At 54.8% G+C, this 57,671-nt stretch carries 51 protein-coding genes (1 of these 51 running past the window's edge); 28 read left to right on the top strand and 23 right to left on the bottom strand.

Going from position 1 to position 57,671, the window contains the following annotated elements:
• Window positions 1-237: 237 nt before the first annotated feature.
• Window positions 238-630, top strand: a complete 393-nt coding sequence (locus V5T82_RS16980; RefSeq protein ID WP_332896865.1) for a hypothetical protein — start codon at window positions 238-240, stop codon at window positions 628-630.
• Between the two features lie 245 nt (window positions 631-875).
• Here V5T82_RS16980 and V5T82_RS16985 read toward each other — a convergent pair whose 3' ends face one another.
• Window positions 876-1,364 (bottom strand): hypothetical protein, encoded by a 489-nt coding sequence (locus V5T82_RS16985; RefSeq protein ID WP_332896866.1) that lies wholly within the window; start codon window positions 1,362-1,364, stop codon window positions 876-878.
• A 330-nt stretch (window positions 1,365-1,694) separates the two neighbouring features.
• Window positions 1,695-3,587, bottom strand: a complete 1,893-nt coding sequence (locus tag V5T82_RS16990; RefSeq protein ID WP_332896867.1) for an ABC-F family ATP-binding cassette domain-containing protein — start codon at window positions 3,585-3,587, stop codon at window positions 1,695-1,697.
• A 174-nt stretch (window positions 3,588-3,761) separates the two neighbouring features.
• On the opposite strand from V5T82_RS16990, the gene ndk reads away from it, so the two are divergent.
• The 4 genes from ndk (at window position 3,762) to V5T82_RS17010 (ending at window position 6,547) form a co-directional block, all read left to right on the top strand.
• The gene (ndk, locus tag V5T82_RS16995) at window positions 3,762-4,184 is read left to right on the top strand and encodes a nucleoside-diphosphate kinase (RefSeq protein ID WP_332896868.1); all 423 of its coding nucleotides are present in this window, start codon (window positions 3,762-3,764) and stop codon (window positions 4,182-4,184) included.
• 92 nt (window positions 4,185-4,276) lie between these two features.
• Complete coding sequence (locus V5T82_RS17000; protein WP_332896869.1) at window positions 4,277-4,621, top strand: antibiotic biosynthesis monooxygenase family protein; 345 nt, start codon at window positions 4,277-4,279, stop codon at window positions 4,619-4,621.
• Between the two features lie 19 nt (window positions 4,622-4,640).
• Window positions 4,641-5,312 (top strand): DNA-3-methyladenine glycosylase I, encoded by a 672-nt coding sequence (locus V5T82_RS17005; protein WP_332896870.1) that lies wholly within the window; start codon window positions 4,641-4,643, stop codon window positions 5,310-5,312.
• A 146-nt stretch (window positions 5,313-5,458) separates the two neighbouring features.
• Complete coding sequence (locus V5T82_RS17010) at window positions 5,459-6,547, top strand: hypothetical protein (RefSeq protein WP_332896871.1); 1,089 nt, start codon at window positions 5,459-5,461, stop codon at window positions 6,545-6,547.
• Here V5T82_RS17010 and V5T82_RS17015 read toward each other — a convergent pair.
• The 3 genes from V5T82_RS17015 to purM are packed head-to-tail and all read right to left on the bottom strand — an operon-like array spanning window position 6,533 to window position 10,285.
• A complete protein-coding gene (locus tag V5T82_RS17015; protein WP_332896872.1) occupies window positions 6,533-8,491 on the bottom strand; it encodes a tetratricopeptide repeat-containing sulfotransferase family protein in 1,959 nt (652 codons plus the stop codon). The two genes, V5T82_RS17010 and V5T82_RS17015, sit on opposite strands and share 15 nt — an antisense overlap.
• A gap of 16 nt (window positions 8,492-8,507) precedes the next feature.
• Window positions 8,508-9,149 (bottom strand): phosphoribosylglycinamide formyltransferase, encoded by a 642-nt coding sequence (purN, locus tag V5T82_RS17020; protein WP_332896915.1) that lies wholly within the window; start codon window positions 9,147-9,149, stop codon window positions 8,508-8,510.
• Window positions 9,150-9,157: 8 nt separating this feature from the next.
• Window positions 9,158-10,285, bottom strand: a complete 1,128-nt coding sequence (purM, locus tag V5T82_RS17025) for a phosphoribosylformylglycinamidine cyclo-ligase (RefSeq protein ID WP_332896873.1) — start codon at window positions 10,283-10,285, stop codon at window positions 9,158-9,160.
• Between the two features lie 144 nt (window positions 10,286-10,429).
• Between purM and V5T82_RS17030 the strand changes: the two genes are divergently transcribed.
• The 7 genes from V5T82_RS17030 (at window position 10,430) to V5T82_RS17060 (ending at window position 18,153) form a co-directional block, all read left to right on the top strand.
• Complete coding sequence (locus tag V5T82_RS17030) at window positions 10,430-11,554, top strand: DUF2066 domain-containing protein (RefSeq protein ID WP_332896874.1); 1,125 nt, start codon at window positions 10,430-10,432, stop codon at window positions 11,552-11,554.
• Between the two features lie 9 nt (window positions 11,555-11,563).
• On the top strand, window positions 11,564-12,112 hold the full coding sequence (locus V5T82_RS17035; protein WP_332896875.1) for a CDP-alcohol phosphatidyltransferase family protein: 549 nt from the start codon (window positions 11,564-11,566) through the stop codon (window positions 12,110-12,112).
• Window positions 12,109-13,161 (top strand): AI-2E family transporter, encoded by a 1,053-nt coding sequence (locus V5T82_RS17040; RefSeq protein WP_332896876.1) that lies wholly within the window; start codon window positions 12,109-12,111, stop codon window positions 13,159-13,161. Before V5T82_RS17035 ends, V5T82_RS17040 begins: the two co-directional genes overlap by 4 nt.
• Window positions 13,162-13,168: 7 nt before the next feature.
• Window positions 13,169-13,843 (top strand): HdaA/DnaA family protein, encoded by a 675-nt coding sequence (locus tag V5T82_RS17045; protein ID WP_332896877.1) that lies wholly within the window; start codon window positions 13,169-13,171, stop codon window positions 13,841-13,843.
• A 210-nt stretch (window positions 13,844-14,053) separates the two neighbouring features.
• Window positions 14,054-16,189 (top strand): RNA degradosome polyphosphate kinase, encoded by a 2,136-nt coding sequence (locus V5T82_RS17050; RefSeq protein WP_332896878.1) that lies wholly within the window; start codon window positions 14,054-14,056, stop codon window positions 16,187-16,189.
• Window positions 16,190-16,211: 22 nt separating this feature from the next.
• Window positions 16,212-17,717: a Ppx/GppA phosphatase family protein gene (locus V5T82_RS17055; RefSeq protein WP_332896879.1), complete on the top strand. Its 1,506-nt coding sequence runs from the start codon at window positions 16,212-16,214 to the stop codon at window positions 17,715-17,717.
• A 4-nt stretch (window positions 17,718-17,721) separates the two neighbouring features.
• Complete coding sequence (locus V5T82_RS17060; protein WP_332896880.1) at window positions 17,722-18,153, top strand: acyl-CoA thioesterase; 432 nt, start codon at window positions 17,722-17,724, stop codon at window positions 18,151-18,153.
• Window positions 18,154-18,166: 13 nt separating this feature from the next.
• Here the strand turns inward: V5T82_RS17060 and V5T82_RS17065 are convergent, their stop codons facing one another.
• The 3 genes from V5T82_RS17065 to V5T82_RS17075 form a co-directional block, all read right to left on the bottom strand.
• Entirely contained in the window at window positions 18,167-19,303 is a 1,137-nt protein-coding gene (locus V5T82_RS17065) for a hypothetical protein (protein ID WP_332896881.1), read from the bottom strand.
• 67 nt (window positions 19,304-19,370) lie between these two features.
• Window positions 19,371-20,027, bottom strand: a complete 657-nt coding sequence (locus V5T82_RS17070; protein ID WP_332896882.1) for a class I SAM-dependent methyltransferase — start codon at window positions 20,025-20,027, stop codon at window positions 19,371-19,373.
• The gene (locus V5T82_RS17075) at window positions 20,017-21,819 is read right to left on the bottom strand and encodes an ABC transporter transmembrane domain-containing protein (protein ID WP_332896883.1); all 1,803 of its coding nucleotides are present in this window, start codon (window positions 21,817-21,819) and stop codon (window positions 20,017-20,019) included. Before V5T82_RS17075 ends, V5T82_RS17070 begins: the two co-directional genes overlap by 11 nt.
• A gap of 148 nt (window positions 21,820-21,967) precedes the next feature.
• On the opposite strand from V5T82_RS17075, the gene V5T82_RS17080 reads away from it, so the two are divergent.
• The gene (locus tag V5T82_RS17080) at window positions 21,968-22,582 is read left to right on the top strand and encodes a hypothetical protein (protein WP_332896884.1); all 615 of its coding nucleotides are present in this window, start codon (window positions 21,968-21,970) and stop codon (window positions 22,580-22,582) included.
• 117 nt (window positions 22,583-22,699) lie between these two features.
• The gene (locus V5T82_RS17085; RefSeq protein WP_332896885.1) at window positions 22,700-23,314 is read left to right on the top strand and encodes a hypothetical protein; all 615 of its coding nucleotides are present in this window, start codon (window positions 22,700-22,702) and stop codon (window positions 23,312-23,314) included.
• A gap of 5 nt (window positions 23,315-23,319) precedes the next feature.
• Here the strand turns inward: V5T82_RS17085 and rnd are convergent, their stop codons facing one another.
• Window positions 23,320-24,489 carry a ribonuclease D gene (gene rnd / locus V5T82_RS17090; protein WP_332896886.1) on the bottom strand — a complete coding sequence of 390 codons (1,170 nt, stop codon included), beginning with the start codon at window positions 24,487-24,489 and terminating at the stop codon, window positions 23,320-23,322.
• A 703-nt stretch (window positions 24,490-25,192) separates the two neighbouring features.
• On the opposite strand from rnd, the gene V5T82_RS17095 reads away from it, so the two are divergent.
• Complete coding sequence (locus V5T82_RS17095; RefSeq protein WP_332896887.1) at window positions 25,193-25,636, top strand: thermonuclease family protein; 444 nt, start codon at window positions 25,193-25,195, stop codon at window positions 25,634-25,636.
• Between the two features lie 205 nt (window positions 25,637-25,841).
• On the opposite strand, the gene V5T82_RS17100 is transcribed toward V5T82_RS17095, so the two are convergent.
• The gene (locus V5T82_RS17100) at window positions 25,842-27,242 is read right to left on the bottom strand and encodes a tetratricopeptide repeat protein (RefSeq protein ID WP_332896888.1); all 1,401 of its coding nucleotides are present in this window, start codon (window positions 27,240-27,242) and stop codon (window positions 25,842-25,844) included.
• 167 nt (window positions 27,243-27,409) lie between these two features.
• Between V5T82_RS17100 and V5T82_RS17105 the strand changes: the two genes are divergently transcribed.
• The 4 genes from V5T82_RS17105 to V5T82_RS17120 all read left to right on the top strand — a co-directional run bounded on the left by V5T82_RS17105 (window position 27,410) and on the right by V5T82_RS17120 (window position 33,015).
• The gene (locus V5T82_RS17105) at window positions 27,410-29,224 is read left to right on the top strand and encodes an ATP-binding protein (RefSeq protein WP_332896889.1); all 1,815 of its coding nucleotides are present in this window, start codon (window positions 27,410-27,412) and stop codon (window positions 29,222-29,224) included.
• A 95-nt stretch (window positions 29,225-29,319) separates the two neighbouring features.
• Complete coding sequence (gene aspS, locus V5T82_RS17110) at window positions 29,320-31,143, top strand: aspartate--tRNA ligase (RefSeq protein ID WP_332896890.1); 1,824 nt, start codon at window positions 29,320-29,322, stop codon at window positions 31,141-31,143.
• A 5-nt stretch (window positions 31,144-31,148) separates the two neighbouring features.
• Window positions 31,149-32,138 (top strand): MBL fold metallo-hydrolase, encoded by a 990-nt coding sequence (locus V5T82_RS17115; RefSeq protein ID WP_332896891.1) that lies wholly within the window; start codon window positions 31,149-31,151, stop codon window positions 32,136-32,138.
• 25 nt (window positions 32,139-32,163) lie between these two features.
• Window positions 32,164-33,015 (top strand): amidohydrolase family protein, encoded by an 852-nt coding sequence (locus V5T82_RS17120; RefSeq protein ID WP_332896892.1) that lies wholly within the window; start codon window positions 32,164-32,166, stop codon window positions 33,013-33,015.
• 163 nt (window positions 33,016-33,178) lie between these two features.
• On the opposite strand, the gene V5T82_RS17125 is transcribed toward V5T82_RS17120, so the two are convergent.
• The 4 genes from V5T82_RS17125 to V5T82_RS17140 form a co-directional block, all read right to left on the bottom strand.
• Window positions 33,179-33,874: a hypothetical protein gene (locus tag V5T82_RS17125; RefSeq protein ID WP_332896893.1), complete on the bottom strand. Its 696-nt coding sequence runs from the start codon at window positions 33,872-33,874 to the stop codon at window positions 33,179-33,181.
• A 151-nt stretch (window positions 33,875-34,025) separates the two neighbouring features.
• The gene (locus V5T82_RS17130) at window positions 34,026-34,763 is read right to left on the bottom strand and encodes a GGDEF domain-containing protein (protein WP_332896894.1); all 738 of its coding nucleotides are present in this window, start codon (window positions 34,761-34,763) and stop codon (window positions 34,026-34,028) included.
• Between the two features lie 229 nt (window positions 34,764-34,992).
• Window positions 34,993-35,907 (bottom strand): ROK family protein, encoded by a 915-nt coding sequence (locus V5T82_RS17135; RefSeq protein ID WP_332896895.1) that lies wholly within the window; start codon window positions 35,905-35,907, stop codon window positions 34,993-34,995.
• An 18-nt stretch (window positions 35,908-35,925) separates the two neighbouring features.
• Window positions 35,926-36,261, bottom strand: coding sequence for a hypothetical protein (locus tag V5T82_RS17140; RefSeq protein WP_332896896.1), 336 nt, complete (start codon window positions 36,259-36,261; stop codon window positions 35,926-35,928).
• A 412-nt stretch (window positions 36,262-36,673) separates the two neighbouring features.
• Between V5T82_RS17140 and V5T82_RS17145 the strand changes: the two genes are divergently transcribed.
• The 3 genes from V5T82_RS17145 to V5T82_RS17155 are packed head-to-tail and all read left to right on the top strand — an operon-like array spanning window position 36,674 to window position 39,850.
• Window positions 36,674-37,168 carry a helix-turn-helix domain-containing protein gene (locus V5T82_RS17145; protein ID WP_332896897.1) on the top strand — a complete coding sequence of 165 codons (495 nt, stop codon included), beginning with the start codon at window positions 36,674-36,676 and terminating at the stop codon, window positions 37,166-37,168.
• A gap of 28 nt (window positions 37,169-37,196) precedes the next feature.
• The gene (locus V5T82_RS17150) at window positions 37,197-37,979 is read left to right on the top strand and encodes a hypothetical protein (RefSeq protein ID WP_332896898.1); all 783 of its coding nucleotides are present in this window, start codon (window positions 37,197-37,199) and stop codon (window positions 37,977-37,979) included.
• 20 nt (window positions 37,980-37,999) lie between these two features.
• Window positions 38,000-39,850, top strand: a complete 1,851-nt coding sequence (locus tag V5T82_RS17155) for a tetratricopeptide repeat protein (RefSeq protein ID WP_332896899.1) — start codon at window positions 38,000-38,002, stop codon at window positions 39,848-39,850.
• Here V5T82_RS17155 and V5T82_RS17160 read toward each other — a convergent pair.
• The 4 genes from V5T82_RS17160 to V5T82_RS17175 form a co-directional block, all read right to left on the bottom strand.
• Entirely contained in the window at window positions 39,847-41,619 is a 1,773-nt protein-coding gene (locus V5T82_RS17160; protein ID WP_332896900.1) for a hypothetical protein, read from the bottom strand. The two genes, V5T82_RS17155 and V5T82_RS17160, sit on opposite strands and share 4 nt — an antisense overlap.
• 208 nt (window positions 41,620-41,827) lie before the next feature.
• On the bottom strand, window positions 41,828-42,178 hold the full coding sequence (locus tag V5T82_RS17165; protein ID WP_332896901.1) for an ArsR/SmtB family transcription factor: 351 nt from the start codon (window positions 42,176-42,178) through the stop codon (window positions 41,828-41,830).
• Between the two features lie 264 nt (window positions 42,179-42,442).
• A complete protein-coding gene (locus tag V5T82_RS17170; RefSeq protein WP_332896902.1) occupies window positions 42,443-45,616 on the bottom strand; it encodes an efflux RND transporter permease subunit in 3,174 nt (1,057 codons plus the stop codon).
• Window positions 45,613-46,713 carry an efflux RND transporter periplasmic adaptor subunit gene (locus tag V5T82_RS17175; protein WP_332896903.1) on the bottom strand — a complete coding sequence of 367 codons (1,101 nt, stop codon included), beginning with the start codon at window positions 46,711-46,713 and terminating at the stop codon, window positions 45,613-45,615. The genes V5T82_RS17170 and V5T82_RS17175 overlap by 4 nt, the downstream gene beginning before the upstream one ends.
• A gap of 129 nt (window positions 46,714-46,842) precedes the next feature.
• Between V5T82_RS17175 and V5T82_RS17180 the strand changes: the two genes are divergently transcribed.
• From V5T82_RS17180 to V5T82_RS17200, 5 genes are all read left to right on the top strand, one after another.
• Window positions 46,843-47,769, top strand: coding sequence for a histone deacetylase family protein (locus V5T82_RS17180; protein WP_332896904.1), 927 nt, complete (start codon window positions 46,843-46,845; stop codon window positions 47,767-47,769).
• 79 nt (window positions 47,770-47,848) lie between these two features.
• A complete protein-coding gene (locus V5T82_RS17185) occupies window positions 47,849-48,112 on the top strand; it encodes an exodeoxyribonuclease VII small subunit (protein WP_332896905.1) in 264 nt (87 codons plus the stop codon).
• A 1-nt stretch (window position 48,113) separates the two neighbouring features.
• Window positions 48,114-49,019: a polyprenyl synthetase family protein gene (locus V5T82_RS17190; RefSeq protein WP_332896906.1), complete on the top strand. Its 906-nt coding sequence runs from the start codon at window positions 48,114-48,116 to the stop codon at window positions 49,017-49,019.
• A 27-nt stretch (window positions 49,020-49,046) separates the two neighbouring features.
• Window positions 49,047-50,984 (top strand): 1-deoxy-D-xylulose-5-phosphate synthase, encoded by a 1,938-nt coding sequence (dxs, locus tag V5T82_RS17195; protein ID WP_332896907.1) that lies wholly within the window; start codon window positions 49,047-49,049, stop codon window positions 50,982-50,984.
• Between the two features lie 5 nt (window positions 50,985-50,989).
• Window positions 50,990-51,760 (top strand): TlyA family RNA methyltransferase, encoded by a 771-nt coding sequence (locus tag V5T82_RS17200; protein ID WP_332896908.1) that lies wholly within the window; start codon window positions 50,990-50,992, stop codon window positions 51,758-51,760.
• On the opposite strand, the gene V5T82_RS17205 is transcribed toward V5T82_RS17200, so the two are convergent.
• From V5T82_RS17205 to fabI, 5 genes are all read right to left on the bottom strand, one after another.
• Entirely contained in the window at window positions 51,738-53,144 is a 1,407-nt protein-coding gene (locus V5T82_RS17205) for a hypothetical protein (RefSeq protein ID WP_332896909.1), read from the bottom strand. The two genes, V5T82_RS17200 and V5T82_RS17205, sit on opposite strands and share 23 nt — an antisense overlap.
• Before the next feature lie 247 nt (window positions 53,145-53,391).
• Entirely contained in the window at window positions 53,392-53,742 is a 351-nt protein-coding gene (locus V5T82_RS17210; RefSeq protein WP_332896910.1) for a rhodanese-like domain-containing protein, read from the bottom strand.
• A gap of 298 nt (window positions 53,743-54,040) precedes the next feature.
• Window positions 54,041-54,835 carry an ion transporter gene (locus V5T82_RS17215; protein WP_332896911.1) on the bottom strand — a complete coding sequence of 265 codons (795 nt, stop codon included), beginning with the start codon at window positions 54,833-54,835 and terminating at the stop codon, window positions 54,041-54,043.
• Between the two features lie 2 nt (window positions 54,836-54,837).
• Window positions 54,838-55,923 (bottom strand): chorismate synthase, encoded by a 1,086-nt coding sequence (gene aroC, locus V5T82_RS17220; protein ID WP_332896912.1) that lies wholly within the window; start codon window positions 55,921-55,923, stop codon window positions 54,838-54,840.
• A gap of 118 nt (window positions 55,924-56,041) precedes the next feature.
• Window positions 56,042-56,854, bottom strand: a complete 813-nt coding sequence (fabI, locus tag V5T82_RS17225; RefSeq protein ID WP_332896913.1) for an enoyl-ACP reductase FabI — start codon at window positions 56,852-56,854, stop codon at window positions 56,042-56,044.
• A gap of 160 nt (window positions 56,855-57,014) precedes the next feature.
• Between fabI and V5T82_RS17230 the strand changes: the two genes are divergently transcribed.
• Window positions 57,015-57,671: the 5' portion of a YihY family inner membrane protein gene (locus tag V5T82_RS17230; protein WP_332896914.1), read on the top strand. 609 nt of this gene lie beyond the right edge of the window; the window shows 657 of its 1,266 coding nt (coding positions 1-657); it begins with the start codon at window positions 57,015-57,017; its stop codon lies off the right edge, out of view.

Here is a 57,671-nt window from a genome sequence, read left to right on the forward strand (position 1 = left end):
ACATGACTAACTATCTGGTCGGGGGGATAGTGAATTATGCCTATTGCCACAAGTGTTGGGTTGGCTAAAATTTAAGCCAAATATAGAGTACTAATTTGCGGGAATTATGAAATGCCTCTTCACAATGTGACGTGGCATGGTGCGTTATCAAGCGAAGACAATGACAACATGATTGAATTTCGGGTCTCCCTTGGTACGAACCTTAATGCGAAAAATGCAAGTGGAGGTATTTAAGTAATGAAGCAAGGCAAGGCTTTCTCAATTTTTATCGGCACCTGCTTAATGGCAGGGTGTAGCGCGGGTGATATGCGTATGTTCGGTGACACCATGTCGTCAATGAATGGTAATGAAGTAACCTATCCAGATCAGAGTAATGTTCAATCTGTCGGTGATGTCAAATTGTTGTCAGGAATAAAAAATGGCAGTGGCTTTCTGATCATCGATAACATGGGCGAGACATATTGTCGGGTAAGGGTTACGTTTGAAGATGGTACTAAAAGCTATTTCAATCTTGACCCAGGCGAAGATACTGGTCTGAAGTATATGTCTGTCTACAATCAAGGGGAACATATGAGAACCATTTGCACTACAAGCAGCTGGGTTTTCAGTGCTTCATTTAACGATGAATAAGCTGTTCGGCATAATGAACAAGACACAATGAACGGATTGGATGCTAAGCAGACCAATATTGGGACTGGCTGCTCTTGGCTATACCCGGCTGTTTCGTAGTCCATTATGTCTCGGCTGGTGTTGCGCGATAAGCGGACTTTATTGCGGTGTTGGGCACCCTATTTATGAGCACATGACACAAGCTTCCAACACAAAAAAAGCGGCTGATTTAGACAGCCGCTTTTTTGTATCTGGTGTGGGCCTGGTTACGCCGGGCGTGGCCGTTTGGCTTTGGCTTTGGGTTTGGCAGCTGGCGCTTGCCCACCCTCTTCCATTTCCTTGCGGCGTTTTTCGCGCATGGCGGCTTGGCGGCGTTTGTATTCTTTGGTTTTGGCGTTCACTTTGCTCGAAAACGTGACCAGCATGGATTGGCTGCCGATAATGCCCAAGAGTGGCATCATCAAGGTCGCCGAAATCCAGTAGACAACGTGCGACAAGGTAATGCTTTCGATCATGAAGACATGATAGAAGAACACAAAAATCCAAAGCAAAACTTCAGCGATGATGAACAGGCGGAACGAAATCCGTTCCGACAGTGGGCGTGGCGTCAATAGGTTCGAGTTAACGAAAGTCAGTGCGCTCAAAATCCCCCCGAGTAAGCAACTCGCAAACAGGACTGCACTCATGACAGCGATCCACGCTTGCATCTCCGTAAAGTTAAAGGCGTTCAGCAGATCTAGATATGCTTCGGCCATTTGTTCCTCCGTCAACAGGCCTTTCGGCCCATTTCGCCAACCGCGCCGGATACGGGTTGGCCTTCAATAAGGGGTGGGAAGTCCGATTTGTCCGTTCCCCAACGTGGCACGATGTCCCTAAAACTAGCGCCATGTGTCGCGAATCGACACGTATTCTTAGGACAAATAATTACAATTCAAAGTGAAGATATGGTTACCGCAACTTTGCGTGTGATTGTCTGCCCCTAAGTCCCCATTTAGCAACATTATAGCGAGAATCAATATAAATCTGAAGAGAATCATACGACTATTGAGGAAGCTGCGATTTGATTTGATCTTATTTTACAGGCTTTAACCTGCCGTCTTTTCCAATGCGCTTTCAGCATCTAACCAAGCCTCTTCGGCGTCTTCGAGCTGTTTTTCGATCTTACCCAGCTGGATTTGTAACTTTGTGAGATCATCCGACGGCGTATCGTACAGCTTCGGATCGGCGAGTTTTTCTTGAATTTGAGACCGTTCGGCCCCCAATTTTGTGACCTCTTTTTCCGCTTTTTGTACGGCTTTGCGCAGGTGCGCGGTGGCGGCGCGGGCTTCGGCGCGGGCTTTGCGGTCAGCCTTTTTGTCCACGCGGGGGCCGTTCGTGACGCCACTGTTTTCTTTGGCGGCGTCCTTCTTGATGCGGCGGGCTTCCATGAGTTTGCACTTGTAGTCGTCCAAATCGCCGTCGAATTGCTTGCACTTGCCATCGTCCACCAGCCACAAGCGGTCGCACACCAGCTCCACCAAGTGCGGATCGTGGCTCACCAGAACCACCGCCCCGTCATAGGTGTTCAACGCTTCGACCAAGGCTTCACGGGCATCGACGTCCAAGTGGTTGGTCGGTTCGTCCAGCAGCATGATGTGCGGTGCTGTGCGGCTCATGTTGGCAAACAACAAGCGCGCCTTTTCGCCGCCCGATAGATTCTGGATCGGCGTGTCGGCCTTGGACTGTTCAAAGCCAAAGCGGCCCAAATGCCCGCGCACCTTGGATTCGATCATGTCTTCCATTTTCGCCTGCATGTATTCGAAGGGCGTCTCGGTTTCGGGCAGTTCTTCGGCTTGGTGCTGGGCAAAGTAGCCGACTTCCAGCTTTTTCGACTTGATGATTTTGCCGTCCTGCGGCTTCAGCCGGCCGGCCAGCATTTTCATCATGGTGGATTTGCCATTGCCGTTGGCCCCCAACAGGGCAATGCGGTCGTCCATATCGATGCGCAAGTCCAAGTCTTTCAGAATGGATTTTCCCGGCTCATACCCCAAAGCCACATCATCCATGGCCACCAGGGGCGGGGACAGGGGGGCTGGATTGGGGAAGGTGAAGGCAATGGTCTTGTCTTCGATGACAGTGGCGATGGGTTCCATCTTTTCCAGCATTTTCAGACGGCTTTGCGCTTGGCGGGCCTTGGTTGCCTTGGCACGGAAACGATCGACGAACGATTGGATGCGGCGTTGCTCGGCCAGTTGCTTCGTGCGGTGCTTGGCTTGTTGGCCCAGCCGTTCGCGGCGGGTCTTTTCAAAGAAATCATAGTTCCCGGCATAACGGGTCAGGCGCTGCTCTTCCAGATGGATGATTTCTTCCACCGACGTGTTGAGCAACGTGCGGTCGTGGGAAATCACAATGATGGTGCCTTGCCAGCTGGCCAGATAGTTTTCCAGCCACAATGTGGCTTCCAAATCCAAGTGGTTGGTGGGTTCGTCCAGCAACAACAGGTCCGGATTGGAAAACAGCACAGCCGCCAGCGCCACGCGCATGCGCCAACCGCCGGAAAAGTCCGAACACGGGCGCTGTTGGGCATCTTCGTCAAAACCCAGACCGGACAGGATTCGTGCGGCCTTGGCCGGTGCGGCGTGGGCGTTGATATCGGCCAAGCGGGTGTGGACCTCGGCAATGCGGTGAGGGTCGGTGACGGTCTCGGATTCAGCCAGCAATTGGGAGCGCTCGACATCTGCGGCCAAAACCGTGTCGATCAGGCTCTTAGGTCCCGACGGGGCTTCTTGGGCGACCATGCCCAAACGCGCGCCGGGGCGCAGGTTTACGGCCCCGGCGTCGACACTCATTTCGCCGGATATCAGCTTGAAAAGAGTGGATTTTCCGGTCCCATTGCGCCCCACCAGACCGACTTTATGGCCCTTGGGCACGTGGGCCGTGGCGCCGTCCAAAAGAACGCGCCCGCCAATGCGGTAGGTAAGGTCATTAATATGCAACATGGCGGGCTTTTAACATGTTGGGCTCAAAGGGGGAACTCCTGGTTCGTCTGAGAGCCGTTCACAAGTGGAAAACCAACCCTTGTCATGGGGGTGTGATCCGGCTATAACCCCGCGACCCGGCCCAAATGGGGGCTGACGAGAATTTTTTCATTAACAGCAGAAGGGCTCGAGAGCATGGCTGTCGAACGCACACTGTCGATTATCAAACCGGACGCCACCGAGCGTAACTTGACCGGCAAGATCAACTCTTACATCGAAGAAGCAGGTCTGCGCATCATTGCACAGAAACGCATCCGTCTTACCCGCGAACAAGCTGAGCAGTTTTACTCTGTTCACGCTGAGCGTTCTTTCTTCGGCGAACTGGTGGATTTCATGATCTCCGGTCCCGTTGTTGTCCAAATCTTGGAAGGTGAAAATGCCATCGCGAAATACCGCGAAGTCATGGGCGCCACCAACCCGGCCAACGCCGACGAAGGCACGATCCGCAAGGACTTCGCCATTGACGTGCAGAACAACTCTGTTCACGGCTCCGATGCACCGGAAACGTCTGCTGTCGAAACGTCGTTCTTCTTCTCGGGTGTTGAAATCGCTGGCTAAGCGCTTTCCACTCCGTTGAATACGAAAAAGGCTGCCCCCGGGCGGCCTTTTTTGTGTTTAAATGCTAGGTACTAGGAGAAGGAGCCCCCCCCATGATTGCTGTCATCTTCGAAGTTTGGCCAGATGAAAATCTTAAACAAAAGTACTTAGATATCGCTGCCGAGCTGCGTCCGCGGCTTGAAGAAATCGACGGTTTTATTTCCATCGAGCGGTTCGAAAGCCTCAATGAGCCGGGCAAACTCTTGTCGCTTTCGTTTTGGCGCGATGAAAAGGCGGTTCAAGATTGGCGCACCCTGGAAGACCACCGTGCGGCGCAAATCAAAGGGCGTGACGGCTACTTCAACAACTACCAATTGCGCGTCGCCCACGTGCTGCGCGATTATGGATTACATGAGCGCGCCGAAGCGCCGAGTGATTCTCAGGCCCTCCTCGGTTAGGGAGAAGTGGGAGGCTTCAATGGAACCATTCAAAGACATCTACGACCGGGCCGCTCAACGCCATGGCGGGGCAAAAGCGTTGGAAGCGGGCATGGCCGAGCTGAAGACGGCGAAGCAGCTCAAGGCCATTCCCGACGACCGCTGGCTTGCGGACTTCACCAAACGCATTTTTCAGGCGGGCTTTAGCTGGAAAGTGATCGACAACAAATGGCCGGGCTTCGAAGAGGCCTTTGAAGGGTTCGATCCGGTACACTGTGCCTACTTATCCGATGAAGACGTCGACAAGCTGTTGCAAAACGAAGCCATCGTGCGCAATGCGCAAAAGATTGTCTCGGTCCGGGCCAACGCGCAGTTTTTAAACGAGCTTGCCAAAGAGCATGGCTCGGCGTCCGCGTTTATTGCGGACTGGCCTATGGATGACTTCATAGGGCTCATGACCGTGCTGAAAAAGCGCGGGTCGCGTCTGGGCGGAAACACGGGGCCCTATGCGTTGCGGATGATGGGCAAGGATAGCTTTATCATCTCCAAAGACGTCACGGCGGCTTTGATCCATGCAGACGTGATCGATAAAAACCCCACATCTCAAAAAGCCCTGCGCGCCGTGCAAGACGCTTTCAACGCCTGGCACGCCGAATGCGGCAAACCCTACGCCCACATCAGCCGGATGTTGGGGATGAGCATCGACGCTTAGACACACCCCGTCTGGCCTAGAGCATCTGGTCAATGCGCCGCTTTTATGCTAGTAATAGTGGTGTTATTCAGTTTGGATAATTATAGATTGAGTTCGGATTGAGTTTCGGCGCTGTGTCATTGCGGGTTGGAACAGGGGGGGATAGTATGGCCGAAAACGCTGCACCGAAAGAGCTTACGGGACAACAAGCCGATTCCTTTGCATTTGATGCTTACAAACGAAAGCTTCTGCGTGAAGTGCTCGCCATGGCGGAGTTTGCCCACGAACAGTGTCGTCCGATTTCTGAACAAGCGGAATGGATGCTGAACGATCTCGAAAAAGGGCTGAGCAAAGGCTCTGAAGGTGTCAGCGTTCAGCTGCTGACAGCGTTGCATCGGGACTTGTGCAATTCCATTGCTCCAGCCAAACCCAAGAGCGTTTTGTACCTCAAAGAACAAAAAGAAAAAGCATGGTCTTTATTTAAGTGGATTTCGCCCATCGGCAACATCCGCTACATGATCATGGCGAGCTTTATCTCGCTGGCGGCCTTTGTGGGCATTTCGGTGATGGATGTCATCAACAAAAAAAACCTGACATCGTCGTTTGTCGAACTGAATTTTTGGGACCAATTGGTGGTCGCCCTATTTTTGTTGAGCGCAGCGGGTATCGGGGCGACGTATGCAAATCTCTACAAAGCCTATACCCATATTCCCAAAGGAACGTATGATCCAGATTACAATGCAACATATTGGGTGCGGTTCGCCTTAGGTTTGACGTCCGGTTATATCTTGGCCGAATTGCTCACCCTTGATATGGGACAGCTAGCCGCGACAGCCTCCGAAGTGACGGCTGATGCTTCAGACGCTGCCGTTGCAGCCGTTGCCGCGTCGTCATCTCCGTCAGGGCCACCAAAAACAGTCGCTATGGGGGTGATGGTTTCCAAGCCTGTTCTGGCGCTTTTGGGCGGTTTTTCGGCCAGTGCCGTCTTTCGTATTCTGACCCGCTTGGTCGAAGCCGTAGAAGCCATCGTTCAAGGTGATGCGAAAACGCGGATTGAATTGAAGGAAGCCGAAAACATGGCGAAGCTTCAGGTCGCGGAAGTACAGCGCAAGTCGGAACACATCCAGCAATTGGTGGGGATGAAGGCCAGCTTGCAAGCCGCAAACGCGAGTGCGGATCTCGTCAAAATTGTTGATGATCTGATCCAAAAAACGACGCGAACGGCGCCTGCCGAACCACCGTTAGCGGATGGTTAATTGAGCTTTCAAAGGTTCCAAGTGTCCCTCATAAGCCCGCCAGCCTTCAACCGACGTCGTGTAGATGGGTTGACGCACTTGCCATTGGCTGGCGGTCAGGACTTTGCGTTCGGTCTTGTGGAAGTCTAAAACCGCGTCCGTCCAATCGAGCCCGCAGAAATCTAAGATTTGACGCGCGCGAGGTTCAAAGTCTGCGATCAAATCTTCGTACTGCACATCCAATATGTCGAGGGGCAGCACGTCTTTCCAGAACGCCATCAAATCTTCGTAAGACCGATAACGCCGCCCCAGTTTTTCCAAGTCATAGGCGTAGACGTGGCTGCCGGAAAATTTTTGTTGGAAGATCGAAAAACACGTCGCCATGGGATCGCGTTTGCAGTGAATGATTTTGGCGTTCGGGAATGCTGCTGCGATTAAGCCCAGATAACGATAGTTGTCCGGCATTTTATCGCTATAGCGTGCTTTGTCCGGTGCGATGGCGCGAAGGCGTTCGAGGTGCCCATCCGCAAAGTCCGCGACCTGTTCGGGGGTGAGCGATGCCAGCCCGCCGGGCGATTGTTCCAAGGTCGTGGCAAAATCGACAACGTCTTCCAATTCGCCAGCCCCTTCGGCGTCGGGGTGGGAGGAAATGATTTGTTCCACCAACGTGGTGGCTGAGCGCGGCATGCCGACGATGAACACCGGCGCGTCACTGTCGGACCCGGCAACGGCCAGGTGTTCGATGACGTCGCGCGTAAAGGCGGACTTGATGGCGTCGAACAATTGGCGCTCGTCCTTTTCGGTCCAACGTATGGATTGATCGAGCAGCGCGTTGCCTTTGGACAAATGTGCGAAGGCGTCGTCGAAGTTTTTCTGGCGGTGACGGATCTCGCTCAAGGCGAAATGGAATAGGGCGGCGTCCTCTGTGTTGGCGTTGGCGGCGTCTGTCAACACGGCCATATGGATGTCGGTGAAGTCGAAGGCTTTGTCCTTGGTCAACATCAACAGCACAAAAGCATGATCGCCGTGCGCAGCCATGAAATCTTTGGCGACCTTGCGCGCCATGTCGAAGTCGCCTTTGTTTTGGTGGGCCTTGATGATGTTGGTGACAATCTCGCTGTCCGCCGGGCGCTGGGCAAAAGCTTTTTCAAACAAGGGCAGGGCCTGTTCGTGCAGGCCTTGCCCCATGCGCAGACGGGCGAAGTTGAAAAGTGCATCGCCGAAGTCCGGAGCGAGCTTCAAGGCGTGTTCGTAATGCTCAACCGCACGGGTGCTGGCACCACTCTTTTGCAAAGCAATGGCGTAGTTGGTGTGGAACTGTGGAGACGGCTTTGCATTTTTGAGCAGTGTTTCAAAAATGGGTAAGGCTTCATCGAACTTACCCATTTCCGTCAAAACACCAGCCAAGTTGAAATGCGCTTCGCCAAAATTGGGTTGCACCTTTAGCGCCTTTTTAAACAACGTCACGGCCTTGCCCGCTTTGCCCAGCTTGGATAAGGACACGCCATGGGCATTGAGTGCGCCTGGGTGGTTGGGCATTTTCTTCACGGCTTTGGCCAGGTGCTTGTCGGCTTTTTCAAAATCTTGGGTTTGCAGGGCACGCAGGCCTAAGTTGAAGTTCGCCATGGGGTGCGACGGGCGCAGTTTTAGGGCGACGTCAAGAGCCGCAGCGCCGTCTTGGACCCGGTTTTGCGACAACAGCACAACGCCTAAGTTGCAATGGTATTCGGGGTCTTGGGCGTGCAGTTGGATGGCTTGGCTGAACAGTTTCGCCGCATCTGCCGGATGACCGGCCTGCATGGCGATAACGCCCAAGATGTTCATGGCGGCGTGGTTTTGCGGATCCATCCCCAAAACTTGGCGCACCAGCGGCTCAGCCTGTTGCAATTGACCTTTGCGTTGCAGATCGATGGCTTGCTTTAACAGTGCTTTGGGATTGGCGGAGCCTGCGGGCGGGAAGACCATCGTGAAACCTTTGGGATTAGCGGGACGGGTTGACCAAGGCGCCTAGGGGTAATGGTGCGTCTTGGATGATGACGCGTTCCGCACTCACTCGAACGCGGCCTTCGGCAATGTAACGTACAGCTTGCGGGTAGATCACGTGCTCTTGTTCTAAGATGCGGCCCGCGAGGGTGTCGGCGTCGTCGTCGGGCAGTATAGGCACGGCGGCTTGCACGATGATGGGGCCTTCGTCCATGGCGGGGCGGACGAAATGCACGGTGCACCCGCCAAAGCGCGCACCTTCTTCTATCATGCGTTCGTGCACATGCAGGCCTTTGTACGCCGGCAGAAGCGACGGGTGAATGTTGATCAGCTTGTCGCGCCATTTGCGCACGAAGCCGTCCGACAGCAGGCGCATGAAGCCAGCGAGGCACACCAATTCGGCCCCGGTCTCTTCAATGACAGCGCTCATGGCTTCGTCGAATCTTTCGCGGTCGTCGAAGTCTTTGTGGCTGAGGGTCGCTGTGGCGATGCCAGCCTCTTTCGCCCGTTCCAAGCCATAGGCGTCGGCCTTGTTGGACAGCACTATGACGATTTCAGCCGGGAAGTCGTCGTCTTTGCAGGCGTCAATCAGCGCTTGCAAGTTCGATCCGCGGCCGGAGATCAGGACGGCGAGTTTCATCATCGTGCTTAGCCCCAAGCTTTGTCGGCGTTGTTCAAGACCACGCCTTCGTTGCCGTCTGGCCGCGCAATGATGCGCCCGATCTCAAAGACCGTCTCTCCTTCAGTTTCGAAGATGGCTTTGAGCTCTTGAGCTTTGGTGCTGTCCACGACCACAGCCATGCCGACGCCACAGTTAAACGTGCGCGCCATTTCTGTTGCGGCGATGTTGCCTTCAGATTGCAGCCAGCGGAAAACCTCGGGCGTGTCCCAGGACGTGGCATCCACTTCGGCCGCCAAATTGTCGGGCAACACGCGGGGGATATTTTCCAAAATGCCGCCGCCGGTGATGTGGCTTAGCGCATGCACGCCGCCGGACTTGATGGCGGCCAAACAGGACTTCACATAAATCTTGGTCGGCGCCAGAAGTGCCTCACCCAACGTCTTGCCCGGCGCAAACGGGGCTTCGCCGTTGTAAGCCAAGCGCGCTTTGTCGACGATGTGATCGCGCAAGACTTCTTGCATTTTGGTGTCGGCAGGGCCGTCAATAACGGCGTCGGCCACGACTTTGCGCACCAACGAAAACCCGTTGGAATGCAGGCCGTTGGACGCCAAGCCCAAAATCACGTCGCCTTCGATCACCTGATCGCCCGTGAGAATCTCATCACGCTCCACCGCGCCGACGCAGAACCCGGCCAAATCATAGTCGCCACCGCCGTACATGCCCGGCATTTCCGCCGTTTCGCCGCCGATGAGCGCACAGCCCGATTGGCGACACCCCTCGGCGATGCCGGAAACGATGGCTTTGCCGGCTTCGACCTTCAGCTTGCCCGTGGCGTAATAATCTAAGAAGAACAGCGGCTCAGCACCTTGCACCACCAAGTCGTTGACGCACATGGCGACCAAATCGATGCCCACGGTGTCGTGTGTCTCGGTGGAAATGGCGATTTTCAGCTTGGTGCCCACGCCGTCGGTGCCTGCGACCAAGATCGGGTCTTTAAAACCTGCGTCTTTGAGGTCGAACATTGCCCCAAAACCGCCCAATCCGGATGCTACACCGGATCGTGTGGTGGATTTGGCGTCATCTTTGATGGCTTCGACCAGCGCATTGCCCGCATCGATATCGACGCCTGCGTCTTTGTAACTTGCCCCGGACATGGTGGTCTCCTTAACCGATTTGTGGGCGTAAAATGAACGCCGCTCTGGAAATGATTGTGGAACGTGGTAAAACCAGTGCCAAGACTGTGAAACATACCCATTTGGGACCGCTTTGCAATGGCGCAAAACAAGGGAATTCGCTCGATGAGATATGCTCGTGCTTTAGGGCTTGTTTTTGCTCTGATCTTGACGCTCACAAACGCTACGGCTGAAGCGGCTGCACCGCGTTTGTTCGAGGTGTCGAACGTCGTCGTTGACGTCACGGCGGATTCGGCCTCCAACGCCCGGGTTCAGGCGCTGGCTAAGGCCGAAAAGATCGCGTTTGAACGCCTGACGAAGCGTTTGACCCTCCAGGCCTATCATGACCGCCTGCCCAGCTTAGGTGCGGCGCAAATCTCTGAACTTATTCAAGATTTTCAGGTTATGGAGGAAAAAGCGTCCTCGGTTCGCTACATCGCAAACTTGACGTATCGTTTTCGTGCCGAACAGATGCGGACATTGTTGAACGCCGAAGGCATTCCGTTCGCCGAAACGTCGTCCAAGCCCGTATTAATGCTGCCCGTTTACCAAGCCGCAGGCGCACTTTTGCTGTGGGATGAACCCAATCCGTGGCGCGTGGCCTGGAATCGCCAAGACGAAGAGGGCGCAAATCAAGGTCTGGTGCCCATGGTTTTGCCTGTGGGGGATTTGAACGATGTGCGTTCCATCGGCGCTGAACAAGCTATAGAAGGCGATATGGCGCGTCTTTCCGAAATCGCGCGGCGCTACGAAGCCGGTGATGTTGTTGTCGCACACGGCATTTTGCGCATGGATTCGTTCAACGGCCTGCCGGAATTGGAAGTGTATCTCACGCGTTTCGGCTCTGCCCTGCAAGAACACACCGTGGTCAAAAGCTTCACGTCCGAGCCCGGCGACGATGTGAACACGCTGCTGGACCGCGCCGTTGCGCAGCTGACGGCCCAAGTCGAAGACAACTGGAAGCAAGACAACCTGATCCAGACGGGCAGCGCACAGCTGCTGCCGATTTCCGTCCCTGTGGGCAACCTGGGCGATTGGGTGCGGGTGCGCGACCGCTTGAACGGCGTGGCTGTGGTTCAAAAAATGGACCTGGTGCTGTTGCGCTTGGATGAGGTGCGGGTGAACCTTCACTTCATCGGCGACGCGGAACAGCTGGCTCTGTCACTGGATCAAGCGGACCTGAGCCTTTGGGAAGAAGCCGGTCATTGGTATTTGGCGGAAAAATTGCCGCTATCAACGGCAAGCCAATAAGCATCTGCCTTGGTCAATCTGCCCAACATCATCACACTTTTGCGAATCGGTGCGACACCCGTTGTGGTGTGGCTGATTGTTGAAGGGCATTTGATTTGGGCGTTTTGGGTGTTTGTCGCAGCAGGCGTGTCCGATGCCTTGGACGGGTTTCTCGCCAAGCAGTTCGATATGGAGACAGAGCTCGGCAAGTACCTCGACCCCATTGCCGACAAAGCCTTGCTGGTTTCGACCTACATCACCTTGGGCATCAATGGTTACATCCCCAATTGGTTGGTGATTTTGGTGGTGTTTCGCGACATTGCCATTGTTGGGGGAGCATTGCTCTTTGAAACCATGACGCATTCGCTTACGATGCAACCGTTGATGATCAGCAAGCTCAACACGGCCTTGCAGATTGTCTTGGTTTGCGCCGTTATGGCGGTGGTGGGGTATTCCGTCGAATTGCACGGAATTTTGGACGTGCTGGTTAGCGTGACGGCTGTTGCGACCATTGCATCGGGATTGACTTACGCCGTTGTCTGGATCAAGCGCTGGTCCCAGTTGGAGGACGAACAATGAGCCGGGAAAAGCAAATGTGGTTCTGGGTGGGCGGATTGGCCGTTTTTCTAGGCCTCGTGTACCTGTTGAGCAGTGTGTTGACCCCGTTTATCGCCGGGCTTGCCGTGGCGTACTTTTTGGACCCCTTGGCCGATAAGCTGGAAGCGGCGCTGAAATCGCGCTCGGCTGCGACGGCTTTGATCTTGCTTGTGTTCTTTGTCGTCGTGGGTGCGGTCGGGGTTGCGCTGTTTCCGCTGCTCCAAGCTCAAGTCGCCGGACTTGTCGCGCGCATTCCCGACGGTGTCCAAGCCGCGCATGAGCTGTTGGACCCGCTGGTGGCTCAGATTGAGGCGGAGCTGGGCGCACAAGAAATTCAAAACCTCAAAGACAACGCAGGCGCGTTCGCAGGCAAAGCCGTGTCTTGGGGGCTGGATGTGGTGCAAAGCCTGTTCATGGGCGGCAAGGCCGTGATGAACACGTTGTCATTGCTGTTTATCATGCCCATCGTTGCGTTTTTCCTGTTGCGCGATTGGGACATCTTGGTGGCCAAGGTCGATAGCTTGTTGCCGCGGAGCTCCCAAGAAACCATCCGCGAACAATTCCGCGATATTGACGCCACCATTGCCGGTTTTGTCCGCGGTCAAGCGACTGTGTGTTTGGCACTGGGCACCATTTACGCCACGGGGTTGACGCTGGTGGGGCTAGAATTCGGCCTGTTGATTGGGCTGGGCACGGGCTTGATGGCATTTGTGCCTTACGTCGGCATGGTGATTGGGCTGTTGGTTGCGTTTGGCGTGGCTATGCTGCAATTCACCGAGGTCACGCAGTTTGTGATGGTCGCGGCGGTCTTCGGCGTTGGTCAAACCATTGATGCGGCGTTCTTGACCCCCAACTTGGTGGGTGGTCGCGTTGGCCTGCATCCGGTGTGGATCATCTTCGCTTTGATGGCGGGCGGTGCTTTATTTGGCTTTACCGGTGTGTTGCTGGCCGTTCCGGTCGCCTCCGTCATCGGTGTGCTGGTGCGTTTTGGCATTGGCCGCTACCGGGCCTCGGTTCTGTACACGGGATAATTCAGACGTGACGGCGCGCCAAATTCCTTTCGATTTCGAACACCGTCCGGCTTTGGGTGGCGAAGATTTCCTGATCGCGCCCAGTAATGGAGAAGCCATCAGTTGGGTCGAGCGTTGGCCCGACTGGCCTGGACCCGTGTTGGTGATTTGTGGTCCCGAAGGGGCGGGTAAAACCCACTTGGCCCATGTGTTTCAGGCCCAAAGCGCAGCCAAAACCGTCACGTCGGACGCGCTTGCCCGCGACAATGCCGATGGGGTTCTGGCGGGGGCGAAAGCGCTGGTTTTGGAAGACGTCGAAACCTTCATAGAGCAAGGCTTGGCCGAAGAGGTTTTGCATCTCTATAACCTGTGCAAGGAAGAGGGGCTGAAAGTCTTGATGACCGCAACTCAGCCGCCTGCGCGGTGGGGGATTGTGTTGAAGGACCTGAGCTCACGCCTCAACACCGCACCTGTGGCTGAAATCAGCCCGCCCGATGATGCGCTGCTTACGGCTTTGATTGTGAAGCAGTTCGCAGACCGTCAATTGCACATCGACGCGGATGTGCTGAGCTACATGTTGGCGCGAATGGAGCGCTCTTTTGGCGGTGTGCGCCGCCTGATCACAGCTGTGGACGACGAAGCTATGGTGCAAAAACGCGCCATTACCGTTCCTCTGGTGCGCCAAGTTTTGGAAAAGCTCTAGGTCTGGTTTTGAACTTTTTGTGAAATCGTGACGAAGGGTCTTTGGGATACATGACAAAAGGGCGCTAAGCGATTAAACTGGCGTTGGAATTTCGTTCCCCACGGTGTCAAAACAGGTTTTGGCCGACCGTGAAGTTCCTGATCACATTCTATTTTCGCCATGAGGCTGCGTGACTTTATCGTGCAGCCATGTGTGCACAAGGTATTGGCAATGAACAAAATGGACACGCCGCGCATCAATCTCGATTCATCCGACCGTTTCATCAACCGCGAACTTTCGTGGCTGGCGTTCAACACCCGGGTGATGGAAGAAGCCAGCAACGAAAAGCACCCTTTGTTGGAACGTGTGCGATTCTTGAGCATTTCTGCAGCCAACTTGGACGAATTTTACATGGTTCGCGTCGCGGGTCTGAAAGGCCAAGACCGCGCGGGTGTCTCGACCTTATCCGAAGACGGCCTGACCCCAGCGCAGCAGCTGCAAGCCATCAACGAGGCCACGCACAAACTGATGACCAGCCAGCAAGACTGCTGGAAAGCGTTGCAAGACCTGCTGCACAAAGAAGGCATCAAGGTTCTCAAACACACAGAAGTTTCGGACCGGGACACCAAGTGGTTGGAAAGCTATTTCTTGGATCACATTTTCCCGGTGTTGACGCCATTGGCGATTGATCCGGCGCATCCGTTCCCGTTCATTCCGAACTTAGGTTTTTCGCTGGTGATGCTGTTGCAGCGCCGCGACACCAAAGAACATTTGCGTGCGCTGTTGCCGTTGCCGCACTTGATCGAACGCTTCGTGCGCCTGCCGGGCGCGGCCATTCGCTTTATCCCCATCGAAGAAGTGGTGGAGATGTTCTTGGACCGTTTGTTCCCGAACTACGAGCCCATGCAAATCGGCAATTTCCGCATCATTCGCGACAGCGAAATGGAAATTGATGAAGAAGCCGAAGATTTGGTGCGCACGTTTGAAAGCGCATTGAAACGCCGTCGCCGTGGTTCAGTCATTCGCTTGACGTTTAACAAAGGCATCTTCGACGACTTGGCGCGCATCATCATCGATGAAATTGATGTGGACGAAGAAGACGTCTTCCACTTAGGCGGCATTTTGGGCATGGCGGACTTGTCGCAGTTGATCGTCAAAGAACGCCCCGACTTGTTGTTCGAACCGTTCAATGCGCGCTTCCCCGAACGGGTGCGCGACTTTGGCGGCAACGTGTTCCAGGCCATTCGCAAAAAAGACATGGTGGTGCATCACCCCTATGAAAGCTTCGACGTTGTGGTTCAGTTCGTGCGCCAAGCCGCACGCGACCCCAAAGTCGTTGCCATCAAGCAAACATTGTACCGCACATCCAACGACAGCCCCATTGTCGAAGCTTTGATCGAAGCTGCCGAAGCGGGCAAATCCGTCACCGCGATGGTGGAGCTGAAAGCGCGTTTTGACGAAGAAGCCAACATCCGCTGGGCACGCGATTTGGAACGCGCCGGTGTGCAGGTGGTCTACGGCTTTATCGATAAAAAGACACACGCCAAAGTGAATTTGGTGGTGCGCCGCGAATCCCACGGCATGCGCGCCTACGTGCACTACGGCACGGGCAACTATCACCCGATTACGGCGAAGGTTTATACCGACCTGTCGTTCTTCACCTGCGATCCGGCCTTAACGGCGGACGCGGCGCGGCTGTTCAACTACATGACCGGTTACGCCAGCCCCGAAGATATGGAAAAACTCAGCTATTCGCCGCTGACCATGCACGATTTCTTGCTCGAACAGATCGAAAATGAAATCAAAAATGCCAAGGCAGGTAAACCGTCGGGCATTTGGGCGAAGATGAATTCGGTGGTGGACCCGGCGTTGATCGACGCCATGTACCGCGCCTCCAACGCAGGTGTCAAAATCGAATTGGTGATCCGCGGGATTTGTTGCTTGCGTCCGGGCATTCCGGGCATGTCGGAAAACATCCGGGTGCGCTCCATCGTCGGGCGCTATTTGGAACATTCGCGCATCGTCGCCTTCGCCAACGGCCAAGACCTGCCGTCGCGTGCGGCCAAGGTCTATATCTCTTCGGCCGATTGGATGCCGCGCAACCTGTATCGCCGCCTCGAAACGTTGGTGCCCATCGAAAACCCGACGGTGCACCGCCAAGTCTTGGACGAAATCATGGGCGTCAGCCTGCGCGATACGGAACAAAGCTGGGTGTTGAGTGCAGACGGGTCTTACGACCGCGTGGTCGAGATGGAGAACCCTTTGAGTGCACACCACTACTTTATGACGTCCGAAAGCGTTTCGGGTCGTGGTTCCGGTACCAAGGGCAAAACCAAGTCTGCTAAAAAGAAAAAAACGAATAAGTAAAGCGTGGTGAACACACACCTTGATGACGACCACTCTCCCTTTTGACAGCATCCATTCGGCCGGACAGCACGGGCGTGTGGCGGTGGTGGATATCGGCTCGAACTCTGTGCGCTTGGTGGTCTATGACGCACCGACGCGCCTGCCTATTCCCATGTACAACGAAAAAGCCCAGTGTGCGTTGGGGCGTGGACTTGGCGCTTCGGGGGTGTTGAACCCCAACGGTGTTGAATGTGCCATGTCCAGTGTGGTGCGTTTCGCAGGTCTTGCCGAAGCCATGGGCGTTGAAAACTTCGTGTTGGTCGCCACCGCAGCGGTACGTGAAGCCAAAGACGGCGAAGCATTTGTTGCCGATGTGCGCGACGCCATTGGCCGAGATATTCAAGTCTTGTCGGGTGAAGAAGAAGCCAAGTACGCAGCCTTGGGCTTGCTCATGGGTGTGCCGCACGCGGACGGCGTGATCGGCGATTTGGGTGGCGGGTCCTTGGATATGGTGGGGCTGGAACATGGCGATTTTTCTAAATCCACAACGTTGCCCTTTGGCCATTTGCGCTTAGGCGAAGCCGCTGAAGGCAATCCCGAAATCGCGCGCGATTTGGTCACTGCCGAAATGTCAAAACTGAATTGGCTCAAAGGCGTGAAGGGCCGCACAGTCTATGCAGCGGGCGGTTCGTGGCGCGCCATTGCCCGGATACTCATCGATCAGACCTCGCACCCCTTGCATGTGGTGGACAACTTCACCATTGGTGCGGAGCAGGCGAAAAAAATCCTCCACTTGATCAGCGGGGCTGGGCGTCATTCTTTAGATCTCATCCCCGGTGTCCCCAAAAAACGTATTGAGACGTTGCCGTTTGCCGCTGCCGCTTTGGAAGGCATGTTGGAAGTGACCCAGGCTTCACAACTGCAGTTTTCCGGCTTTGGTATGCGCGAAGGGGTGTTGCTGTCGTGCTTGGACGATGATTTGCGCAAGCAAGACCCATTGCTGGCGGCGTGCAAAACCATGGCGGAACGCACCGGACGTTTTTCGGTCAAAGGTCGGGAAATGCTGGTGTGGATGTCGCCATTGTTTCCCGATGAAACGCCGGAAGAATACCGCTTGCGGTATGCTGCCTGTTTGCTCAGCGATATCGGCTGGAACGAACACCCGGACTATCGCGCTGAACACTCGTTCTTGCGCACGCTGCGTGTGCCATATGCCGGCCTGACGCATGCCGAGCGCGCCTTGTTGGCTGCCACCATTTATGTGCGTCAAAACGGGGACTTGGCTGATCCGTTGATCCGTCCGTTCTTAGGGTTGTTGGACGTGGGGCAGTTGTCTTGGATCAAAACGACGGGCTTGGCCATGCGCTTGGGCCACACCATTTCGGGCAGTGCGCCCGGCGTGTTGGCAGACACGCACTTGGAAGTGACCAAAGAAAAACTGTGGTTACACGTCAATGACACTAGCCGCCATGCGCTGATCAGTGAAGCCGTGCGGCGTCGCTTAAAAACCCTTGGCAAATCCTTTGGGTTGAAGGGCAAAGTGGGCTGAGGCCATGACCGATGTTTCGACCCTTGACGACTTCCCGTTCCAAACCTTCGATAAAATCCGTTACGGTGACACAGACCGCCAAGGCCATGTGAACAATGCTGTGTTCACCACCTACTTGGAGACGGGGCGTTGTGAGGTCTTGTATAATCCTGACAACGGTTTGCTGTTGGACGCGACCTCATTTGTGATTGCGCGCGTGGATGTACACTTTGTCGCCGAAATCAATTGGCCGGGGCGGGTGGAAATCGGCACGGGTATCAGCAAAGTGGGCAACAGCTCAATCGGCCTTCATCAAGCCGTGTTCCAAGACGGGACCTGCGTGTGCCGCGCGGACTCGGTGATTGTTCAAATGAACGATGCCACGCGGAAGTCGCAACCGTTGTCTGATGTGGCGATAAGGTTCTTCGAAACACATTATATGACGGACAGTGCATAGACGACAATATAGCTCAGCTGTTTGATGCGAATTTGTAGAGGATATTATTCTTCTTACTTAGAAGAGTCTTGAGATGTTTTTGTTCAACCAAAACATCAAGTTCCCTGCGGATTTCATTTGTGGAGAATAACTCAAAACTTTCATAGCCAGCTTGTTTGGAGCCCCACTTTTGGATGCGTAGAGGGGAAAAGCCCCATTTTGAATATTGCTTCAAGAAAGCAAGTAATTCAGACCGCAGATTATATTCTGTGACGGGTTCAGTCTGTTTTAGATCATACTCACTGTAGGTTTGGTTCAGGCTGTCAAAGGTTTTGGTCTCAGCATCAAATTTTACAACAGGAATACCTCTGAACTGAGATGAGACCCGCGAAGAATGCGGTACAATAATGAGCGGTTGCACAGCGGCCTTGGTCCTCCGTTCTTTTAGGTAGCCCTCATATGCCGATTTATACAGTTCCAGTTGTTCAACTGCATTGATTAAGGCGGAGGGCCGTTCGGCTACCTTAATTTCAATAATGTAGTGCACAGCCTTCGTTTGGATAATGGCATCAAGCAAGTACGTTTTCGGACCTGATGTGATTTTCGCCATCCCTAGTACATCCTGGAATTCAAAGGGGATGTTCTTTTGATTGAGGTTGGTTATTACAGCCTCTTCGAAGGCCATGGCTTGGTTTACGAGGTCTGCTTTGATGGGAGTATGAACAGGTTCTTCAAGCCCATCTTCGATTCCCTCAGGCCCCACATCTTCAGGGCTAATGGGCTCCACAGCCTCAACATCATCAGCATCTGTATTGCTTGTATCTCTCGCAAGGTCAGCCTCAGCCTTACGTTTTGCTTCTTCCTTGTTCGCGTCGGCTATGAGGTAGTCGAAAAACTTTTCACTTCGCATAGACAAGGCAAAGATTTTTTCCAAAAACTGTGTGTCCGTGATTGTCGTGGCAACAACAAAGATAGAAATAAAATAAACCCAGTTATCATTGGAGGAGAATGCAATGGCTAGCACAAAAAGAGAGCCGATAAGCTGCGTTTGAAGCTTTTGGTTAGCATTTCTGAAGATAGTGATAATCCCCAGAAGTGCTGTCAGTGCAAAAATGGCTGCGAGTGTTTTTGGGGTATGAAGCAAAGAGAGCGCTTTAGCCAACGTGTCCATAGTTTGCCTCAATACAATTGCTCAATGGTGCGGCACTGATTATAGAAGTATTGATCGACTATGCAACTCATGCATGTTCATTGAAGTGGTTCTTCCGCCACACACTTGCCAACCACGGTTGTTCATGGCGGGGCTTTCCTTCCGGGCGGTAGTAGTGGTGCAGCTCTTCAAAGCCTGCGTCTTGGCAGTATGTGCGCCAGCTGTTCCAGGTGTGGTAACAGCAAAAGCGTTCGCCCGAGAAGCCTTCTTCCACATCGCTGTCGCTGTGCATTAAGCGTGGGATGGAGCTGAACAGGACGCCGCTGGGCTTTAAGCTGGCGTGGAGTTCTTTTAAAACGCGGGGGAGTTCTGCGTTGGGCACATGGAACAACGTGGCGTTGGCGAAGATACCGTCGAAGCGTTGGTCTTCTAAATCGAGGGACAAAAAGTCTTGATGCAAAACCTCGCATCCCGTTTGGGCATGCGCCATGTCAACGAAGGCGGGCGAGCCGTCCAGTCCAACGGGCGTGTGGCCTTGGGACTGAAAGTAGACCAAGTCCCGTCCGGGACCGCAGCCTAAGTCCAAGATGGTATACGGCGCTTCGCCTTCGATGGCGTCCAGAAGGGCTTGGTAGTTTTGCGTGACGTCGTGATCCCATGTGCCTTCTTTGAACCCGTCTGCTGAGCGGGTGTAGTGGTTCAACGTGCGGGCCATGGCGGCGCTGTGTTCGGATTTAGGAGGCAAGTTTCTTTTCTCCTGTATCCACATCGAATTGCAGCGCAGCTAAGTGGGCATAAAGCGGCGAAGTTTTGAGCAGTTCTTCGTGGGTCCCCAACGCGACGATCTTTCCGTGTTCCATCACGGCAATGCGGTCGGCATTGACCACGGTGGCAAGCCTGTGGGCGATCACCAATGTTGTGCGGCCTTGTTTGAGGGTTTCCAGGGCTTCTTGCACCAAGCGTTCGCTTTCTGCGTCCAGGGCGCTGGTGGCTTCGTCCAGCAACAAAATTGATGGGTCGCGAAGAAGTGCGCGAGCCAGCGAGATGCGTTGACGTTGACCACCAGACAGCCGCACGCCTTTTTCGCCCAAGAACGTCTCAAACCCATCGGGCAGGGCGTCCAAGAATTCAGCCGCTGCTGCAGCCTTGGCAGCTTCGCGTACGTCCTCGTCGCTGGCGTCAGGGCGGCCATAGCGAATGTTTTCCAAACCCGATGTGCCAAACAATACCGGGTCTTGCGGCACCAAGGCAAAGCGTTCGCGCAAGGCCGTCGGGTCGGCTGTTTTCGCGTCAATGCCGTCCACCAAGACAGCCCCCGTGCCTGGGTCGTAAAATCGCAACAGCATTTGAAACACGGTGGATTTGCCCGCGCCGGACGGGCCCACCAAAGCAACGGTCTCGCCGGGCTGCACGTCTAGGGTGAACGCATCCAAAGCGGCCATATTCGGGCGGGCGGGGTAGTGGAAGGTGACGTCGTCGAACTTCACGCGGCCTTGGGCGGGTGTGGGCAGGGCTATGGGAGTGTTCGGGGCTTGGATGTCGGGCTCGGCTTCCAACAGCTCGATCAAGCGTTCGGTTGCCCCGGCGGCGCGTTGCAGCTCGCCATAGACTTCGCTCATCACACCGACAGACACGGCGACGAGGGCTGCGTAATAGATAAATGCCGCAAGTTCACCGCCGGAAATGTCACCGGCCATCATTTGACGTCCGCCAACCCATAACACTACGCCGATGGCGCTGAACACCAGCAAGATGACCACTGCCATAAGTGCGCCACGTGTACGGATGCGGCGAACGGCCGTGTCGAAAGCGTTGCTGACTTCAACACCAAAGCGTCCCCGGTCCACCGCTTCGTGGGTGAAGGCCTGGACCGTGGACATGGCGTTGATGGTTTCTTCGGCAAATGCGCCGACGTCGGCGACGCGGTCTTGGCTGGCGCGCGACAGTTTGCGCACGCGCCGCCCGAAAATCAAAATGGGAAAGACCACCACAGGTACCACCATCAGCACCATGGCGGTGAGCTGCACGTTGGTGACAAACAGCATGATGATGCCGCCGATCAAGTTCAAAAGATTCCGCAATGCGACAGACGCACTCGATCCGATGACGGATTGTAGCAACGTCGTGTCCGTGGTCAGACGGGAAAGCACTTCGCCCGTTTTGGTGGTTTCGAAAAATCCGGTGTGCAGGGATAGTACGCGATCAAACACGGCCTGGCGCAAATCGGCGACCATGCGCTCACCCAGCCAAGACACCAGATAAAACCGGGCAAAGGTGCCCAACGCCATAATCACAGACAGCGCCATCAGCAAATAAAGCGCTTGATCCAGTGCGCCCGCATTACCATCTCCAAAACCGCCGTCGATCAGTTGTTTCAGACCTTGACCCAGGCCCAACACGGCCATGCCTGTCACCACCAAAGCCACAGCTGCCATGGCTACGCGGGTTTTGTAAGGCGTTAAAAAGCCGATGGTGCGGCGTAGATATTTCAGGTTTTTGCCTTTGGGGCGGTCAAAGGCTTTTGCGTTGCTGGACAAGTTGAAGTGCTCCGAAATTTTGTTCTCTTGAATATGGGGCAAATATGAGGTCCGGCAACCCTTTGAACAGGGCTAGTCTTTTTCGCTAGGTTGTAATCATTCTACAAAAAGAGCATGGTGGCTTGCCGGGCAATGAGGAGGGTTTACCATGTTTAGACAAGCGTACGGTCAAAAGGCCGCCGTTGGCGTTGCTTTTTGCGCGTTAATGGGATTCGGGTTGAGTGCAGAGGGTGCAGAATTTGATCTGAACGATCCCGCATGGTCAGTCAACAAATCTCAAACAGCCTTGGTTCACAAAAATTCAGGCATGCATTTTTCCAAAACCTTAGGTGCGTTTGTGTTGGATAAGAACATCGTGCACGACAACCAGGGCAAAAGCGTCAGCGTTGTCTATTTGGCCAAAGTGAAAGACAAGCAGGTTAAGGCCACAATCTCTGTGCAAACGGAAGAAACGCGCAGCATCGACCAATTGTTCAAAGTCAGCGCGATGGCCTTGGGCTTGCGGTTTGGGAATATCAAACCCTACAAACAGGCCAACATCAAACTTTCAACGAAGCGTGGGAAATTGAAGGGTAAAGCTGCCGCCTACAACGTTGTGCAAAAAGATCAAAGCGTTCAAAATGATACGCGGCTTTACATGTTTAAGATGGGTAGAAATCTCATCAAAGTCCAAACCAGCCATCCCATGGGCTTCGTGCGTGGCGGTGCGCTGATCCACACGGATCTTCTCAAAGAATTGAACTGGGCAAGCCTGAAACGCTGATGTGTTCGGTTTGATTTACAACCCCAAATACATCCGGGCGCATAATGCATATGGCGAGTTGATAAAATCTGTCATCATTATCAGATTATGTGAGCCAGACAATGAACGGGGGTCGTCATGTTTGTAAATCACAAAATGGTCCTTAGTGCTGCGATCATCGCGGCAAGCTCAACGTTGTTTTTCGTCAACACGACACGTGCCCAAGAAGATCCGTTTGGGATCGTTCCTATCTGGGAACATAGCCAGGAAGAACAAGCCCTGATTCACGCCAAAAGCGGCATGGTCTTTCCGGAAATCTTGGGCGGTTTTCAGCTTAACAAAAGCGAAGCAGCCGACAATGAAGGTGACAACGTTAGTGTCGTTTACACTGGTGGCAACGAACAAAAATTCGTTGAAGCCATTGTTTCTTTACAGTTGGGCGAGAAGCGATCTTTGGAGCAATGCTTCAAAGTCAGCTCTGCCGCGTTCGGCCTGCGCAACGGCAACACGAAGCCTTACAAAACCGCAGATATCAAAATTCCAACCAATGACGGCATAGGCCTGAGCGGCAAAGCTGCGGCTTATCGTTTGCCGAAGTCGGATGGGGATGAGGTCGTGGACACGCGCCTCTATATGTTCAAGATCGGCACGGTGTTGGTGAAAATAAAAACGCGCCATCCCGACGGCTACGCCGAAGGCAGCGCGATGATCCACAACGATTTGCTGAAGTCCATGAAATGGACGGGCGGCTGAAGGCTTTAAGCTTCGTCGCCGTTTGAATTGTCCAACAGTACGACCTTTTTGTTTTTAATAGCCAGTCCCATTTCACCGGAGCGGAGCTTCAATGCCGCTTCGCCGAACAGCTCGAAACGCCAGCCTTCCATGGCGGAGACTTTGGCTTCGTCGCCGTAAGCTGCGATTTGATCGATGTCGGCGGCGTTGGCGATGAGCTTTTGTGCCACGCCTGTTTGCTCGCACGTCATTTTCAAAAAGACCTTCAATAAGTCCGCCACCGGGCCGATGCCGGCGGGGAGTTCTTGCTTCTTTTTGACTTTGGGCAATTGATCGTCGGGAACGGCGAGACCGCGTTCCACGGCTTTTAAAATGTCGGCCCCTTGCGGGCCTTTGGCCATGCGGTCGCCAAGGCCGCGCGTGCGTGCCAGGTCGTTCGGGTTTTTCGGCGCGTGGTGGGCGATTTCCATCAGTGCGTCATCGCGCAAAATGCGGTTGCGCGGAATGTCGCGCTTTTGTGCTTCACGTTCGCGCCACGCGGCCAGCTCTTTCAACAAAACAGCAACGCGCGGTTTGGGGTTACGCGACTTGATGCGTTTGTGGGCTTGCTCCGGGTCGCCTTCGTAGGTGCTGGGCGAGGTCAGAATTCCCATTTCGGACTCTAACCATGCTTCACGCCCATTTTGTTCCAGCTTTTTCGAAAGCTTGCGATAGGCATCGCGCAGGTGCGTCACGTCGGACAGGGCGTAGGCAATCTGTTTGTCGGACAGCGGGCGGCGCGACCAGTCGGTGAAGCGCGACGATTTATCGACTCGCGCTTTGGTGAGCTTCGCGATCAAGTTCTCATAGCCCACCTGATCGCCAAACCCACACACCATGGCGGCGACTTGGCTGTCGAACAGCGGTGCGGGAACTTTGCCCGTCAGGTGATGGAAAATTTCCAAATCCTGGCGTGCGGCGTGAAAGACTTTGAGAACCGACGTGTCGTCCATCAAATCGAACAGGGGGGCTAGATCAATACCGGGCGCCAACGCGTCAATGGCGACAGCTTCGTCGGGACCTGCGACTTGGACGAGGCACAGCTTCGGCCAATAGGTGTTTTCGCGCATGAACTCGGTGTCCACGGTGACAAACGGCGTGCCTTTTAAGGAATCGCAGAACTGAACCAGTTCGGATGTTTTGGTAATCATAGTCATGGAGAGGGGTTTTACACGGATTCCTGAGAAATAGGAAGGGGGCAGGCTGAGAGGCCGCCCCCCTCACCCTCCCAGCGCTTGCGCGCCGGGCCCCCTCTCCCTCAGGCAGAGGGAACCCGCACACCGCCACACTTTCCCCCTCTCCACCCACCGGGGTGAGAGGGCCGGGGTGAGGGGGCTTCGCGGTTAGGCTCTGACGTGAGACCCACCCCCAACCGTCACCCCGGACCTGATCCGGGGTCCATGGGCGGGGGCAGAGCCGGAAGGGTTGGTTTTGAACCACAGAGTGCACAGAGTGCACAGAGCTTTTCTTTTCCCTCTGTGGGCTCTGTGGTGAAAAAAACCGCCTGTGCCTGTGACACGTGGACTGCGAAAATCTCTTTTATGTTTCCAAGGCTTATGCCATCCTACAAGAAGCGGTGGAGACGCTCTGCCGCTGGGGCTTTACAACCCCTCAGTTACCAAATTTTGCGCCTGAAACATGGCGTGCGCCCTGACTTTTTTGGTCGGGGGGCCTGTGACGTATGTCCAGGTTCCCCGGAACTAAAGGTCACAGGGACCGTTGGTAACTGCGGTTTGTAAACCCCCCGATCACCTAAAGTAAGGGTCACACGCTGGCGATGGACGCGTCGCCCACGCGTGTCCGCTGGTGGTTGAGGTGGTTTCTCGCTGGCTTGTGGTTTGCCTGTGGGCGCACGCGTTTTTGGCACACGCACTCTGGGCACAAGTGCAGGCGCTTGACGGCGCACGGGTTATTGACGGCGACACCTTGGAGGTGAACGGCGAACGCCATCGTTTGCACGGCATTGACGCCCCCGAACGTGGGCAAACGTGCACAACCGCGTCCGCTTCACCCTGGCCCTGCGGACAAGCCGCAGCGGATGCCTTGCGCGAGCACATCGCGGGGCGTGCCGTCACCTGCATGGCGAACGGGCGCGGACGATATGGACGCCTGATTTCCGTCTGTCGCGTTGGGGATGAGGACTTAGGCCGCTGGCTGGTTAAGCACGGCTGGGCAGTGGCGTATCGTCGTTATTCAAAAGCGTATGTTGCAGATGAGGACGATGCCCGCGAAGCCCAGCTCGGCCTCTGGTCCGGCAAGTTTACGTTGCCTTGGGACTGGCGAAAGCAGCGGCGTACACGGTGAATGTTTTGAACCACAGAGGACACAGAGTGCACAGAGCTTTTCTTTTTCCTCTGTGTCCTCTGTGCACTCTGTGGTGAAAAAAACATGACGAAACACAAACACCGTCGCTCCCGTGCAAACGGGAGCCTAGGGGCGGCAACGCACAATTTTCGTGAGGTTCTGGATTCCCGCTTTCGCGGGAATGACGGGGAGGGGGGGGGAGGTGTTACGCGCCGTCCTCGGTCGCACGGGCCTCATTGTCACATCCAACGTCGTCCAGCCACCCTTGAAGCTTTTCGACCATATGCGGCATGCCGATAGCGGCGAACAGCTCAAGCGCCTGATGCCACAAGCGGCAAGCTTCGTTCATATCCCCGCGTTGTTTGGCAATGTAGCCCAAGTTGACGTAACTGGTCGCCATGCCTTCCTTGTAGCCTAGTTCTTCGCTAATCGTGAGGGATTTGGTGATGAAGTCCTTGGCCTTATACAATTTGCCCTGGGTTAGGGTGATGAGGCCTAAGTTGCCGTAATTGGCCACCATGCATTCCTTGTAGTCTAGTTCTTCGCTAATCGTGAGGGCTTTGGCATGAAAGTCCTTGGCCTTGTCCAGTTGGCGCCGGTCTTGGGCGATGATGCCTAAGTTGCCGTAGTTGGCTGCCATGCCTTCCTTGCTATCCAGCTCTCCGTTGATGGCGAGGGCTTTAGTGTGGAAGTCCTCGGCTTTGTCCAAGACGCCCCGGATTTTGGCGATGACGCCCAAGTTGCCGTACTGGTTCGCCATGCCTTCCTTGCAGCCCAGTTCTTCGTTAATCATGAGGGCTTTGGTGTGGAAATCCTCGGCCTTGTCCAAGTCGCCCTGGGTAAGGGCGATGTTGCCCAAGTTGTTATACTGGTTCGCCACGCCTTCCTTGCAGTCCAGTTCTTCCTCAATCGTGAGGGCTTTGGTGAAGAAGTCCTCGGCCTGGTCCAAGTCGCCCCGGGTTTTGGCGATGATGCCTAAGTTGCCTGTGGCAGCAGCTATGGTGGGTTTGTCTGCCGAAGTATTACCTAGGGCCAGGACTTTTTCGAAGGCCCGTTCCGCTCCGCTCAAATCGCCCAATCGATGTTTGAGTTGCCCCAATTCATTCCAGGCCTCGGCATCGTCCGGGTCCAATTCAGTAGCTTGTTTGTACGCGGCGAGGGCTTTTGGGGTGTCGTGCAGGAACGCCAGCGCACCGATGTGCTTGGCAGCCTGGGCGGCTTCTTGGTGGGCTTTGGTTCCTTCGGCTTTTTTGGCTTCCAGGATGGTTTGGAAGATGGCTTCGGCCTGGGTGGTGTCGCCTTGTTTCAGGTGCTCGAGGGCGAGATCAATGGTTTCGGGGGTATCCGTGGCATCAGGGTCTGATTTTTCTGCCGTCAGGGCGTCAACAGCCTTGCGTAAGGTGTCAATGGTTTGCTGCTGATCATCGATTTGGCGACCATATTTTTCTTTCAAAGCATCAACGACAATTTCAGTTGTTTCGCCATGAGAAGGCGGCGGCAGGGGCTGGTGGTTGAACTTGCGTGCGATCAGCCAGCCAGCTCCGGCCAATAAAACAGGCCCGGCCCAGACGATATGCTTATCAAATAAAGTCCAAAACTCTTCCATGCCCCAAACTCCACCACCCCGCGAACCTTCCCACACCCAAAAAGTGTGCCTTTTCTAAGCCCAATCGGTTGCCTTAATTTTTACACTAAAAAATGGAACATTTTAATTTTGGAGCGAATTGGTAGACTGACGCCGAAAGAATCGTAAGCCGTAGAGTGGGGACATCCATGCCACCGGCAAAAACAAAAGCGATCAAGCTTGAGGACATCATGGGGCGACCCGTGAGCTTGGATGAGTGCTGGGAAGTCGCCGACTTCTTGTTGGCATGCCTTACTCATGTGACCAACGCGCGGCCTTTGTTCGGTGTTTTTCATGCCGAAACCGGAGAACTGACCTGGACCGCCGGTGGTGCTGAAGTCTTTTCCATTTTGTACCCCTACATTGACGAGCAGACGGGTATCAACGTTTCGTGCCTGAACAGTTTGATGGCGTTGTTCGGTATTCCCGAAGACGACTATGCAGACATCGTTGAAACCGGAAAGAAGCTGGCTCCCGGATCGTCATTGTCCGTGATGAAACATTTGGTCGGGCGGGATACGCGGGCGTTTCGCATGGGGATGCGCCGCCGTGTGGGTGAAAACGCCCACGAAGTTCAATTTTCCATGGTTGATGTCACACCGTTCCGCGACACCGCCCGGCGCACCCAGGCCATGGCGGAGCAACTCGTCAAAGGCCTGAACGCACCTCTGGGCGACAGCTCTGCACGCGATATTCTCGACACTGTTTTGCAGGATTTGGACGCTTTATTTGCGCTTGACGACGCTGAGAAAATCGAGGCCTTGACCCAGGATATGAGCACACGCGTGACCCAGGCTTCTCAGCTGATGATCCAGGTGCTGTTATCTTTCGAACAAGATGCAGGCGGTGCGGCGCAATGGCAGCCCCAGACCTTGGACCTAAGCCTGCGCCCGGTGATATCCGTTCACAACCTGCCCATTGACGATTGGCACGATGTCTACAACCAAGTTTTGGTGATCGAAGACGGCGTGCCTTCCATTATCGCCGATCTCGCAGACCGGGTGAAACTTGCCTACAGTTTTGTGTGCAATGCGACCTCGACAATGTTGATATCACCGACCGAAGAACGCTATTTTGCCCTCAACGGGCCTGCGGCGGGAAAGCAGTTTTCGACCATCGAAGAGCTGGTGCGCGGCATCGGCGTCGAAGAAAACTCCACCCGCACCGCAGTGGAGTTTTTCTCCGGTCTGAAAGAGGAGCCCAAGCTGGGCCTGTTTGCCGTGAACGGTGAAAACGTGCAGGCCTGGGGGCGGCCTGGGCTTTATGGTGGATGGCAATCCACACTGGTGCCCGCCATGCAAACCGGGCGCATCGGCGGTGTGGACGTGCGCGGGCTGTTCCATGGCCTGAAAAACCTGCTGCTGCATCTGCAAGTTCTTTACGTCGTCAAAACCCGCAAAGACGTTGACGAAGTTCGCGAAGGGTTGACGGAAACCTCAACCAAAATCCATGAACGCCTGAGCGACCTTGAGCGCATCACCAAAACCGGTAAGCGAGTAGAACGTCTGACCTCCGAATACGTCGGCCAATGGCTGAGTGCAGCGAAAAAAGTCGAAGGCGTGGTCGAGGGTGAGGTGGAAGTGGTCGCGGATGATGCCGAATACATAAAAATCCCTGCTGTGGCCTCGGAAATGGAAGACACCATGGAAGAATTGGTGCGCAACGCCTTCCAACACGGGGCCGACTTGGTCGTCGTTGGGGCGATGAAAAAGGGCGATCATTTGTGCATGCATGTCACCGACAACGGTCCGGGTATGAGTGATGACAAGTTTGAGCAGCTGCAAAACGTGTTGGAAAACCGCGTTTACGACCCAGAGCTTTCGACTCGCACGGACGGCACCGGAAACGGTTTGTTGTCCGCCGCCCAAGCCGTTTCGCGCTTCGTGGATGGGCATTTGGGGGTGACGCCGGGACCGGGCGGAAAGGGCGTCAAAGTCCACATTTCCATGAAGCTGCCCACGTGATCCCAGAATAAGTCAAATTTTGACACGCTTTTCCTTGACAAAACGGCTGTAAAGTAGTGCTTTTGCGCCAAATTTTCTTGACGTAAGGATCACCCATGCACCCCTACCGCACACACACCTGTGGCGAGCTCCGCCTCTCCGACGCTGGCAGCGAAGCGCGCCTTTCGGGCTGGGTTCACCGTAAACGCGACCACGGCGGTTTGCTGTTTGTGGATTTGCGCGACCACTATGGTTTGACGCAGGTGGTGGTGGATCAATCCCACGCCGATTTTGCGACCATCGAAAGCACGCGCCCCGAAAGCGTCGTGACCGTCACGGGCAAGGTGGTCCAACGCACCGAAGACACCGTCAACCGCGAACTGCCCACGGGCGAAGTTGAGCTGGTGATGGAAGCGTTTCATCTGGAAAGCCAAGCCGACGTCCTGCCCATGCAGGTTGCGGGTGGCGAAGACTATTCCGACGAAATGCGCTTGACGCACCGCTATTTGGATCTGCGCCGCGACAAGGTCCACGCCAACATCGTGCTGCGCTCCCAAATCATTGCCTCCGTGCGTCGTCGCATGACGGACCAGGGTTTCTTGGAAATGCAAACGCCGATCTTGACGGCCAGCTCGCCTGAAGGTGCCCGCGATTACTTGGTGCCGTCGCGCCAACACCCGGGCAAGTTCTATGCCCTGCCGCAAGCCCCGCAGCAGTTCAAACAATTGCTGATGGTTTCGGGTTTCGATAAGTACTTCCAAATCGCACCGTGTTTCCGCGATGAAGACGCCCGTGCCGATCGTTCACCGGGAGAGTTTTATCAGCTCGATTACGAAATGGCGTATTGCACCCAAGACGATGTGTTCGAAGCCATCGAGCCTGTTCTGCACGGCATCTTCGAAGAGTTTGGGGGAGACCGTGAAGTCACACCGTTCCCGTTCCCGCGCATTGCTTACAAAGACAGCATGCTCAAGTACGGCTCCGACAAGCCCGATCTGCGCAACCCGCTGATTATCACCGACGTCACCGAACACTTTGCCGGCGGCGGTTTTGGCTTGTTTGCCAAAAACATTGAAAAGGGTGCGGTGGTCCGCGCCGTTCCGGCACCGGGCGCGTCTGAAAACCCGCGCAGCTTCTTTGACAAGCTCAACGACTGGGCGCGCGAAGAAGGCATGGGCGGCTTGGGCTACATCATCTACAACGCCGACGGCACAGCCAAAGGCCCCATTGCGAAAAACCTAGACGATGACCGCGTGGCAGCCATTAAAGAACAAACGGGTGCCAACGACGGCGACGCCGTGTTCTTCGTTTGCCAACAAGAAAACCTGGCCGCCAAGTACGCAGGCTTTGCCCGCGACAAGGTTTGCGACGTGTTGGACGTCCGCGAAGGCGGCAAGTTCAAGTTCTGCTGGATCGTCGACTACCCCATGTATGAAATGGACGAAGACACGGGCGATATCGAATTTTCGCACAACCCGTTCTCTATGCCCCAAGGCGGTATGGATGCGTTGCAAAGCAAAGATCCGCTGGACATTTTGGCGTATCAATACGACATCGTCTGTAACGGCGTTGAGCTGAGCTCGGGCGCTATTCGGAACCACTTGCCGGACATCATGTACAAAGCGTTTGAAATCGCGGGCTACGACAACTCGGTCGTGGACGAGAAATTCGGCGGCATGATCAACGCATTTAAATACGGCGCACCGCCTCACGGTGGTTCGGCCCCGGGGATTGATCGCATGGTGATGTTGTTGGCCGACGAGCCCAATATCCGCGAAGTCATCGCCTTCCCCATGAACCAACAAGCCCAAGACTTGTTGATGAAAGCTCCGGCCGAAGCCGATCCCAAACACCTGCGCGAATTGTACCTAAAGCTGGTCCCCCTACCGCAAGCGGAAAAGAAAAGCGACGCCCAAGAGGGCGAAAAACCCGAAGGTTAAGTGACGTGCTGAGCACTGCATTCAAAAGCCTGCTTGTTGCCTGCTTAAGCGTGGTGTGCCTGTCTGTTGTTACGGCCGAGGCCCATGATGTGCAAGTTGCCGAAGCCGAGGTGCGCAAAATGCCCTTGGTGAACGTGACGCCGTCCGTCTATGTCATCCACGGCATGGTGTCCTTGCCGACAAATGACAACAACGCGTTCATCAACAATCCCGGTTTTGTGGTGACACCAAAAGGTGTGGTTGTGATTGACCCGGGTGCGAGCACCGGCGTTGGTAAAATCCTCTTGGAACACATTGCTTCCGTCACGGACAAGCCTGTCGTGGCCGTCATCAACACCCATGTGCACGGTGATCATTGGTTCGGCAATCACGCGGTGCGCAAAGCGTACCCAGACGTGCCGATCTATGCGCACCGAAAAGCCATTGCCCGCATCCGTGGCGGTGCTGACAAAGAATGGCTGTCTCTGTTCCAACGCATGGCTCCCGTCGCTATGGCAGGCACGGAAATCGTCCGCCCCAATCAAAAGCTTGATGGTGGTGAGGAGCTGATTTTGGGGGGCGAGAGTTTTAACATCCTCTATCCCGTCGATCACGCACACACGGATTCCGACATCATGATCGAAATTCCGGGTGAGCAGACGATGTTTTTGGGCGATGTCGTGATGAACAATCGCGCCTTTGGCAATCGTCCGCACGAAAGCTCGTTTTCCGGCATGGAAGATGCCATCCGCATCGTGTTGGACCGCCCAGGCATCAAACACTTCATCCCCGGCCACGGCCCCATCGGTGGGCGGGACATGGTCGAAAACTACTTGAACTTGGTTGCGACGTTGCGCGCTTCGGTGACAAAGTACTACAAAGCTGGCGAAGCCGACTTCGAAATGCGTGAGAAGGTTTTGGCTGAGCTGGGCGCCTACAGCAGTTGGTACGGCTTCGACGTCATGGGCCGCAATATCAGTTTCGTATACTTAGAAGTCGAAGACGAGAATTTCTGACCACTTTTGTGATAGACTAAGCCCCATGAGAAAACTTGGCGCATTTTTATCCGCTTTCCTCATTGCGGTGCCTGTTTTGGCTGACGCCCCCATCGGCGACGGCGCAGCCGACTTGCCTTTGTTCGACGCCCACATGCATTACAAGATCGAAGCGTGGGATGACTATCCTCCCTCCACCGTTGTTGAACTGATGGATAAAACCGGCGTGGCGCAGGCGTTGGTATCGTCCACGCCCGATCGCGGTACCATCAAGCTTTGGAAATTTGCACCCGACCGCTTTGTTCCGGAAATGCGGCCCTATGCAGGCCAAGCCAATTCGCGAAACTGGACCACGCAGCCGGGGATGTTGGACTATATCGTCAAGCGTCTAGACAGCTATCCCCACACGGGCATTGGCGAGTTTCATCTGCACCGCATCGATGTTCGCGACAAGGACTTGATCAATGGCATTGTGTCCTTGGCCGTCGAGCGCGATTTGTTCATCCATATCCATTCAGGGGCCGAGCCTGTGCGGTTTTTGTTCAAGTTGGAACCGCGCCTGAAAATCATTTGGGCCCATGCGGGCATGTCGGACCCGCCCCACATCATTCGCGACTTGATGGATCGGCATGAGAATCTCTACGCCGACACGTCCTATCGCGAGCACGATATCCTGTCCCCAGACGGTATTGATGCGAAGTGGAAGGCCTTGCTGATCGATCATGCCGACCGTTTTATGGTGGGCTCTGACACGTGGGTGAACGATCAGTGGGCGATGTATCAAGAGCTGATGGGGATGAACCGCAAATGGTTGAGGTACTTGCCCAAAGCCGTTGCGGAACAAATCGCCTTTAAAAATGCCGAGCGTTTGTATCAGCGCAAAATCCAACTGGACTGAATGGGCCACGCCAATGTGTTGCTGATTTTGACCGGGGATGTTGGGCAAAGAGGCGCCCAATCCCGTTCCGGCGACATCAACTGAGCGGAGCGTGTCGCCGAAACGGTGGGCAGGGGACCTGACGTTTGGGGCATGGACGTGCTGTACATTGTCAGGGACCCTTTCACGAACTGAAGGACAATTTTGAGGGTTCGATGCGACGCAGCACCGAAAGGATACGAAGGGCCCGTTCTTTTGCGCGGCTTTTGGCGGGCGCAAAACGGCGCTCAAAATCGAGCTTTTGTTCCCATTCACGAATAAAATCGCGCGGCTGGTCTGGCAGGGGCCGTTCACCCGTTAACGCGCCGATGGTGCGGCCAAAGTCGGGATGCAGTTCAGGTTGGAATGCCAAGTCTTCGTATTCATCCCAGGCTAGAACACCGCTGACATATAAATCCAGGCTGAGGTTTTGCATTTCGCGCGGGCTCATAGCGCGCGCATCGGCTTTGACGATGATGCCTTTCATGGGGGCTTCGGACAGCGGGCGGCCTGTACCGATTTTTTCTTCGGGGACTTGGGGTGGCTGGAACACAACGATGTTGCGCCCCGATTTGTGTGGGCCTTCTATGGCGTCGGGGATCAGCGGTTCCAAATCACCCATCCATTCTTCGTGCCAAATTTTATCGCGCAACGTGGCGGTGAGACTGCCCCCGCTCTGGTGTCTACGTGGGGCCTGGCGCGTGGCGCTTTCGGGCAAAAGTGCGCGCGCCGCGACACGAGAGACGGGGGCAGTTTCGGGGTGCCCGTGCAGGGCAGGGGTTCGGGAGGTGTGTGCACGGGCTTGGGGATCGGACGAGGGTTTTTTAAACGAGATGTTCATGTGCCGAGCCCTCCCAATTGAGGACACCAAAAAACCCGCCCGACCGCTACAAGAGCGGTGCGGGACGGTAGTTGGTGCTTGAGGGAACGGGTGAACATAGGGAAACCTAACTTTGTCTGGCGGTTGTTAAGTGGTTCAGCGGGGCGGGCCTTTAGGCTTTAACGGGTGCGCGTTTGGCGCGCAGGCGTTTGGCTTGGTACATGGCGCTGTCGGCTTTTTTCAAAAGTGTTTCGTCGCAGTCATCGGGGCCGAAGCGTTGGAAGCCGAGGCTTGCGCGCACGGCGATGTTTTTGTCGTGCCATTTGACCGATGCGGTGTTGAGCAGATGTTTGAGAAGCTCGGCGCGCTCCAATCCGTTTTTCCACGTGGTGCGGGTCAACAGAACGCCATATTCATCACCGCCCAGGCGGGCGACAAAGTCGTGTTCGCGGACGTTTTCTTGAAGAATGCGGGTGACTTCACACAGCACCAAATCTCCCGCGGCGTGACCGTAGGTATCGTTGATGGGCTTAAAGCCGTCCAAATCGACATAAATCAGCACACCCGTTTCGCCATACCGGTCGGCTGCGGCCAGCACGCGTTTGAATTCCTGATCGAAAGCCCGGCGGTTGTACGCGCCTGTCAGCTCATCTGTACGCGACAAGTGTTCGACTTCTTCCAAGCGAAGGGCTTGGTGAAGGATTTGGCGTTCGGTGTGCATGGCGGCGAGGAGGGCGTCATTGGTGGCGCGCAGGCACCGGTTGGTGAGGTCGTCATCCATGGTGTGGGTGTTGCTTTCCAAGGCATCACGCAAAAAAGAAAGCGCGGCAAGAAGTCCGTTGCTGGGGCCCATATCCTGTTGGCGGGCCATCTCCCAAGCGTTCTTCGGAAAACTCAATAAAGTGCCCATCTTTCCAATCCTTCCTGCTGCACATTCGCTCAATCGTTCTGATGTTTGAGAGCTGAAGTTTCTAAAGCCCATACTTCTTGTGGACGTTGCCTATGAGTAAAGGCAACGCACGTGCCAGAATCTGAATTCATTAATTTCAATAGGTTAAGGATTTGCGGACTCGGCAATAATTGCCGCACCCGGCAGAATATGCCGAGGAGCTGGGAATCAGATTCCGAGTGGGAAGGGGTTATTCAGCACCGGGCCACAACCACGCCGCACCGCGCACACCTGAGCTGTCGCCGAAGCGGTTTTGCATCAGTTTGGTTTCCACAGTGTCTGAAAACACCCATTGGGACCAGAGTTTGGGGACGGCCTCATACAGGCGCTGAATGTTGGACAGGCCGCCGCCCAAGACGATGACGTCGGGGTCCAAGACGTTGATGATGGACGCCAATGCGCGCGCGAGGCGGTGCTCATAGCGTGAGAGCGTAGCTTCGGCGTCCGTGTCACCGCTTTGGGCCTGGGCAACGATCTCTACTGCGTTGAGGTCTGTGCCCGTGTGGGCATGATGATCGCGTGCCAGCCCTGGGCCGGACAGGAACGTTTCGATGCAGCCGTTCAGTCCACAATAGCATGTCGGTCCCGGGCGTTCGTCGTCCTGCGGCCAGGGCAGGGGCCAGGGCAGGGGATTGTGTCCCCATTCGCCGGCAATGGCGTTGAGGCCTTTGAGCGGCGCGCCGTCAATGCTGATGCCGCCGCCGACCCCGGTGCCGAGGATAACGCAAAAAACCACCTGTGCGCCCGCACCTGCGCCGTCGTGGGCTTCGGACACGGCAAAACAATTGGCGTCGTTTTCCAAACGCACAGAGCGCCCGATGGCGTGCTCTAAGTCTTTGTCCAGGGGATGGCCGATCAAGCACACCGAATTTGCATTTTTAACCAGGCCGGTCTGGGTCGAGATGGTGCCGGGGATGCCAACGCCGATGGTGGGGGGGGTGCTGAGGCCTTGATCCAGGCGGTAAACAAGGTCTGCTGTGGCCTGTACGGTTGCGGCGTAATCCCCTTGCGGCGTGGGCACGCGTAAACGCTGGATTTCGGTGCCGGAGCCATCAAGCAAAATGCCTTCGATCTTGGTGCCGCCGAGATCGATGCCGATGCGCATGGGAAATCGCCTTGCCGATTAATCGAGAAGCTTGTCGAGGGTCTTTTCGTCCGAGAACAGCGCCGGGCGGAACATACCGCGAATGAACCGTGCGCTGGGCGCGGGGCGGGTGTCGCGGGCCGCGCGGACCGGAAGCGGGTCGGGAACGGCGGTGACGGATAAAATGTCCGTGCCGGGAAAGAATTGTCGCGCGCGCATGGCTGCGGCCGCGTTGCCGGGCGCCGTGATCATTTCACGGCTGATTTCTTCGGAATCACCCGGACGCACCAAGGTGACGACGTAACGCTTTTCGTGAGACTTGGCGCTCACGTCTTCTTCGCTGCCGAGAACCGGACGCTCAAACGATGTTTTCACGGCTCTAACCCCCAGGTCATTATTTGACCGTTATTACCCCGAGTCGGAAGTCGCTGATAGGGTTAAACCCTAAGAAAATCAGGCAATTCTCGCCGCGAATCAACACTTCGTAAACCAGTTCTTAACTATAACAGGTGGACTGTAGTGTCAATGCAGTGACCACTCCATTTGGTAGTGCCATAATACAGGCCAAGTCAAAACCAAGTTGAGTGGGTGTTCATAGAAATTGGACGCATAGCACCAGATGTTGTGTTTGCTGATGGCTAAAAAGCCTACAGGTGGTGGTTTGTTGGGTGGTGGAAGCCTTCGTTTTTGTTCATATGAGCCGAATCGATTTCACCAAATCTAGACAAATGCCGAAGGAACGGACGGGATCTACGATGATCCAGAGGTGCTAAAAGGGAGAAAAGCCGTGAACGCTGCGTCCGATTCGACAGCTTCAATGGCATCCCAAGTGGACGCAGACGAGACACAAGACGGTGCCAGTGGGCACTTTCCGGTGTTCGAAGCGTTTGACGAGTTGGGTTTGACAGGACGAGACGTGGCGGAGCTGGCCTCCGTGACGCCGCCGACGGTGAGCAAATGGCGCAAAGCCAAAGTTAAAATACCCGGCGAAAAGCTGGCATTTGTGACTTTGGTGTTGGCGCACTTGCTGGATGAGGTTGAGCAACGCAACGCCGATACGGGTGTGACGAAAGGTGCGGTTATGAACGCACGCGCCGCACTGTTGTATCAAGATGTGTTGAACAAGGACTTGCATCCCGCACAGGTGCGCGATGGTGCGCAGTTGTTTCGCACATGGTGGGCGTCGGGACAGGCCGCGAAACTGCAAGACAAACGCTTCCGTCCCCGGGACGGTGCACAGATTTTGGAAACGCTGAAGCGCACACGCCAATTTGGCGGTTGAGCGCGACAGATTTGAAAAGGGTACGACCATGGCTGAACGCATGGGCATCACCAAAGCCGGTATCGACACCGCGCAGCAGGTCAAAGACAATTACCGCACGGGCGAACCCATTTGCGTGCCGGATGAACCTGCGCGCATTTTATTGCCCGAACACTTGGTCAACACGGATTTAGACTTAAGCCAGTTCGAAGACCCGCTGCCTTTGGCGCTGATGGCGACGCGCGATCCCGAAGCGCCCATGGCGTTGGCCGCGGCCACGCGCTTGTCGCCCAAAGCCGAACATCAGAGCTTGATTGCAGGGGTGTGTGAGATCGTCGGAGAGAACACGCGCCATCCTTTGGTGAAGCGTTCCATCGACTTGATCCGCGACAATCATTTCTCGCCCAAGTCCGTGGCGTTCGTGCGCACCCGCACCACACAGTTCATCGTTCAAACCCGCCAACAATATGCCAAAGCTTTGAAAGCGATCTTGCGCGCACTGTTGGACGGCGACATCGCGCCCAGCGATTTTGTGAAGCAGTTCATTCAACTGACCGAAGCGGGCAACTTGCAAAGCGACGTGCGCCAAAAGTTGGTGACCAGCTTGTTGCTGTCTGAAACGGTGCGCCCGGGCATCAAGTTCTTGATGTTGGAGCACTTCGAAAGCTTCCCCACGCCGACGCGCCAAGGTATCATTCAGGCCGTTGTGAACGCGCCGGAAAGCCGTCATATCGACGTTTTGAAAGAAGAGCTGCGCTGGATCGTGTCGCATGAAAAACAAAAGGCCCATACGCAGCGCATCGCAAAACGCTTGGCCGCAGAGGTCCACTAATCCAAGGCTGGGGAAAAAGCATGAATAGGGCGGAACGTCGTAAACAAAAAAAGCTGGCCAAAAAATCGGCCCAAAAGCCTCTTCCCAACCCAGACGCTGCCGGTTCTCCTCCAAGCGCTGAAATCCAAGCCATGGTGAACCAGGGGCTTGAACTGCAATTGTCCGGTCAAGCCGACGAAGCCGCGTCCGTCTACCACCGCATATTGGAAATCGAGCCCAATAGCCCAGATGCCAATCATCTTTTGGGCACGCTTGCCATGGGGCGCGAAGACTTTGTCGAGGCCGAAGCGTTAATTGCAAAAGCTATGGAGGCTTTTCCAAATTTCCCCGAAGCGCTTTCCAACTACGCGCTGGTTTTGCGGGGGCTGGGGCGATTGACGGAGGCGCCGGAGTATCTGCTGAAATCCGTGGCAATGAACGCAGAGTTTTTGGATGCGTACTTCAACCTGGGTTTGGTCTACGCAGAGTTGGAAATGCCGCTGGAAGCGATCAAATATTACGAAGAGCTCTTGGCCAGAGACCCCAATCACCCCAAAGCCCTGATCAATTGCGGCGTGCACTACAAAGATATGGGGCGTTTTGATAAGGCAGGCGAACTGCATCAGCGCTTTATCGATAACGATCCGGATAACCCCGAAGGACACAACAACCTTGGTGCGGATTTATTGTTGGAAAAACGTTTTGAGGAAGCCATCTCTGAGTTTGCCACTGCTGTTGCCTGTGATCCGTTATGTGCGGACGGTCTGAACAACATGGGCTGTGCCCTGATTGAGCTCGAACGCTTTGACGAAGCTGTGACGATCTTCAATACGGCGATTAATATGGCCCCTGAAGATCCTGTCCCCTATAGCAGCTTAAGCAGTATGCTTGCGGATCAAAACAAGTTTGATGAAGCGATTGAAATCTTGAACAAGTCGCTCCGCATTAAACATGATTTTGGCGATGGTCACTTGAACCTTGGGGTTTTGAAACTCACCCGTGGTGAATGGGAAGACGGCTGGAAACATTATTCTTGGCGGCGCGCCGGCACGACCAAAACATTGTATGGACGCAATTATCCGTGTCCGCTCTGGGATGGTTCGCCCTTCGAAGATCAAACCTTGTTCATTTATCCAGAACAAGGCAATGGCGATTTTCTTCAGTTTTTGCGGTTTATTCCAGACGTCGCCAAACGCGGCGGCAAAATAATCTTGGAAGTCCCCCCGGCCTTTGCAGACTTGGATATTGATTTACCCGAAGGTGTGGAGACGGTCTCGACCGAAGGGGCTGAACTGCAAATCAACTTGCATGCCTCCATTATGGACTTGCCCTGGATGCTGGGTTTGAACAGCGAAGACCAGCTCAAAGCCGAGCCCTACATTTCAGTGCCTCAAAATGTTCAGGAACAATGGGCGGAGCGTCTGTCTGGCACAACAGGCCTGCGTGTCGGTTTGGTTTGGGCCGGTAACCCGAACCATAAAAGAGATAAACACCGCTCCATCGATCCAAAGATGTTTGCACCTTTGAGTGAGGTGGAAGGTGTCACCCTCTACAGTTTCCAAGTTGGTGCCATGCAAGACCAGTTCGCCGAGATTGGTGAGGATGTTGTTGATCTCTCGCCACACTTCACGGACTACGCGCAAACGGCGGGGGCGCTGTCGCAGATGGACCTGCTGATCAGCGTTGATACATCGGTTGTTCACTTGGCGGGCGCAATGGGCATCCCAACATGGGCGTTGATCGCGTTTGTTCCAGATTGGCGTTGGATGTTCGATCGCGAGGACAGCCCCTGGTATCCCAAGACCCGTATTTTCCGCCAACCCGATTTTTGGGAATGGGATAGCGTCATTGAGCACGTAAAAGCGGAACTTGAAAAGAAAGTCGCGAATTAAGGCCGCAATTTTTGAGGCTTTGAAATGCGCTTTGCCAGCTCAAAAATGTGATATGGCGGCTTGTCACCTTTGATTTGAGAAGGTTTTATTTCCTCAATACCATCAACATGTTCGCTGCGCATAAGTCGCGAATACAGGGCTTGTTCACGCTCGCCAAATGCAACGCGTTCGTGCCCAACGGTGCACATAATCAGCAAGTCCGCATCAATGTTTCTTGGCGCTTGTGTTTCGGTGATGAAGACATCCACACTATGGCGCACGGCCCGGGCATCAGGGTGAATGGGGATGGCTTGTATCCGGTGTGGCGTATGGAGAGCTATGGCAGGTGTGATGTTGGCGTACCCCATAACCCGTTGAGGGCCACGACTGTCCGACAAAGCATTCAGTCGCTCCAAAAGACCGTTGAGATCGCACTGCTGGCTAACGACGGATTTTTCATTTGTCTTATCGCTTTGTTTCAGGCTGGAACTTAAAATATTGATGTTTGCGAGAAGAACGAAACTCAATGCCGTGATGCTGGAAAACGCATAGCGCAGTAAGCTCGGTGGGGTTTGTGAAATCTTGCGCGCAAGGTGGGCGAACAGGGCAATGATGAACACCATTGCAATAAGCTCGGCATACGGAACCCACCTGGATGAGTGAGACAGGGAAAGTGCTGCGAAAACGACGAACGTTGGGAGCAGATAGATAATTACCCAGGTTTTATCAGGGGAGTTGAGTTCTTGTTTGGACCAAAACCAAGCGCACGCCAGGGCCGCCACATACGTCAATGTCGCTCCGTCGGGGCTCATCCAAAAACCATCAGAGAAAAAGCCCGTCCAAACCTTCACAAACCAAGTGTCGGCTTCGCCCATGGGGCCGCCCAAAGCGTTTGGGTTTAAGAACAACATGAGGCCGATACCAACTGTTGTCGTTGCACAAGCGAGCCCAAAGCGTCGGAACGATGTGGAAAAGTGGTTTTGAAAGACGGCAAAAACTGACCACATGGCCCAGAGGATTGTGCCAATCGCTAAGCTGAAAAATGATAGCCTGTCGAGTTCTACACCTGGCAGGTTGGGGCCATATTCCACGGCTATGGCACAAATGATTCCGCCCGACAAAATCATGTTTGCCGTGCGCATTCTCAGGGCAACTTCAGCGTTTAGATTGAACATCCAGAGCAAGCCGGCCCCGATGTTGAGAGCCGCAACGGCCAAAAGACTTTCCGGGCTGATCCAAATGGCAAGAGCTTGTGCGAGCCCCAATGCCCACGCCCACCTGAAAGGCTTTGGAGTTGTCAGCATGCGGTGTCCAGAAATCAGCGCGGCCAGAAACAACACGATCATGAAGCCATGATGATCGGGCCATGAGGGTGCGGCAAACAGCAGAAAAAAATGCGGGGATAAAGCGATGAAAAGAGCGCCGATCCCCAGGGATAAAGGGTGGCGTTCATCCAAAAGTGTTGGTAACCGGGATGCTAAAATCAGGCAGAGCAGCCCCATGGGGAAACTGATCAGAACGCCGCTGGCGATGAGTGCCGTTGTGGCATCGGTAAAGTGTTGCGCCCCCCAAGCCGCCCCGGCAAGGACAACATCAACGGGGCGGGTCCAGTGCAATTCCAGGTGATCCATGGTGCCGACGCGGGCCAAAATTTGATTGAACCATCCTTCGCCGTCCATCAGTTGGCGGACGCGTTCTAGGCGGACCATGGCATCTGGGTTTTTGATGGTGCTGGGGTCCCACGGTGCCCCCACGCCAGACAGCACGATGGTCCACAGAACGGTGAACACCGCAAAAGCCGGCAACAAAACAAGCGTGTGAAACAGACGGGAAGGAATGGCGAAACACCTTAAAGGATCAATGCAAGAGTGCACCCACATTAGGGGATAGGCAAAGTGTTTTAAAGCCATTCATCGTTGTGTATGCGTATGCCCCACACACGAAAAAAAGCCCGCGCCACAAAATCTGGCGGGGCTTTTTTAAAATTCATGTGGAAGACTAGACGGCTTTGACCTCATCATTGATGGTCAACTGCGCGTCGGCCCCACAATATAGGGAATACAGGGTTTCAATAACCGCGCTGGCTTCGTCACCGCTGAGTGAATAATAAATCGTTTGAGCTTCACGGCGGGTTTTGACTAAAGAATCGCGACGGAGCCGCGCCAAATGTTGGGACAAGGCCGATTGGCTAAGGCCAATGATATCTTCCAAGTCGCTCACACATTTTTCACCCGGTACCAATTGGCACAAGATCATTAAACGGTGCTGGTTGCTCATGGCCTTGAGCAGCGTGCTGGCTCGCAAGGCATTGCTTTGTATGGTTTCTAGTCGTTCACTGACTACGGACATGTGTTTCCCCCATGATCGAACCGCTCTGACACGGTTGCACCGCCGGGTAAACGGTGCAGGTTGATTCCCCTCGAAACGTTCAGTTTCAGGCACAATCCTGCATTTTTTTAGAAAACGGAAGTCTAACTTCCCGATGGTCGCAACGCAGGTTTATGTTTGTATCCTAATAAACTGATATACTAACGACATCAGGCAATTGCTACCAGAATTTTTGTCATTTTTATGAATGCTTCCAGTGTGGAATGGCTCTTAGGTAGGGGTTTTTCACACTGTTTCTTGAAGGTTAGGCCGATTTTTTACGCCTTTTTCCAAGAACCACCCCATCAGCGTCAACAGGGGTGGAATGATAAACAGGGTGAGAATCGCCGAAAACGTCAATCCGCCGACCACGACCGAGCCTAAACCGCGATAAAGCTCTGAGCCTGCGCCGGGGAATACCACCAGCGGCAACATGCCGAACACGGACGTCAGTGTGGACATGAAAATCGGGCGGATCCGGTTTTGTGTCGCCGCGACAATGGCGTCTTCCAAAATCATGTCGTCATGGCGGCGGTGGTAGAGCGTTTGGTGGACCAACAAGATTGCGTTGTTGACCACAATGCCGACCAAAATGATGAAGCCCAGCATGGTCAGCATATCTAAAGACTGGCTGACGAACAGATTGACCACGAACAATCCGATCATGCCGCCTGCGGTGGCCAACGGCACTGATAAGATGATGATGAACGGATACAAGAAGCTTTCGAACAGCACCGCCATGACCAAATAAACGATGGCGATGGCCAATAGCAAATCGATGGTCATGGCATCCCAGGTTTGGGACAGTTTATCGGCTGTTCCGGCTAAGTTGAGCCGCACGCCTTCTGGCAGACCGTCTGCACGCAATTTGTCCACGACTTCGGCGTTGACCAGATCGATGGCCTTTTGCAAGGGCACATTTTGGGACGGACTGATTTGCAAAGTCACGGTGCGTTCACGCTCGATGTGGCGGATTTCAGTTGGCCCCGAGGTCACAATGACATCGGCTAAAGAACTTACCGGCACAATGGTCCCGTTCGCTGTGACAACGGGCAAGCTGTTGATGCCTTGGGTTTCGGTGATCTTGTGATCGGGTCCTGCAAGGGTGAGGTCGATGCGCTGGCCGTCTACTGTGATTTCAGCCACCCTGAGGCCATCGTTGAAGGCGTCCACAGTTTGGCTGAAGTCACGCGCGGTGACGCCATTGTCGGCTAAGCGCAATGGATCCGGCACGATGCGCACTTCGGGTGCGCCCAGTTCCAAGCCTGGACGCGGGCGCAGTTGGTGGCCTTCGGATCGGGGCAGGACTTGGCTGACCAGGCCTGTTGCTTTCAGGGCGATGCCCAGAACGTCTTCCAAGTCGCCGCCGGAAATATCGAGCTCAATATTGCGACCGCCCCCGACACCGCGCCCAAACAGGGACGGTTGGCGGATGAAGCCGAACGTGCCGGGTTCTTTGAACACGGGCTTGCGCAAAACGGGGATCAGTTCCGCGACGCGTTTGTCTTCGACCGCTTGGGCGCCGACCAAGGTGAAGGTGGGACGGGCGACAAAAAAGAAATCTTTGATTTTTGGCGGCTGGCCGGGCTCAGATTCAGGCCCCGTTTCAGAAGCCCACAAATGCTTCACGGCATTTTCGATTTCGCGCGCCGCTTCGGTCGTCGTTTCCAAGTTGTAGCCCGGCGGCGGTAAGATAAAGCCAAACACCAAATTGCGGTTGCCTGTGGGCAGATATTCCCGGTCCGGCATCATCAGCCACGTCGTTGTTCCGCCCACAGCCAGCAAGGTTACAACCACCATTAAGGCATTGCGGCGATCGTGGGCCACGCGCCGGGTGAAACGCAAAATCAGATCGGTGAACTTCAGCGCCAAAACATCGACGGTATGCAAAACGCCGACTTTCTTGTGCACGGGAACTTCTTTGAGCAACTTGTTGCCCAGGGCCGGAATGACGGATACAGCAACGATCAAAGACAGCACCACGGCTACGGAAATGGCAACGGCAATGTCACGGAACAGCTGTCCGGCTTCCAGTTGCATAATCAAGATTGGGGCGAACACCATAACGGTGGTGAGTGCCGACACCAACACCGCCCCCCAAACTTGTGAAGCCCCTTTGTAAGCGGCTTCGCGGGCGCTGAGGCCTTCTTGTCGCAGCCGAAAGATGTTCTCCAACACAACGATGGCGGCGTCGACCACCATGCCCACGGCGAACGCGATGCCTGCCAGGGAAATCACATTGATGGACCGCCCCATGGCGGCCATGGCGACGAACGCGCCGATGACGGACACGGGAATGGCGATGGAGATGATCAGCGTTGCGGGGCCGGAGCGCAAAAACAATAACAATATGATCGCCGCCAAGGTGCCACCGACCCAAATGTTTTGGCGCACCAAATCGATGGCGGATTGGATGTAGACGGTTTCGTCGTAAACTTGAGTAAGCACCAGATTTTCGCGCGGCAACGGCCCTGCATTGAGCCCTGTGACGGCTTTGCGAACGCCGTCCATAATTTCGATCACGTTGGCACCGGTTTCGCGTTCGACATTCATAACCATGGCCGGATTGCCGGAACGGCGAATAAAGGCTGTCGGGTCTTTGTGCGAGAACGTTACAACGCCCAAGTCTTTTACGGTGACACGAGACATCCCGCCCGTTTGCGGATTGCGAATGGACCGCACTACAACAGATTCGACTTGTTCAATGGTGGTGAGTTCACCTTCGGTGCGCACGACATAGCGCCGTTTGCCTTCCTCCACATCACCTGCCGATGCGGAAGAATTTGCGGCACGCAAGGCGTTGACCACTTGGGGGACCGTGAGGCCGAAGTTGGACAAGCGCACCGGATCGACCGTGATGCGCATTTCGCGCGATGTACCGCCATAGACGTTCATACCGGCGACACCGGGGACACGCTCCAAACGATCTTGGATCACGTCTTCGACATAGTCGCCGTAGGTGTGAATAGGCGTCGTGTTGTCGTTGGTATGTGTCAACGTGAACCATGCGATGGGGGTGTCTTCGCTGCCGCGCGTCGACAACGTCGGTTTGTCCACTTCACTGGGGTAGCCGTCAATACGGTCCAAGCGGTTGGACACCAGCAACAAGGCCTTGTCCATGTCTTGACCAATGTTGAATTCCAACGTCACGCGGGCGCGGCCTTGTTCGGCGCGGCCCAACATGCTGTCGAGACCTTCCAGTCCGCGCAGTTCTTCTTCCTGGCGGTTGAGAATTTCGCGTTCGACTTCGGCGGGGGCTGCGCCGGGCCAAGATGTGGACACGGTCAACACCGGTTTGTTGATGTCGGGTGTCAGCTGAATGGGGATCAGCTCCAACGCCAAGAGGCCAAACATCACCACCATCATCACAGCCGCGACAATGGCGATGGGCCGGTCGATGGAAGTCTTGATCAGATTCATTGGGCTTTGGTCCCGTTTTTGGTCCCGTTGTTCTCTTGAATCTCTTGCCCCGGACGCAGGCGTTCATTGCCGCGCACCACGACTTGATCGCCGGGTTTAAGACCACTTTTTACGATAAAGCGCGTGCCGACGGCTTCGCCTAGCCCGACTGGGCGAACGTTGGCTTTGCCGTCTTCGACGATGAACACCACGCGCTTGCCCGATTTGGTCAGCACCGCGTCTTTGTGCACGCTGACGACTTCACGCGCGGGACCAGCCGGGATTTGCAGGTTTACCGTTTGGTTGGCGGCGACACCCATTTCCAACATGTCGTCGCCCGGCGTAAAGCGCACGGTGCGGGTCCGGGTCAGCGGGTTTTCGCTGGGCACCACGGCGCGCACCGTGGCGGCCAAATCGCTTTGTCCGTTGATGGAAAAGGTCACGGGCGTGTCCGCGCTTAATCCTGGTGTGCGATCAGCGGGGACGTCGGCTTCGATTTCCATATGGGTGTCATCGACCAAAGTCACCACGGGCGAGCCGATGTTGAGGTACGTGCCGATTTCAGTGTGAATGACGGACACGACACCGGGATACGGTGCGCGAATTTCAGCGTTATAGAGATCGATTTTGGCGATGTTCAAACTGGCCTGCGCACGGGCCGCGTCGCTTTCGGCCTTGGACAGTTCTTGTTGAGCATCCTCAAACCGCGCGGCGCTGAAGGCTGCGGACTTTTTTAAGTTGCTGAGGCGCTGCAATTCACGTTTGCGCAAAACCATTTGCGCTTTGGCGCTTTCCATTTCAGCTTCGCGCAGTTTTTCCGCCCAGCTCAAACTGTCGGTGGTCAGCCGCGCCATCACGTCTCCGGCCTCAACACGGTCGCCAACCCGCACGTTCATTTGTGCAATGGGGCCTTTGGTGAGAACGGACACCACGCCGGAACGCTGCGGCACCAAACGCCCAATGACCAAAAAGGTCTGACGGGTTTGGTGCTGGATAACGTCATCCAAGCCCACCAAAGCGGCCTTGGCGTCTTTTGCATGAACGGGAAAGGCTGCGCTTAAGACAGCTGCCGTCAATGCCCCCAATACGGCGGTTTTGGTGAATGCACGCAAACCCATTTTCATTCTCTCTCATTGCCCCCGAAACATGTTATTCATGTAAGGGCCTCAGGTCTATCCGGTCAAGTTTGGAATTGTATCTATATGTTACTGGGACAATCTCATGAGCTTTGTATTTAGGGATTCGTTATGACGACGCTACTGGTTACTCACCCAAGTTCATTGGAACACGACACATCCCCCGGCCATCCGGAACGCATTGAGCGCATTGTCGCGATCCAAAAGGCCTTGGCCGCACCGGAGTTTGAGGCCTTGATCCGCCAAGACGCGCCGCGTGGTTCCGTCTGGGACATCAAACGCGTGCACGATGAAGACTATATCCAAGAGGTTTTTAGCGCCGTGCCTGACGAAGGCTATGCCCAACTGGACGCCGACACCATTCTGTCGCCCGGTTCCGGCGATGCAGCGCTCCACGCTGTTGGTGGGGTTTGTTTCGCCGTGGATCAGGTGGTTAACGGTGCGCCAGACAATGCCTTTTGCGCCTTGCGTCCACCGGGGCACCATGCGGAACGTGATCACGCCATGGGCTTTTGCCTGTTCAACAACATTGCCATCGGCGCGTTTCATGCTTTGGAGCTGGACGGCATCGAACGCGTCGCCGTTATGGATTTCGACGTGCACCACGGCAACGGCACGCAGCAGGCCTTTTGGGCGCACGAGAACCTGTTTTTCGTCTCCACCCATCAATCGCCCGCTTATCCCGGTACGGGGGCGGAGCGCGAACGCGGCATGCATGGCAATGTTCTCAATGCACCCCTGCCGCCCGGAAGCGGGGGAGAGGATTTAAAAGACGCGTTCGGCTTCATTCGCCCCGCATTGAAGGACTTTTCCCCCGACCTGTTGATGATTTCCGCCGGATTCGATGCCCATCAGGCCGATCCGCTGGCGAATTTGAACTTTTCGGGGGCGGATTATGCCTGGATTACCGATGAATTGCTCGCAATCGCCTCTGAAACGGCCCAAGGACGCTTGATTTCGGTGTTGGAGGGCGGATATGACCTCGACGCCCTAGCCGGTTCTGTGGCGGTCCATGTGAAGGGGTTGATGAGCGCTTAAAGGCGCGCTTAAAGGGTTGCGAGTCATCTGTAGGCATCCTAGAGTCCGCCTTAAATATCCACACAAAAAGGCGGACAAGATGGCCGACGCGGCAAAAGAAACCCAAATCCCCAAAGATATCCAAAAACTCAGCTTTGAAGATGCATTGGCTGAGCTGGAAGACATCGTGCGCGAGATCGAAGACGGTCGCGGTGAGTTGGAAGGGGCGATTAAGGCTTTTGAACGCGGAACGCTGTTGAAACGTCATTGCGAAACCAAGCTGAAAGAGGCTGAGGCAAGAATTGAAAAAATTCTCCCCGGTCCCAGCGGCGCCGAAGGCGTAGAAGCGGCGGAGTTCGACTGAGTTGTCTTATCAATTCGACGAAATAGCCTTTAGGCAACGTCTTGAAGACGACGCGGAATTCACCACCCGCGCCATGGACACGCTGTTGCCCAAGGACGAGGGCCCCGAAGGCGTGCTGATGGAAGCGGTGCGTTATTCCGCGTTGATGGGGGGCAAGCGCGCGCGGCCTTATCTGACGCTGAATACGGCGCAGCTGTTCAATGTCGATCCCAAATGTGCGCTGCGCGCCGCCGCCGCCATTGAAATGGTGCATTGTTATTCTTTGATCCACGATGACCTTCCGGCTATGGATGACGACGATTTGCGTCGGGGCCAGCCGACGTGTCACATCCAATATGACGAAGCGACCGCGATATTGGCGGGCGATGCCCTGCTGACCCGCGCCTTTGAGATTTTGAGCGAAGAAGGCACCCACCAAGACGCCAACGTGCGCATTGCCTTGGTCAATGAGCTGTCCAAGGCTGCCGGGGCTTTTGGCATGGTCGGCGGGCAAATGCTCGATCTGGTGGCGCATCAGCATGAACTGGATATGAGCGAGATTGCACGCCTGCAACGCATGAAAACCGGGGCCTTGATCAATTTTGCGTGCATCGGCGGCGCGATTTTGGGCAAAGCTTCGGAAAGTGCCCTGGGCAAGCTTCACGGTTACGCCCATGATTTGGGCCTCGCGTTCCAAATTGTTGATGATTTACTGGATGTTACCGGGACTGAGCAAGACCTGGGCAAGCGCACCGGAAAAGACGAAGAACAAGGCAAAGCGACTTTCGTTTCCTTGTTGGGCCTTGAAAATGCCCGCGAACAAGCCCAATTGCTGCGCGATCAGGCTATTGAACATCTCGAAACTTTCGGGGATAAAGCCGATCCTCTTAGGGATATGGCGCATTTTGTGGTAAATCGCGTATCCTAAGGCCTGAAAGAACAGCAGAGTAGCCATATGTCCGCTAAAGACGTCATCACCGCCGGGAAGACCCCGTTGCTCGACCGGGTTGAAAGCCCGCTCGATCTCAATGAGATGAGCTTGGAAGAGCTTAAGCAATTGAGCGACGAGTTGCGTGCGGACACCGTTCGTTCGGTCTCCATCACGGGTGGTCACTTGGGCTCCAGCTTAGGCGTGGTTGAATTGACCGTGGCGCTGCATCACGTGTTCAATGCGCCTCAAGACAAAATCATTTTCGACGTCGGTCACCAATGTTACCCGCACAAGATTTTGACCGGGCGACGCGATCGCATGTCGACCCTGCGCCAAGGCGGCGGCCTGTCGGGCTTCACCAACCGGGGGGAAAGTGAATACGACCCGTTTGGGGCGGGGCACAGCTCGACCTCAATCTCGGCAGGGCTCGGCATGGCGGTGGCGCGCGACCTTGAAGGGGGTGACAACAACATCATCTCTGTCATCGGCGACGGTGCCATGAGCGCGGGCATGGTGTTTGAAGCTTTGAACCACGCGGGCTCGCATAACTCGCGCATGATCATCATTTTGAACGACAACGATATGTCCATCGCCGCCCCCGTGGGCGGGTTGAGTGCGTATCTGTCGCGCTTGGCCACGTCCAAGACCTATCGAACTGCGCGCGATTTCGCCAAGCAGCTGACCAAGAAACTGCCGAAAATGTTGGAAGACACAGCCCGGCGCGCCGAAGAATTTTCGCGCACTCTGGTCACGGGCGGCACCATGTTCGAAGAAATGGGCATCTATTATGTCGGCCCCATTGACGGCCACAATCTGGAACACTTGCTTCCGGTTTTGACCAACATCCGCGACGACGAAGGCAAAGGCCCTGTGTTGTTGCACGTTAAAACCGAAAAAGGTTTCGGCTACGAGCCCGCCGAGCAGTCGTCCGACAAGTATCACGGTGTGGGCAAGTTCGACCTGGTCACGGGCAAACTGGTCAAAGCCAAATCCAACGCCCCCAGCTACACAAAGGTCTTCTCCGAAGAATTGGTGCGCATTGGCGAACAGGACAAAAAAGTCTGCGCCATCACCGCCGCCATGCCAACCGGCACGGGGCTGGATGCGTTTGCCGAAAACTTCGAAGACCGCTTTTTCGACGTCGGCATCGCCGAACAACACGCCGTGACGTTTGCCGCAGGTTTGGCGACGCAAGGCTACAAACCGTTTGTGGCGATCTATTCCACGTTTATGCAACGCGCCTATGATCAACTGATCCATGATGTGGCCCTGCAAAGCTTGCCCGTGCGGTTCGTGCTGGACCGCGCTGGTTTGGTCGGTGCCGACGGTGCCACACACCACGGGGTGTATGATCTGTCTTACCTGAACTGTGTTCCGGGCTTGGTGGTGATGGCGCCGGCTGACGAAGCGGAACTCAAGCACATGACCGCCACGGCGGCAGCGATTGACGATGCGCCAAGCGTGGTGCGTTATCCGCGCGGCGAAGGCATCGGCGTTGAGATGCCCGAACAAGGCGAAGTGTTGGAGATCGGCAAAGGCCGCATCGTGCGCGAAGGCACGACCGTGGCGTTGCTTACCATCGGTACGCGCCTGAAAGCGGCGGAAGAGGCGGCAGAACTGCTGGCCGCCCAAGGGCTCAGCACAACGGTTGCGGATGCGCGATTCTTGAAGCCCTTGGACGAAGCGTTGGTGCGCAGGCTCGCCACCACCCACGATGTCTTGATCACGGTGGAAGAAGGCAGCCAAGGCGGCTTCAGTTCTGCGGTGTTGCAATACCTGTCTGGGCAAGGGCTTTTGGACCATGGGCTCAAAGTGCGCACACTCACTTTGCCCGACGCCTACATCGAACACGACAGCCAAGACGCCCAGTTGGCGCAAGCGGGCTTGACGGCCACCGACATCGCCGCAAGCGCCATGTCAGCGCTGGACATGGATGCCTCGGTCTTGTCCGAGCGGGCCTAAACCCCATGAGCAAGCCGGGAAAACTGCGCCTCGACCAATTGCTGGTGGAGCGCGGCCTGGTTGAAAGCCGCACCCGCGCCCAGGCCTTGATCATGGCGGGCAATGTTTATTCCGACACCAAGCGTCTCGACAAAGCGGGCCAACAGGTCAAAGACGACATCCCCATAGAGATTAAAGGCCAAGACCACCCGTGGGTGTCGCGTGGCGGGTTGAAGCTGGAAAAGGGCTTGGCCCATTTCAACATTGATCCGACGGGCTTCACTTGTATCGACGTGGGGGCCAGTACGGGTGGCTTTACGGATGTGCTGCTCACCAACGGTGCCAACAAAGTCTACGCCGTGGATGTGGGCCAAGGGCAGCTGGCCTGGAAACTGCGCAGTGACGAGCGCGTGGTGGTCATGGAAAAAACCAACGCCCGCCACCTCACCGCCGAAGACATCCCCGACCCCATCGACATGGTGGTGTGCGACGCGTCGTTCATTGGTTTGGAAACCGTGCTGCCTGCAGCGCTTAACCTGGTGAAGCCGGGTGGTCATGTGATTGCCCTGATCAAACCCCAATTCGAAGTCGGCAAAGGCCGCGTCGGCAAAGGCGGCGTGGTGCGCGAACCGGAACTCCACCAAGAAGTCTGTGACCGCATCGAAGCGTGGCTCAACACCCTAGACGGCTGGTCCGTCCTCGGCATCACCGAAAGCCCGATTAAAGGGCCAGAGGGGAATGTTGAGTTTTTGATTGGTGGGCGGAAAGCAATGGTTACAAGAATAGTTTCTTATTGATATCGCTAACCATGTTTTTGCCCGTGCGGTTGTCGCTGGGGGTTTTGGGGAAAGTAAATTGATAACGAGTGTCATTCCCAAAAATTGCTTTGCAGTGCTTACCATCAGTACTGATGTCAAACCCTAAATCTGCAAGGGAAGATCGCAGTTTTGCATTCATCCCTTTATAAGATGGCAGTATTTTCTTCAGTTCTTTTTTAATTCGTTCAGATTCTCTCTCGGTACGGTTCTCTTCAATAAGGTCTTGAATGATATGCTGGCGTCTTGAGCTATCGTTCGTAGCCGTGAGAGCTTTTTCTAGGGCCCAGACAACAATCTCTCTGCGCTCTTTTAAAAACAGGTCTTGTTCTACCCCGGGCTGAAGTATAGCGCCTGTGTCTGCGTTCTGGCTCTCAATAGCTATTGAGAGTTCGCCTTGTAGACGTTCAATTTCCTGCTCAGAAATTGCGAGCAGTTCATCTTTAGAGCGAATTTCATCATCAAATTGTTTGATATATTCAGACAGTTCGGTGGATTCATTTTTTTTCAGGTTTTGTATCGCCTGTTGGGCAATTTGTTCCCTAAGGTGCTGCCAAGTGACTCGCGTCTGCGCTCGTTTGTTCGACAATGAAAAAACGATATCACGTAGAATAGCATTGGTGATGTCGTGTTCGTTGTTGTGATCGCCTCCTAGGTAATAAGATTTTTTTCGGCCATCATCAGGCCAATAGACACCAATGGAACCACCATATGCATTTTTTCGCGCAGTTTTCGTAGCCAACGAAATTGAAAATGACCTGGATGGTTCGACGATGACATGAGCAAGCCCACCGAGCATAAATGCGAGTGATATAGGTTTAACTGCATATTCATTGTTATTGTCTGCACTAATGTAGACGATTGGAAGACGGTTTTTACCTTGTCGCGTGATAAGGCTCGTAGCCAGTTCAATATGTGTTTCTTCTAAATGATGGGGCAGGTCTTGCGCTTGTACGATCCCGTCCATTCCTCCCCAGTCCTCTTTCATGACCATTTTGACGAAGTAAGGTTTTTTTGGAATAGGTAATTTGGAGGTTGCGACAGTAGAATCGCATTTGACTTTGACGGAAAGCCAAATAGAATCTTCTTGTTTATTCGTGACAAATTCAGACGTCCAAATACGATTTTCATCATCGTGTTTGATGTGCTGAAGACCAAAGAGCTCACTATCCTCCTTTAAGACGCGAGATGCTTTCAGGCTTTCGTGATCATTTCGAAGAAACACATCATCACTATCCGTGATGTTTTGGTTTGAGGATAAAATGGTGCTATCGCGCATGCCTGAAATCCATTCAATTCCGAGTTGCATGAAATCAGCACTCGTTTTGGACGGAATTATTGGTATTTCAGTGTAAAAGGTGCTCATTGCTCAATTATCCTGCAAACCATAACTGGTAAAGTGACTAGCAATACTAGTCAGCTGCTAACGATTCTGGCAAGGGGTGATGGAGCGTGTCGTCTAAATTAAAGCCATAGGTTTTGTATTATTTGAAGCGAAACAAAATAAAATGAGCCGCTCAGGCTATTCGAAGGCATGCGCGAGGGGGGTGCGCTGAACGTCCTGAGCGGCTCAAACGGGCCGGTTATGCGGGGTGTAGATTACGCGACCAAACTTAATCCTTATCCGTTGCCAAGCCCGTTTCTTTCCAGCCGGTGAGGCCACCCGTCATGTGGTGGGTGACACGTACACCAGCCTTCATAAGCTGCTTTGCTGCTGCCGCGGAACGTTTGCCGACGGCACACATCAAGATCACACGCGTATTCGGAATGTTGGGGAAGCGATCCGCGTCAAAAAAGGACAGCGGCATCAAGAACGCGCCCGGAATGCGCTCGTTCTCGTATTCGCTGACCTCACGAACGTCGACCAAAACGGCAGCGCCGGCTTTGAGCTGTTCGTGGACGTCGGTGGGGCTGTGCTCCACCAATTCGGTCGCATCTTCAATTCGCAACACTTGTGACGTCATGATGTTTTTTCCAATTTCTTTCGAACTCATGTCTGAATTCGCGGGAGTTGTTGTTTCTGTTGCCACTGATCTTCTCAATGTCTTCAGGATGTAAATAACATATAATCTCCACAAAAGAATGTCAATAAGTATGGATAGGCAAAAAAGTAGTGTAGTATAAGGGGCGGAAACAAATAATAACAGTGGGTTAGTCTTGTTTGTGGCCCTAGTCTTGAATCGTTTTGAAAAATAATTTCAAGGAAATATTGCACCGCACAAGGGGTTCTGGCGCAGCTCTTGTGTACAATAGCCGGGGGACTTAATCGCGGGTCAGGCTGGTTTTCAGCTCGGCAATTTCTGTGCGTAGCGCCGATATTTCCTGGGTCAGGGCTTGCACGTCTTCATCGATGTGCTGTTCGATCTCCACCACTTCGTCTTGGTGCTGGGTTTGCATGGCGTCGACGATGACACCGATGAACAGGTTGATGACGGCGAAGCTGGTGACCAAAATGAACGGCACGAAGAAAATCCAGGCGGTGGGATGGACCTCCATCACCGGGCGCACAATGCCCATGGACCAGCTTTCCAGCGTCATGATCTGGAACAGCGTGTACATGGAGCCCCCGATGGAGCCAAACCAGTCGGGGAACGTGGCGCCGTAGAGCTTGGTGGACAGCACGGCGGCGACATAGAAGATCAAACCGATGAGACCGACAATGGACAACATCCCCGGAATGGCGGAGATCAGCGCCTGAATAACCTTGCGCATCTGTGGCACCATGGACATCAAGCGCAGGGCGCGCAAGATACGGAGTGAGCGCAGCACCGAGAGCGCACCGCTGGCGGGCATCAAGGCGATGCCGACGATGACGAAGTCAAAGATGTTCCAGCCGCTTTTGAAAAAGCCGAAACCACGGCCATAGAGCTTGAGGGCGATTTCAATGACGAAAATGCCCAGTGCGGTTTTATCCAGCGCATGCAGAACGCCGCCCATGGCGTCCATCATCGTTGTGGACGTTTCCATGCCCAACGTAATGGCGTTGATGACGATCACGCCGATGATGAAGTTTTGAACTTTGGAGCTTTCGACCCAGTCGCGAATTTGAGTGCGCATGATTAACCGTTTTGGGCGCGATGCCTAAGTAAATGGTCGGCAAGGGTTAGGGCCATCATCGCTTCACCCACGGGAACGGCACGGATGCCCACACAGGGGTCGTGGCGGCCTTTGGTGACGATGTCGGCATTCTTCATCTTCGTTGTCACGGTTTTGCGCGGCGTCAAGATGGAGCTGGTGGGTTTGACCGCAAAACGCGCGATGATTTCTTGGCCGGACGTGATACCGCCCAGTGTGCCGCCCGCATGGTTGGCGAGGAATTCCGGCTGGCCGTCTTGGCCGCGACGGATTTCGTCGGCGTTTTCTTCACCCGTTAAGCTGGCCGCGCCAAAGCCTTCGCCGATCTCAACACCTTTAACGGCGGGGATGGACATGAGGGCTTTGGCGATATCCGCGTCGATGCGGTCGAAAATAGGTTCGCCCAACCCAACCGGAATGCCTGCGGCTTGGATTTCAACCACAGCACCGACGGACGAGCCGTCTTTGCGAATGCCCGCCAGATAGTCTTCCCAAACCTTCACGGTTTTGGCATCGGGGCAGAAAAACGGGTTTTTGTTGATTTGCGCCCAGGACCAGCGGCGGTAATCAATGTCAATGGGGCCGATTTGCACCAGGGCCCCACGGATTTTCGCAGACTTGCCCAGGATCGATTGCAAGACTTTGTATGCAATGGCACCGCCCGCGACACGGACTGCCGTTTCGCGTGCACTGGAACGCCCACCGCCACGATAGTCGCGCGTGCCGTACTTGGAAAAGTAGGTGTAGTCGGCGTGGCCAGGGCGAAACTTGTTTTTGATGTCGCCATAGTCCTTGGAACGCTGATCGGTGTTTTCGATCAACAAGCCAATGGGCGTGCCCGTGGTTTTGCCTTCGAACACACCGGACAGAATTTTCACCTGATCGGCCTCTTGGCGCTGGGTGGTGTACTTGGATTGGCCCGGGCGGCGTTTGTCCAAAAACGGCTGGATGTCGGCTTCGGACAGCTTGATGCCCGGCGGGCAGCCGTCAATGACGCCACCAATGGCCAGCCCGTGGGATTCCCCAAACGTGGTGAGGCGAAACAAGTCGCCGAACGTGTTGCCTGCCATCCCTTAAACCTCCAATCCGGTTACGGATTGGTTAGGTTTGAGAGGACCTCTTCGAAGCCCCATAGGGGCTGAGAGAGGTTGCTTCAAACGCTTCATAGGTTTTCCAATCCGAAAAGGTCTAGACTGTCGAAATGTCGGGTGCGTCGACGGCTTTCATGCCGACGGTATTGTAGCCGCTGTCCACATAGTGCACTTCGCCGGTGACGCCGCTGGAAAGTGGCGACAGCAGGTAGAGCCCAGCACCGCCGACGTCTTCCAACGTGGTGTTGCGACGCAGCGGGGAGTTCAGCTCGTTCCACTTCAAGATATAGCGGAAATCGCCGATGCCGCTGGCGGCCAAGGTCTTCATAGGACCTGCGGACATGGCGTTGACGCGCACGCCTTCGCGGCCCAGATCTTCGGCCAAATAGCGCACGCTGGCTTCCAGGGCGGCTTTGGCCACCCCCATGACGTTGTAGTGTGGAATGACTTTTTCGGCACCGTAGTAGGTCAGCGTCAACAGCGATCCACCTTCGTTCAACAACGGCGCGGCTTTTTGGCACACGGCGGTGAACGAGTAGACGGAAATGTCCATGGTTTTTTGGAAGTTTTCGCGGGTGGTGTCGACGTATTTGCCTTTAAGCTCTTCTTTGTCGGAGTAGGCAATCGCATGCACCACAAAGTCAATGGAGCCCCAGCGTTCTTTCACGTCCTCGAACACTTTGTCGATGGAGGACATGTCCGTTACATCGCATTCCACCAAGAAATCGGAACCAACTTCGGCAGCAAGCGGTTCGACGCGCTTTTTCAACGCATCGCCTTGGTAGGTGAAGCCGATCTCGGCACCGTGGGCATGAAGCTGTTGGACAATACCCCAAGCGATGGAGCGATTGTTGGCGACACCCATGACGATGCCTTTTTTTCCAGCCATCAACGCAGCGGGAGCGGTCATAGTATTTAGATTCCTTATCAAGTGGTCAGGATTGGGCGCATCCTACACGAAACACCGTCTCGAAGAAAAGAGCGAGAAACGCGATTTTTCAGGACTTTTCCCAAATTATTCAGTTGTGTGTATCATGCCTTAATCGAGTTAACAGAGTATTGTTGTCACCATGGATCAAAATGCACCCGTTCCTCCCGCCCAAGAGGGGCTTAAGCATTCGCCTTTCGTTTTGGAATTCCTCGCTTTTATGCGTCTGGTGGTGACCCGGTTCGGCCGCGAAGGGGGGATGCGCATCGCGGCGGCGCTGAGCTATACCTCGCTCTTGGCGTTGGTGCCATTGGGGGCCATCGCGTTTGCGATTTTAAAGGCTTTTCCGGTTTTTGACGACATTCAAGACCAGATAAAGTCTTTGGTATTTAAGAACTTTTTGCCGGACTCGGTGGCGAATGCCGAGGCCTATTTCGATCAATTCATTACCCAGACTCAGAGCCTGACAGCGGTGGGCATCGTGGCGTTGGCGGTGACGGCGATTATGTTGCTCAACACCATCGAAGGGGCGCTCAACACCATTTTCCAAGTCAAAGCCAAGCGCCCGTTTTTGCCGCGCATGTTGATGTTTTGGGCGGTGATTACGTTGGGCCCGCTTTTGTTGGGGGGCTCGTTGTCGCTGAGAACCTATTTGTATTCTCTGACAGAATGGACAGGGGTTGACGCGATCCCCGGCATTGGCGGGTTTATGACCAGCCTGCTGCCATCGGTCATGGGCATTTTTGCGTTTTCCATGTTCTATCTGATCGTACCGTACCGTCCGGTGCGCCTGGTCCAT

Source organism: Magnetovibrio sp. PR-2 (genome assembly GCF_036689815.1).
Taxonomy (GTDB): Bacteria; Pseudomonadota; Alphaproteobacteria; order Rhodospirillales; family Magnetovibrionaceae; genus Magnetovibrio.

Excerpts from the sequence above, each read along its gene's own strand:
- V5T82_RS16980 (WP_332896865.1), top strand. The coding sequence starts at position 238 with ATGAAGCAAGGCAAGGCTTTCTCAATTTTTATCGGCACCTGCTTAATG.
- V5T82_RS16985 (WP_332896866.1), bottom strand. The coding sequence starts at position 1,364 with ATGGCCGAAGCATATCTAGATCTGCTGAACGCCTTTAACTTTACGGAG.
- V5T82_RS16990 (WP_332896867.1), bottom strand. The coding sequence starts at position 3,587 with ATGTTGCATATTAATGACCTTACCTACCGCATTGGCGGGCGCGTTCTT.
- ndk (WP_332896868.1), top strand. The coding sequence starts at position 3,762 with ATGGCTGTCGAACGCACACTGTCGATTATCAAACCGGACGCCACCGAG.
- V5T82_RS17000 (WP_332896869.1), top strand. The coding sequence starts at position 4,277 with ATGATTGCTGTCATCTTCGAAGTTTGGCCAGATGAAAATCTTAAACAA.
- V5T82_RS17005 (WP_332896870.1), top strand. The coding sequence starts at position 4,641 with ATGGAACCATTCAAAGACATCTACGACCGGGCCGCTCAACGCCATGGC.
- V5T82_RS17010 (WP_332896871.1), top strand. The coding sequence starts at position 5,459 with ATGGCCGAAAACGCTGCACCGAAAGAGCTTACGGGACAACAAGCCGAT.
- V5T82_RS17015 (WP_332896872.1), bottom strand. The coding sequence starts at position 8,491 with ATGGTCTTCCCGCCCGCAGGCTCCGCCAATCCCAAAGCACTGTTAAAG.
- purN (WP_332896915.1), bottom strand. The coding sequence starts at position 9,149 with ATGAAACTCGCCGTCCTGATCTCCGGCCGCGGATCGAACTTGCAAGCG.
- purM (WP_332896873.1), bottom strand. The coding sequence starts at position 10,285 with ATGTCCGGGGCAAGTTACAAAGACGCAGGCGTCGATATCGATGCGGGC.
- V5T82_RS17030 (WP_332896874.1), top strand. The coding sequence starts at position 10,430 with ATGAGATATGCTCGTGCTTTAGGGCTTGTTTTTGCTCTGATCTTGACG.
- V5T82_RS17040 (WP_332896876.1), top strand. The coding sequence starts at position 12,109 with ATGAGCCGGGAAAAGCAAATGTGGTTCTGGGTGGGCGGATTGGCCGTT.
- V5T82_RS17050 (WP_332896878.1), top strand. The coding sequence starts at position 14,054 with ATGAACAAAATGGACACGCCGCGCATCAATCTCGATTCATCCGACCGT.
- V5T82_RS17055 (WP_332896879.1), top strand. The coding sequence starts at position 16,212 with ATGACGACCACTCTCCCTTTTGACAGCATCCATTCGGCCGGACAGCAC.
- V5T82_RS17060 (WP_332896880.1), top strand. The coding sequence starts at position 17,722 with ATGACCGATGTTTCGACCCTTGACGACTTCCCGTTCCAAACCTTCGAT.
- V5T82_RS17065 (WP_332896881.1), bottom strand. The coding sequence starts at position 19,303 with ATGGACACGTTGGCTAAAGCGCTCTCTTTGCTTCATACCCCAAAAACA.
- V5T82_RS17080 (WP_332896884.1), top strand. The coding sequence starts at position 21,968 with ATGTTTAGACAAGCGTACGGTCAAAAGGCCGCCGTTGGCGTTGCTTTT.
- V5T82_RS17085 (WP_332896885.1), top strand. The coding sequence starts at position 22,700 with ATGTTTGTAAATCACAAAATGGTCCTTAGTGCTGCGATCATCGCGGCA.
- rnd (WP_332896886.1), bottom strand. The coding sequence starts at position 24,489 with ATGACTATGATTACCAAAACATCCGAACTGGTTCAGTTCTGCGATTCC.
- V5T82_RS17100 (WP_332896888.1), bottom strand. The coding sequence starts at position 27,242 with ATGGAAGAGTTTTGGACTTTATTTGATAAGCATATCGTCTGGGCCGGG.
- V5T82_RS17105 (WP_332896889.1), top strand. The coding sequence starts at position 27,410 with ATGCCACCGGCAAAAACAAAAGCGATCAAGCTTGAGGACATCATGGGG.
- aspS (WP_332896890.1), top strand. The coding sequence starts at position 29,320 with ATGCACCCCTACCGCACACACACCTGTGGCGAGCTCCGCCTCTCCGAC.
- V5T82_RS17120 (WP_332896892.1), top strand. The coding sequence starts at position 32,164 with ATGAGAAAACTTGGCGCATTTTTATCCGCTTTCCTCATTGCGGTGCCT.
- V5T82_RS17125 (WP_332896893.1), bottom strand. The coding sequence starts at position 33,874 with ATGAACATCTCGTTTAAAAAACCCTCGTCCGATCCCCAAGCCCGTGCA.
- V5T82_RS17130 (WP_332896894.1), bottom strand. The coding sequence starts at position 34,763 with ATGGGCACTTTATTGAGTTTTCCGAAGAACGCTTGGGAGATGGCCCGC.
- V5T82_RS17135 (WP_332896895.1), bottom strand. The coding sequence starts at position 35,907 with ATGCGCATCGGCATCGATCTCGGCGGCACCAAGATCGAAGGCATTTTG.
- V5T82_RS17150 (WP_332896898.1), top strand. The coding sequence starts at position 37,197 with ATGGCTGAACGCATGGGCATCACCAAAGCCGGTATCGACACCGCGCAG.
- V5T82_RS17155 (WP_332896899.1), top strand. The coding sequence starts at position 38,000 with ATGAATAGGGCGGAACGTCGTAAACAAAAAAAGCTGGCCAAAAAATCG.
- V5T82_RS17165 (WP_332896901.1), bottom strand. The coding sequence starts at position 42,178 with ATGTCCGTAGTCAGTGAACGACTAGAAACCATACAAAGCAATGCCTTG.
- V5T82_RS17170 (WP_332896902.1), bottom strand. The coding sequence starts at position 45,616 with ATGAATCTGATCAAGACTTCCATCGACCGGCCCATCGCCATTGTCGCG.
- V5T82_RS17175 (WP_332896903.1), bottom strand. The coding sequence starts at position 46,713 with ATGGGTTTGCGTGCATTCACCAAAACCGCCGTATTGGGGGCATTGACG.
- V5T82_RS17180 (WP_332896904.1), top strand. The coding sequence starts at position 46,843 with ATGACGACGCTACTGGTTACTCACCCAAGTTCATTGGAACACGACACA.
- V5T82_RS17185 (WP_332896905.1), top strand. The coding sequence starts at position 47,849 with ATGGCCGACGCGGCAAAAGAAACCCAAATCCCCAAAGATATCCAAAAA.
- dxs (WP_332896907.1), top strand. The coding sequence starts at position 49,047 with ATGTCCGCTAAAGACGTCATCACCGCCGGGAAGACCCCGTTGCTCGAC.
- V5T82_RS17200 (WP_332896908.1), top strand. The coding sequence starts at position 50,990 with ATGAGCAAGCCGGGAAAACTGCGCCTCGACCAATTGCTGGTGGAGCGC.
- V5T82_RS17205 (WP_332896909.1), bottom strand. The coding sequence starts at position 53,144 with ATGAGCACCTTTTACACTGAAATACCAATAATTCCGTCCAAAACGAGT.
- V5T82_RS17210 (WP_332896910.1), bottom strand. The coding sequence starts at position 53,742 with ATGACGTCACAAGTGTTGCGAATTGAAGATGCGACCGAATTGGTGGAG.
- V5T82_RS17215 (WP_332896911.1), bottom strand. The coding sequence starts at position 54,835 with ATGCGCACTCAAATTCGCGACTGGGTCGAAAGCTCCAAAGTTCAAAAC.
- aroC (WP_332896912.1), bottom strand. The coding sequence starts at position 55,923 with ATGGCAGGCAACACGTTCGGCGACTTGTTTCGCCTCACCACGTTTGGG.
- fabI (WP_332896913.1), bottom strand. The coding sequence starts at position 56,854 with ATGACCGCTCCCGCTGCGTTGATGGCTGGAAAAAAAGGCATCGTCATG.